The 47,789-nt window shown below is 72.1% G+C and carries 41 protein-coding genes; 24 read left to right on the forward strand and 17 right to left on the reverse strand.

Annotated elements, in window-relative coordinates; translation table 11 throughout:
- Nucleotides 1–4 precede the first annotated feature (4 nt).
- The 5 genes from ACWGIF_RS24235 to ACWGIF_RS24255 all read right to left on the reverse strand — a co-directional run bounded on the left by ACWGIF_RS24235 (nucleotide 5) and on the right by ACWGIF_RS24255 (nucleotide 4,124).
- Entirely contained in the window at nucleotides 5–1,189 is a 1,185-nt protein-coding gene (locus tag ACWGIF_RS24235) for a cytochrome P450 (RefSeq protein ID WP_453500584.1), read from the reverse strand.
- Nucleotides 1,179–1,886 carry a tRNA-dependent cyclodipeptide synthase gene (locus ACWGIF_RS24240; RefSeq protein WP_453500585.1) on the reverse strand — a complete coding sequence of 236 codons (708 nt, stop codon included), beginning with the start codon at nucleotides 1,884–1,886 and terminating at the stop codon, nucleotides 1,179–1,181. Before ACWGIF_RS24240 ends, ACWGIF_RS24235 begins: the two co-directional genes overlap by 11 nt.
- A 379-nt stretch (nucleotides 1,887–2,265) precedes the next feature.
- A complete protein-coding gene (locus tag ACWGIF_RS24245) occupies nucleotides 2,266–2,637 on the reverse strand; it encodes a peptidase inhibitor family I36 protein (RefSeq protein ID WP_453500586.1) in 372 nt (123 codons plus the stop codon).
- Nucleotides 2,634–3,212 (reverse strand): hypothetical protein, encoded by a 579-nt coding sequence (locus tag ACWGIF_RS24250; RefSeq protein WP_453500624.1) that lies wholly within the window; start codon nucleotides 3,210–3,212, stop codon nucleotides 2,634–2,636. Before ACWGIF_RS24250 ends, ACWGIF_RS24245 begins: the two co-directional genes overlap by 4 nt.
- Before the next feature lie 297 nt (nucleotides 3,213–3,509).
- On the reverse strand, nucleotides 3,510–4,124 hold the full coding sequence (locus tag ACWGIF_RS24255; RefSeq protein WP_453500587.1) for a PhzF family phenazine biosynthesis protein: 615 nt from the start codon (nucleotides 4,122–4,124) through the stop codon (nucleotides 3,510–3,512).
- Between the two features lie 130 nt (nucleotides 4,125–4,254).
- Between ACWGIF_RS24255 and ACWGIF_RS24260 the strand changes: the two genes are divergently transcribed.
- Complete coding sequence (locus tag ACWGIF_RS24260; RefSeq protein ID WP_453500588.1) at nucleotides 4,255–5,226, forward strand: TAXI family TRAP transporter solute-binding subunit; 972 nt, start codon at nucleotides 4,255–4,257, stop codon at nucleotides 5,224–5,226.
- A gap of 12 nt (nucleotides 5,227–5,238) precedes the next feature.
- On the opposite strand, the gene ACWGIF_RS24265 is transcribed toward ACWGIF_RS24260, so the two are convergent.
- Genes ACWGIF_RS24265 through ACWGIF_RS24280 form a run of 4 tightly spaced genes read right to left on the reverse strand, consistent with a single transcriptional unit; the run spans nucleotide 5,239 to nucleotide 8,849 of the window.
- A complete protein-coding gene (locus tag ACWGIF_RS24265) occupies nucleotides 5,239–5,700 on the reverse strand; it encodes a sensor histidine kinase (protein WP_453500589.1) in 462 nt (153 codons plus the stop codon).
- Nucleotides 5,691–6,665 (reverse strand): HAMP domain-containing protein, encoded by a 975-nt coding sequence (locus ACWGIF_RS24270; RefSeq protein WP_453500590.1) that lies wholly within the window; start codon nucleotides 6,663–6,665, stop codon nucleotides 5,691–5,693. The genes ACWGIF_RS24265 and ACWGIF_RS24270 overlap by 10 nt, the downstream gene beginning before the upstream one ends.
- On the reverse strand, nucleotides 6,662–7,429 hold the full coding sequence (locus ACWGIF_RS24275; protein ID WP_453500591.1) for a response regulator transcription factor: 768 nt from the start codon (nucleotides 7,427–7,429) through the stop codon (nucleotides 6,662–6,664). Before ACWGIF_RS24275 ends, ACWGIF_RS24270 begins: the two co-directional genes overlap by 4 nt.
- 34 nt (nucleotides 7,430–7,463) lie before the next feature.
- Nucleotides 7,464–8,849, reverse strand: a complete 1,386-nt coding sequence (locus ACWGIF_RS24280; RefSeq protein ID WP_453500592.1) for an MFS transporter — start codon at nucleotides 8,847–8,849, stop codon at nucleotides 7,464–7,466.
- Between the two features lie 304 nt (nucleotides 8,850–9,153).
- Here ACWGIF_RS24280 and ACWGIF_RS24285 point away from each other — a divergent pair, with 304 nt between their 5' ends.
- Together ACWGIF_RS24285 and ACWGIF_RS24290 are read left to right on the forward strand one after the other, a co-directional pair.
- Complete coding sequence (locus ACWGIF_RS24285; RefSeq protein ID WP_453500593.1) at nucleotides 9,154–10,485, forward strand: phytase; 1,332 nt, start codon at nucleotides 9,154–9,156, stop codon at nucleotides 10,483–10,485.
- Nucleotides 10,486–10,676: 191 nt separating this feature from the next.
- Nucleotides 10,677–11,519, forward strand: coding sequence for a PaaX family transcriptional regulator (locus tag ACWGIF_RS24290; protein WP_453500594.1), 843 nt, complete (start codon nucleotides 10,677–10,679; stop codon nucleotides 11,517–11,519).
- Between the two features lie 199 nt (nucleotides 11,520–11,718).
- Here the strand turns inward: ACWGIF_RS24290 and ACWGIF_RS24295 are convergent, their stop codons facing one another.
- Nucleotides 11,719–13,356: a carboxylesterase/lipase family protein gene (locus ACWGIF_RS24295; protein WP_453500595.1), complete on the reverse strand. Its 1,638-nt coding sequence runs from the start codon at nucleotides 13,354–13,356 to the stop codon at nucleotides 11,719–11,721.
- A 339-nt stretch (nucleotides 13,357–13,695) separates the two neighbouring features.
- Here ACWGIF_RS24295 and ACWGIF_RS24300 point away from each other — a divergent pair, with 339 nt between their 5' ends.
- Genes ACWGIF_RS24300 through ACWGIF_RS24320 form a run of 5 tightly spaced genes read left to right on the forward strand, consistent with a single transcriptional unit; the run spans nucleotide 13,696 to nucleotide 18,229 of the window.
- Complete coding sequence (locus ACWGIF_RS24300) at nucleotides 13,696–14,877, forward strand: ABC transporter substrate-binding protein (RefSeq protein ID WP_453500596.1); 1,182 nt, start codon at nucleotides 13,696–13,698, stop codon at nucleotides 14,875–14,877.
- 1 nt (nucleotide 14,878) lies between these two features.
- A complete protein-coding gene (locus ACWGIF_RS24305; RefSeq protein WP_453500597.1) occupies nucleotides 14,879–15,757 on the forward strand; it encodes a branched-chain amino acid ABC transporter permease in 879 nt (292 codons plus the stop codon).
- A complete protein-coding gene (locus ACWGIF_RS24310) occupies nucleotides 15,754–16,767 on the forward strand; it encodes a branched-chain amino acid ABC transporter permease (RefSeq protein WP_453500598.1) in 1,014 nt (337 codons plus the stop codon). The genes ACWGIF_RS24305 and ACWGIF_RS24310 overlap by 4 nt, the downstream gene beginning before the upstream one ends.
- Nucleotides 16,764–17,525: an ABC transporter ATP-binding protein gene (locus tag ACWGIF_RS24315; RefSeq protein WP_453500599.1), complete on the forward strand. Its 762-nt coding sequence runs from the start codon at nucleotides 16,764–16,766 to the stop codon at nucleotides 17,523–17,525. The genes ACWGIF_RS24310 and ACWGIF_RS24315 overlap by 4 nt, the downstream gene beginning before the upstream one ends.
- Nucleotides 17,522–18,229 (forward strand): ABC transporter ATP-binding protein, encoded by a 708-nt coding sequence (locus tag ACWGIF_RS24320; protein ID WP_453500600.1) that lies wholly within the window; start codon nucleotides 17,522–17,524, stop codon nucleotides 18,227–18,229. Before ACWGIF_RS24315 ends, ACWGIF_RS24320 begins: the two co-directional genes overlap by 4 nt.
- A gap of 68 nt (nucleotides 18,230–18,297) precedes the next feature.
- On the opposite strand, the gene ACWGIF_RS24325 is transcribed toward ACWGIF_RS24320, so the two are convergent.
- Nucleotides 18,298–18,654, reverse strand: coding sequence for a hypothetical protein (locus ACWGIF_RS24325; RefSeq protein ID WP_453500601.1), 357 nt, complete (start codon nucleotides 18,652–18,654; stop codon nucleotides 18,298–18,300).
- A gap of 127 nt (nucleotides 18,655–18,781) precedes the next feature.
- On the opposite strand from ACWGIF_RS24325, the gene ACWGIF_RS24330 reads away from it, so the two are divergent.
- The 3 genes from ACWGIF_RS24330 to ACWGIF_RS24340 all read left to right on the forward strand — a co-directional run bounded on the left by ACWGIF_RS24330 (nucleotide 18,782) and on the right by ACWGIF_RS24340 (nucleotide 20,864).
- A complete protein-coding gene (locus tag ACWGIF_RS24330; RefSeq protein WP_453500602.1) occupies nucleotides 18,782–19,207 on the forward strand; it encodes a secondary thiamine-phosphate synthase enzyme YjbQ in 426 nt (141 codons plus the stop codon).
- Between the two features lie 129 nt (nucleotides 19,208–19,336).
- Nucleotides 19,337–19,717: a hypothetical protein gene (locus ACWGIF_RS24335; protein WP_453500603.1), complete on the forward strand. Its 381-nt coding sequence runs from the start codon at nucleotides 19,337–19,339 to the stop codon at nucleotides 19,715–19,717.
- A 184-nt stretch (nucleotides 19,718–19,901) separates the two neighbouring features.
- Nucleotides 19,902–20,864: an alpha/beta fold hydrolase gene (locus tag ACWGIF_RS24340; protein ID WP_453500604.1), complete on the forward strand. Its 963-nt coding sequence runs from the start codon at nucleotides 19,902–19,904 to the stop codon at nucleotides 20,862–20,864.
- 24 nt (nucleotides 20,865–20,888) lie between these two features.
- Here ACWGIF_RS24340 and ACWGIF_RS24345 read toward each other — a convergent pair whose 3' ends face one another.
- Together ACWGIF_RS24345 and katG are read right to left on the reverse strand one after the other, a co-directional pair.
- Complete coding sequence (locus ACWGIF_RS24345; RefSeq protein ID WP_453500605.1) at nucleotides 20,889–21,137, reverse strand: hypothetical protein; 249 nt, start codon at nucleotides 21,135–21,137, stop codon at nucleotides 20,889–20,891.
- A gap of 132 nt (nucleotides 21,138–21,269) precedes the next feature.
- Nucleotides 21,270–23,501 carry a catalase/peroxidase HPI gene (gene katG / locus ACWGIF_RS24350; RefSeq protein ID WP_453500606.1) on the reverse strand — a complete coding sequence of 744 codons (2,232 nt, stop codon included), beginning with the start codon at nucleotides 23,499–23,501 and terminating at the stop codon, nucleotides 21,270–21,272.
- A 377-nt stretch (nucleotides 23,502–23,878) separates the two neighbouring features.
- On the opposite strand from katG, the gene ACWGIF_RS24355 reads away from it, so the two are divergent.
- From ACWGIF_RS24355 to ACWGIF_RS24370, 4 genes are all read left to right on the forward strand, one after another.
- Nucleotides 23,879–24,304, forward strand: a complete 426-nt coding sequence (locus ACWGIF_RS24355; RefSeq protein ID WP_453500607.1) for a Fur family transcriptional regulator — start codon at nucleotides 23,879–23,881, stop codon at nucleotides 24,302–24,304.
- A gap of 354 nt (nucleotides 24,305–24,658) precedes the next feature.
- Nucleotides 24,659–25,168 carry a DUF6328 family protein gene (locus tag ACWGIF_RS24360; protein ID WP_453500608.1) on the forward strand — a complete coding sequence of 170 codons (510 nt, stop codon included), beginning with the start codon at nucleotides 24,659–24,661 and terminating at the stop codon, nucleotides 25,166–25,168.
- A 161-nt stretch (nucleotides 25,169–25,329) separates the two neighbouring features.
- Nucleotides 25,330–29,232 (forward strand): Pls/PosA family non-ribosomal peptide synthetase, encoded by a 3,903-nt coding sequence (locus ACWGIF_RS24365; RefSeq protein ID WP_453500609.1) that lies wholly within the window; start codon nucleotides 25,330–25,332, stop codon nucleotides 29,230–29,232.
- A gap of 43 nt (nucleotides 29,233–29,275) precedes the next feature.
- Nucleotides 29,276–30,688 carry a M1 family metallopeptidase gene (locus tag ACWGIF_RS24370; RefSeq protein ID WP_453500610.1) on the forward strand — a complete coding sequence of 471 codons (1,413 nt, stop codon included), beginning with the start codon at nucleotides 29,276–29,278 and terminating at the stop codon, nucleotides 30,686–30,688.
- Between the two features lie 101 nt (nucleotides 30,689–30,789).
- Here ACWGIF_RS24370 and ACWGIF_RS24375 read toward each other — a convergent pair whose 3' ends face one another.
- Complete coding sequence (locus tag ACWGIF_RS24375; RefSeq protein ID WP_453500611.1) at nucleotides 30,790–32,721, reverse strand: protein kinase domain-containing protein; 1,932 nt, start codon at nucleotides 32,719–32,721, stop codon at nucleotides 30,790–30,792.
- A gap of 508 nt (nucleotides 32,722–33,229) precedes the next feature.
- On the opposite strand from ACWGIF_RS24375, the gene ACWGIF_RS24380 reads away from it, so the two are divergent.
- The 6 genes from ACWGIF_RS24380 to ACWGIF_RS24405 all read left to right on the forward strand — a co-directional run bounded on the left by ACWGIF_RS24380 (nucleotide 33,230) and on the right by ACWGIF_RS24405 (nucleotide 43,023).
- Nucleotides 33,230–35,386 carry a CHAT domain-containing protein gene (locus ACWGIF_RS24380; RefSeq protein ID WP_453500612.1) on the forward strand — a complete coding sequence of 719 codons (2,157 nt, stop codon included), beginning with the start codon at nucleotides 33,230–33,232 and terminating at the stop codon, nucleotides 35,384–35,386.
- An 11-nt stretch (nucleotides 35,387–35,397) separates the two neighbouring features.
- A complete protein-coding gene (locus tag ACWGIF_RS24385; protein ID WP_453500613.1) occupies nucleotides 35,398–36,816 on the forward strand; it encodes a lipase/acyltransferase domain-containing protein in 1,419 nt (472 codons plus the stop codon).
- Between the two features lie 343 nt (nucleotides 36,817–37,159).
- A complete protein-coding gene (locus ACWGIF_RS24390; RefSeq protein WP_453500614.1) occupies nucleotides 37,160–37,534 on the forward strand; it encodes a hypothetical protein in 375 nt (124 codons plus the stop codon).
- A 191-nt stretch (nucleotides 37,535–37,725) separates the two neighbouring features.
- Entirely contained in the window at nucleotides 37,726–38,079 is a 354-nt protein-coding gene (locus tag ACWGIF_RS24395) for an ArsR/SmtB family transcription factor (protein ID WP_453500615.1), read from the forward strand.
- 197 nt (nucleotides 38,080–38,276) lie between these two features.
- Nucleotides 38,277–40,154: a VanW family protein gene (locus ACWGIF_RS24400; protein WP_453500616.1), complete on the forward strand. Its 1,878-nt coding sequence runs from the start codon at nucleotides 38,277–38,279 to the stop codon at nucleotides 40,152–40,154.
- Between the two features lie 145 nt (nucleotides 40,155–40,299).
- A complete protein-coding gene (locus ACWGIF_RS24405; protein ID WP_453500617.1) occupies nucleotides 40,300–43,023 on the forward strand; it encodes a SpoIIE family protein phosphatase in 2,724 nt (907 codons plus the stop codon).
- Between the two features lie 54 nt (nucleotides 43,024–43,077).
- On the opposite strand, the gene ACWGIF_RS24410 is transcribed toward ACWGIF_RS24405, so the two are convergent.
- Entirely contained in the window at nucleotides 43,078–43,998 is a 921-nt protein-coding gene (locus ACWGIF_RS24410; protein ID WP_453500618.1) for a S41 family peptidase, read from the reverse strand.
- Nucleotides 43,999–44,216: 218 nt separating this feature from the next.
- Between ACWGIF_RS24410 and ACWGIF_RS24415 the strand changes: the two genes are divergently transcribed.
- The 3 genes from ACWGIF_RS24415 to ACWGIF_RS24425 all read left to right on the forward strand — a co-directional run bounded on the left by ACWGIF_RS24415 (nucleotide 44,217) and on the right by ACWGIF_RS24425 (nucleotide 46,207).
- Nucleotides 44,217–45,221: an RNA ligase family protein gene (locus tag ACWGIF_RS24415; protein WP_453500619.1), complete on the forward strand. Its 1,005-nt coding sequence runs from the start codon at nucleotides 44,217–44,219 to the stop codon at nucleotides 45,219–45,221.
- 105 nt (nucleotides 45,222–45,326) lie between these two features.
- Nucleotides 45,327–45,848 (forward strand): hypothetical protein, encoded by a 522-nt coding sequence (locus ACWGIF_RS24420; protein WP_453500620.1) that lies wholly within the window; start codon nucleotides 45,327–45,329, stop codon nucleotides 45,846–45,848.
- A 167-nt stretch (nucleotides 45,849–46,015) separates the two neighbouring features.
- Nucleotides 46,016–46,207 carry a hypothetical protein gene (locus ACWGIF_RS24425; RefSeq protein WP_453500621.1) on the forward strand — a complete coding sequence of 64 codons (192 nt, stop codon included), beginning with the start codon at nucleotides 46,016–46,018 and terminating at the stop codon, nucleotides 46,205–46,207.
- Between the two features lie 34 nt (nucleotides 46,208–46,241).
- On the opposite strand, the gene ACWGIF_RS24430 is transcribed toward ACWGIF_RS24425, so the two are convergent.
- Together ACWGIF_RS24430 and ACWGIF_RS24435 are read right to left on the reverse strand one after the other, a co-directional pair.
- Entirely contained in the window at nucleotides 46,242–47,111 is an 870-nt protein-coding gene (locus ACWGIF_RS24430; RefSeq protein ID WP_453500622.1) for a hypothetical protein, read from the reverse strand.
- Nucleotides 47,112–47,277: 166 nt separating this feature from the next.
- Nucleotides 47,278–47,460 (reverse strand): hypothetical protein, encoded by a 183-nt coding sequence (locus tag ACWGIF_RS24435; RefSeq protein ID WP_453500623.1) that lies wholly within the window; start codon nucleotides 47,458–47,460, stop codon nucleotides 47,278–47,280.
- Nucleotides 47,461–47,789: the final 329 nt, after the last annotated feature.

Below are 47,789 nucleotides of genomic sequence, written 5' to 3' on the forward strand. Positions count from 1 at the left end.
GCCGCTACCAGAGCACGGGGAGGCGTTCCGGCAGGCGCTTCATGAAGCGGGTGCGCCAGACGAGCTGGTCGAAGGGCACGGCCAGTTGGAGGTTGGGCATCTTCTCCAGCAGCACCTCGATGGCGATCTCCGTGTGCCGCTTGCCGAGGGCGGTGGCCGGGCAGTAGTGCGCTCCGCCGCCGAAGGAGAGGTGCGTACCGGCGTTCTCCCGGTCGATGTCCATGACGTGCGGGTCGGAGTACACGGCCGGGTCGGTGTTGGCGGCCTCGACCAGGACGAGCAGCAGCTCGCCCTTCTTCACCTCGACGTCGCCGAGGGTGACGTCCTCCAGCGCGAGCCGGGGCAGACCGTCGGCGATGGACAGGTTGACCCGCAGGAGCTCGTCCACGGCGGCGGGGATCTTCTCCGGAGACTTGCGCAACTGCTCCCACACCTCGGGGTTCTGGAGGAGTGAGACGATCGCCATCGTCAGGAAGCCCATGGTGGAGATGACTCCGGCGCCGAACAGCGTGACGCCGACCGTGGCGAGCATCTCGTCCGTCAGGTGCGCGTACTCGGGGTCCTCGCGCAGCGCGGCGAGCTCCGCGATGAGGCCCGTGGTGGCGGGGTCGTCGAGGCGCTCCACCATGTAGCCCATGTCCCGGTCCCAGTTGAGCTTGGCGCCCGTGACGGGGCAGGCCGAGTTCATGAACGCGATGTCGAGGCTGGCGGCCAGGCGCGGAGCGTCGGCCTCCGGTATGCCGAGGATGCGGCAGTGGAGGTTCTCCGCGTACGGGTTGGTGAACTGGCCGCGCAGGTCGACCGGCGCGCCGTGGCTCAGGAGACCGTCGACGAGGCTGGTGGCGTGGGCACGCATCCAGTCGGTGAGGCCGTCCGTTTTGGGGTTGATCGCCTTGAGGACGGCCTTGCGCAGTCCGGCGCCGGTGATGTTGCCCATGTTGTTGACGACCTCGGGCGGGATCGTCAGCGCGTACTGGCGGGGCACACCGGGGGCCGAGGTGTCCTTGAGGCTGAATCTCGGATCCTCGAGGACCTGCTTGCACAACTCATAGGAGGAGACGAGCCAGGCTTCGTCCCCGGCGATCGTGCGCACCCGCTTGACCGGTTCGCTGCGCAGCTCCTCGACCTCTCGGGGAAGCTGGTCGCCGCGTGCGGAGAACGGGAAGTCGAGCAGGGCGTCAGTGGGCATCGGAGTCTCCTTCGGCGGGGGTGATCACGGCGTGGCCCTGGTTGCGTGAGGCGCGCAGGCCCGAGCCGCGTGAGTAGAGCAGTTCCGCCATCGGCAGGAGCTGGTGGTAGCAGTTGAGCGAGGACGGCACGCCGAGGATGGCCGGCGTGTCGAGGAACAGCGGCGCTTCGGCGCAGACGTACTCCAGGCAGACCTCGCGCTGCCGGGCCGTGGCGGCCTTCCCGTTCAGGACCTTGGAGGAGAGGAACGCGTCGACCAGGGAGTTGCAGGTCTCGCGGAACTCCGGGTCGATGTCGAGGAGGTTGTTGAGGTGGTTGTGGAGACTCCGGTACGCCGGGATGTCGGTGAGGGACGACATGGGGCGGGCGCGGAGACGGACGCCGGTGGGGTCCGCTTCGGCAGCGGCGTTGTTGACCTTGGCGCGGACACCGCGCAGGTTCTTCACCGCCTTGCGCCGTGCTTCGTCCGGGTCGTAGCCGAGAGCCTCGTACATCTCCGCCACATGCATGTCGGTGTAAATGAGGTCGACCTGCTCGAAGTTGCGCATGCCCCAGTGGGCGAGGTCGATGACTCGTTGGGCGGAGAAGTAGCTGTTCCCCGGTGAGATGCCGATGACGGCGTGATCGCCTTCGGTGTGGATCACCTGGCAGTGCGAGGTGTACGGCCGGACTGTGAAGACTTCGGTTGCTGTCGTCAACAGGTGTCGGGTCCTTTGCGCCGCAAGTCCCATGGGGCCCTGTGCCCCGGGTGTGGCGGCGACGTGAAGGAAGGTACCCGAACTGTGTGCGACGATCCATGACTTCCCGGTGGTAACTCACCTGTCGGACAACACAGTTGTCCTGGGCACCTTTCGGGCGGGGGTGTTCCGGATGCGGAGGGGCGGTCGCGCAGGGTGGAGAAGGGGTCCCGGACGGTGTCCGGCCGGGGTGGTTCTCCCTTCGTGCACATCGACGCCGGCATCGAAGTGGAAGTCGGTCGGGGAGGTGGGACGAGCGCTGGATCGGGGCGGTTCGGCCTTGGGTACCCGGTGCTGCGGATGCGGTGCGACCGCAGCACCATCGGGCCCGTGGAAGGCGTCAGCAGCCTGCGGTCCAAGTGTGGGAACCGCCCTTGTCGTTCGCGCCCGCGTTGTAACCGACCTCCTGCCCGGGTGCCAGGCAGAGGGTGACTCGTCCCAGAAGCTTGCGGCCCTCGTACACCTTGACGTGGTCCTTGACGCCCGGGCCGGAGACGCCGTGGTTGGCCCATGAGGAGTCCTGCTTGAACATGTCGCCCTCCCACCAGTGGTCGTCGCCGCTGTGCTCGATCTTCATGCCGTCGAAGTCGGCGTGCGTCCAGACGCAGAAGTAGCCGCTGCGGCAGTCCGCCGCCTCGGCTGCGGCAGAGGTGGCCAGGAGGCCGCCGGCGGAGATCACGACGGCGGTGAGGAGGGTGGCGAGGCGCTTCACGGTCGTTGGTTTCCCGTCTGTGGTGGGTTGTCGAGGAGGGTCGTGGCTTCGGTGAGGGCGTGTGCACGCAGCCGGTTCCAGTCGGCGATCTCGGCGCGGTGCCGGGCGCGGACCTCGGCGAGCGTGCGGCGGGTGTGGGCCGCTTCGGGCTGCAGGTTGTTGACGACCACCGATGCCCGGAACCATGCGGGCTGGTCTCCGTAGAGCCGCTGCTGTGCGGCGGCCAGACAGCCGTCGGTATGGGCGCTTACCGTGTAGCCGGTGGGCAGGGTGACGGACAGCTCCGCCGGGCCGGTGCCGAAGAGGGCGTTCGCGATGCGCTGCCGATCGGCGGTCGGCGAAGGGGTCTGAGCGCCCCGGGGCGGCGTGAGGCCCTGCCGGGTGAGGCAGGCGTCGGTCAGGTGCTGCGTGGCGGCCTTGATGACCTTGTCCCCAGCCGGGCCCGGCGCCGGGGCGGTGCAGCCGGTCAGGAGACAGCCGGCCAGCAGCAGCGGAGCGGACAGCGGTCCTGCGGTCCGCCGCGAGCGGCGACGCGGCGGGGGAGGCGGCTCCGTCCCGCACGGCGGGCGACTGATCGGCACACCGGACGAACGATTCAGTGATCCAAAGGAAACGGCCTGGTCAAACGCGGCGCCGCGAGTGGTTCGTGATCGGCGCGGACGGCCGACGCGTCACGCCCGCCCCCGCGCCCGCCCCGAGGACCGCTTGAAGCGGCGGTCGCGGTCCGGCGGTCACCGTCCGGTGGGGTACCTCGTCCCCGTCGCCCTTCTACGGCGGCGGGAGCTCGTGGAGGCGGCCCTCCGCGACCAAGGCCACGCCGCCCCCGACGCGCACGGTGTGGACGTCCTCACCGCGGCCGTCGGCGCTGACGGTCATTTCGCTGGGGCGGCCGGTGAAGCGGCCCTGTAGGCGCACTGGGCGCCGAGGCGGGCCAGGGGCACCTCGAGCGGCGTTGTGACGCGGGCGCGGGCCAGCGCGTCGCCCCGCACGGGGAGCACCAGGTAGCGCAGGCCCGTGAAGACGACCTCCGGGGCGAGGGCGGGGTCGAGGTCGTCCGGTTCCAGGGCGAACAGGGCGGCGAGGCCGTGCGGGTCGGGTCGGCCGAGGAACGCGGCGGCGCCCTGGTCGAGGAGGCTCTCGTACCGCCGGGGGCCGCGGCGTTCAGTGGTGAGCGCCACGGTCCGGGCCGGCAGCCGCAGGGTCCAGGTCTCGTGGTCCGCGCCGCCGTGGAGGGCGTGCAGGACCGCCGCGGCACCGATGAGGGGGTGGCCGGCGAAGTCCAGCTCCTCGGCGAGGTCGAAGACGCGCGCCCGCCGTGTGCGCTCGGATGCGCCGTCGCGGACCAGGAAGACGGACTCGAAGTGCCGCAGTTCCCGGGTGACGGCCTGCATCTGCGCGCCGGTCAGCGCATCCGCGTCGGGGAACACCGCGAGGCTGTTGCCGCTGTAGGGACGGCCGGTGAAGACGTCGACGTGGTGAAAGCGCATGGGGCGACGCTACCGGGGCGCGATCCACCACCCGGTCGGTGGCGCCCCGCCTCAGTGGGCGAACGGCGGACTGGAACAGCCGGTTGCCCTCTACGGCCGGAGGTACGGCCGCACTGACTAGGCTTCTGCCGTGACCAGCGCAGGGCTGACCCGCCGACGGGTGATGGGTGCCGGGCTCGGCACGTGCGCGGCGGCGCTCGCCGGATGCGCGGGGAGCAGCACCGGTCCGGTCCGGCGGCTGCGCCTCGCGACGGGGCCGGAGGGCGGACCGTACAACGCCTTCGGGCGGGCCCTGGCCCAGGCCGTCGCCGCGAGCGGGCGCCGGATCGAGATCGTTCCGGTGAGCACCGCCGCGAGCGTGGACAACCTGCGGAAGCTGGACGACGGCTCCGTCGAACTGGCCCTGGCCATGGCGGACGCCGCCGAGGACGCGGTGCTGGGGCGCGAGTCGTTCTCCCGGCCGGCCCCGGTGACGGCACTGGCCCGGGTCTACGTGAATTACACGCACCTCCTCGTCCCGGCGGACGGGCCGGTGCGCTCGGTGCAGGACCTCGCCGGGCGGCCGGTCGCGGCGGGCGCGGCGGGTTCGGGCGTGCAGGTGGTGGCGGAACGGGTCCTCCGGGAGGCCGGGCTGAGCGGCGGATCCTCGCCCGCGCGCCCATTGCCCCTGGGACTCGCCGCGTCGGTGAGCGCCCTGCGCGTGGGCACGGTCGACGCGCTGTTCTGGTCCGGAGGCGTGCCCACGCCGGCGCTGGCGGTGCTGGCGCGCGAGCTGCCACTGCGGTTCCTGCCGCTCGACGGGTTCGTGGGCTCCCTGCGCGAGCGCTACGCCCCCGTCTACACGGCGGTCACGCTGCCGCCCGGGGCGTACGGCCTGGCCGAGCCGGTGGGAACCATCGGGGTCGGCAACTACCTGCTGGCCCGTCCCGGCCTGCCGGAGAGCCCTGTGCGCGAACTGCTCCAGGTCGTGTTCGAGCGGTGGCGCGACCTGCTGCGCGAGGTGACGGCGGGGGCGCGGCTGGAGCCCAGGTTCGCGATCTCCACCGGTGAGGTGCCCCTCCACCCGGGCGCGGTCGCGTACTACCGGTCCGTGTACGGCTGAGCAGAGGCAGCCTCATGGGGACGGGAGCCTGACACCGACCACCAGGCCGTGCGGCACATTGCCGGCGACGTCGAGCCCGCCGCCGCTGATGCGGGCGATCTCGTCGGCGATGGCCAGCCCCAGTCCGCTGCCGGGGACGTTCTGGTGTCCGGGAGCGCGCGCGAAACGCCGGAGCAACAGCCCCCGTTGCTCCTCCGGTACGCCCGGCCCGTCGTCGGTGACCCGGACGACGGCACATCCGTCCGCTCCGCGTGCGGCACGCACCTCCACGCGGCCGCCGGGCGGTACGAACTTGACGGCGTTGTCGAGCAGCGCGTCCAGGATCCGGCCCGCCGCGTCCGGCAGGGCGTGCGCCCGCAGGTCTTCCGGCAGCCCGGCGGCCGTCAGCTCCAGACCCGCGGCGTGGAAGACCGGGGTCCAGGCCGTCACCCGGTCGCGTACCGCCTGCGTCACGTCCTGGTCCGTCAGCTCCACCGTGTCCGACTCCACCCGGGCCAGGGCCAGCAGGCCGTCGAGCAGCTCCTCCAGGCGTTCCGCCTCCTCCAGGGCGCGGGTGTGCTCGGCCAGGCCGGGGCCGGGGAGGATGTGCGGCTCGCCTTCTCCAGCTGCAGCACCAGGGTGGCCAGCGGATTGCGCAGCTGGTGGGAGGCGTCGGCGACGAAGTCGCGCTGGCGGCCGATGGAGTCGGCCATGGCCTGCGCCATCGTGTTGAAGTGCTGCCGCAGACGCCGCAGTTCCGGCGGGCCCGTATCGGAGGCGGCACGCGCCTGGAGGCGGCCGGCGGTCAGACGTTCCACCGTCCGGTCCAGATCGAGGACCGGGCGCATGAGCCAACGGGCGATCCCGGCAGCGACCAGCGCCGCCGCCGCGAAGGCGGCGACCGCCCCGGCGGCGATGAGCGACCAGCGGACCGTCACGTCCCGGCGGGCGGCGTCGGTGGGCACGGCGAGCAGGACGGCGCCGCTGACCCGCTCGTCCCGGCCGACCGGTTCGGCGAGCACGACGGTCCGCGGGCCCCACGGGCGAAGGGTGGGCAGGCGGTCGGTGGAGCGACCGGTCAGGGCGCGCCGACGGGCCTCCGCCGCTTCGGAGTCGGCGTTCGGGGCGGCGCCGGTCCCGGTGGGGTGGGCCGCCGCGGTGGCCGCCTGCGCCGCGGGCCCGGTTCCGGCGCGCGCGACCGTCGCTCCCGCCGTGTCGACCACGACCACCCCGGCTCCGTACAGCTGGGCGTAGCGGCCGATCTCGGCCGAGAGCTCCGCCCGGTCGGCGGCGGTGCGCATCCGGTCGGCGAGGTCGGCGAAGCGGACGGCTTCCGAACGCCGCTGCAGGAGCAGGTGTTCGGTGCGACCGCGTGCGTAGGCGTCGGCCAGGGGGACGCAGAGCAGCAGCGCCGCGGCTCCCATGAGCACCATCAGCACGGCGAGGAGCCTGCGCCTCATCGTCCGCCGTCCTGCTCACCGTGCCGCCGGCCGTCCCGCCCGTCGGGCGGGGCCGGCGCGCCGAGCTGGTAGCCGAACCCGCGGACGGTCCGCACCAGGCCGGAGCGCCCGGTCTTGGCGCGGATGCCCGCCACGTGGACGTCCAGGGACCGGGAGGCGGCGAGGAACACGTCACCCCAGATCCGGTCCAGGATCTCCTCGCGGGAGTGCACCTCGCCCGGGCGGGCGGCCAGGAAGGCGAGCACGTCGAACTCCCTGCGCGTCAGCCGTACTTCCACGCCCGCCACCCTGACGGTGCGGCCCGCCAGATCGACCTCCACGTCCCCGCTGCGCACCGGCCGGCCGCCGCCGGCGCCGCTCCCCGCCGCGTCGGCGAGGTCGGCCGGGTGGACGCCCGAACGTCCCCCGTGGGTGTCCGTCCGGCGGCGTACGGTGTCGATACGGGCCATCAGTTCCGCCATCCGGAACGGCTTGACCACGTAGTCGTCGGCGCCCGCCCGCAGCCCCTGCACGATGTCGCGCTCCTCGCAGCGTGCGGTCACCACGATCAGCGGCGCGTCGCAGACCGTACGCAGCCGCCGCAGCAGTTCGAGCCCGTCGAGGTCCGGAAGGCCGAGGTCGAGCAGGACGAACTCGGCCTCGCGGCCGTGCCGCAGGGCGTCCAGCGCACGGGCGACCCGGCGGACGGTGTGCCCGCGCTGGGCGAGGGCGGTGCCGAGGGCCTGGGCCATCCGGTCGTCGTCTTCGACGATCAGCGCGTGCATAGACATTCCCTCGCGACCTGTGACCCCGGTCGGCTCAGCTTACGGGAGCCTTCGCCGGACGCTCCCGGGCCGCCTCGGTGCTCGCCTCGGCCTCGGCCTCGGCGCGGCTGAGCGCGGTGTTGCGGGTGTCGGGCATCAGCACGTAGGTCACGAGGGAGATCAGCGCGCACCCGGAGACGTACCAGAAGAACATGGTCTCGTGCCCACTGCTCTTGAACCACAGCGCCACGTACTCCGCCGTACCGCCGAAGAGTGCGTTGGCGATCGCGTACGGCAGCGCCACCCCCAGGGCGCGCACCCGGGTGGGGAACAGCTCGGCCTTGACCGCCGCATTGATCGAGGTGTAGCCGGTGATGATCACCAGGGCCAGCAGGGACAGGCCGAGCGCGGACCAGTACGAGGACGCAGACCCGAGGGCGGTCATGATCGGGTACGTGCCGACGGTGCAGCCCACCGCGAAGGTGATCAGCAGCGGCCGGCGGCCGATCCGGTCGGACAGCATCCCGGCGAAGGGCTGCAGCACGGCGAAGAGGGTCAGCGCGGTGAAGCTGACCAGCGTGGCGGTCGTCTTCTCCATGCCCGCGCTGCCGACCAGGTACTTGGTGAGGTACGTGGTGTACGTGTAGTACGCCACGGTACCGCCGAGGGTGAGCGCCATGACCAGGCCGGCCTGCCGCCGGTACTGCCACAGGGCCTTCAGGGTGCCCCGCGTGCTGTCGTCGTGCGCGTCCTCGTCCGCCGACTCCTCCTTGAACGCGTCGGTCTCCTGGAGCCTGCGCCGCAGCCAGAAGACGACCACCGCGAACAACGCCCCGAGGACGAAGGGGATCCGCCATCCCCAGCTCTCCAACTGGGCCGTGGTGAGCGTGTGCTGCATCGTGATCAGGATGCCCAGGCCGAGCAGCTGACCGCAGGTCATCGACACGTACTGGAAGGACGAGCCCAGCCCGCGCCGATTGCGGGCGGACGCCTCGGTGAGGTAGGTGGCGCTGGCCGCGTACTCGCCGCCGATGCTCATCCCCTGCAGCAGCCGCGCGAGCAGCAGGACCAGAGCCCCGAAGTAGCCGGCCTGGCCGTACGTGGGGGCGACGGCGATCAGCAGGGCGGCCACCGACATCATGGTCACGGTGAGGGTGAGCGCGCTCTTGCGGCCGTGCCGGTCGGCGGCGCGGCCGAGGATCCACCCGCCGACGGGGCGCATCAGGAAGCCCACGGCGAAGATTCCCGCGGTGTTCATCAGCTGGGTGGTCGGGTTGTCACCGGGGAAGAAGGAGTCGGCGAAGTAGATGGCGAAGCTCGCGTAGACGAACCAGTCGTACCACTCGACGAGATTGCCGAGCGAGCCGCCGATCAGGGCGAGGCGGCGCTTTTTGCGCTCGTCCCCGGGCGGCGATGCGGGCAGGACGGCAGGCGAGGACATGGCGGCTCCAGGCGGGAGGACCCTGATGAGGGACGGGAGAAGTGCCCCGGCGGTGGGGGAGTGTCCAGAGCATGCGGCTGCCGTCGCACCCGTTCAAGGTCCGCCGCGCAGATCTAACGTCCTGCTAAGAAAGCCGGGCGGCCGGGGGATTTCACGGTGTAGTCATGCGCACGCCATATCCGCTCCATGGAGGCTACCCGCAGGTAGCCCACGGTGGGGGCGGCCCGCCGTGCAGCGCACCGAACGATCCGACTCTGCGGCCGGCCCGACCTCGAACCCGTGAGCAGGAGGCAAGATGAGTGTGATGCCGAAAAAGCGGACTCCGGTCGTGGCGGCGGCCACCCTCGTGGTGCTGGGGGTGATCGCCGCACCGGCGCACGCCCGCGGGGAGCGCGGCGCGGCGCCTTCACCGGCCCGCGTGTCGGCCTCCGTCGAGACGCCCTCCCTCTTCGACGACGAGGCCGGCGGCAACGCGAACGCGGACGACCCGGCGATCTGGCGCAACGCGAAGGACCCCGACCGCAGTCTGGTGATCGCCACCGCCAAGGAAGGCGGCTTGCGCGTGTACGACCTGGACGGGCGCCAGGTGCAGTCCCTGCCGGCGCCGCCGCCCCCGGCGGACGGCGACATGCCCGGGCGTTTCAACAACGTCGACCTCATCACCGGGCTCCGCTTCCCCGACGGCCGCCACGACGTGGCCGTCGTCTCCGACCGCGGCCGCGATCAGCTGCGCGTCTACCGGATCGACCCCGCGCGGCCCACGGCCCCGCTGGTCGACGTCACCGACGAGGCGGCGGCCCCGCCGGTCTTCTCCACCGGCCAGGACGAGGTCGACGACCAGCGGACCGCATACGGTCTGGCCGCCTACACCGACCGTCGCAGCGGCCGTTCGTTCGCGGTCACCAGCCGGCGCCACGCCACCGCTCTCGCGCTGGCCGAACTCCTGCCGACCGCGCAGGGGAAGGTCGGCTACCGCACGGTCCGCACCACCTCGCTGCCCTCCTCCTTCACGCTGCCCGACGGGAGGTCGTGGACACCGTGCGGCGAACCGGGCGAGCTCCCCCAGGTCGAGGGCATGGTCGTCGATCCCGATACCGGTGACCTCTACGCCGGACAGGAGGACGTCGGCATCTGGAAGCTCGACGCCGACCTCCGTTCCCCCGCCCGCCTGATCGAGAAGGTCCGGTCCTTCGGAGTGCCCGGCACCTGGAACCCGCAGACCGAGGAATGCGACGAGGGTGCGGACCCCGGCTTCGGCGGACGGCACGTATCCGCCGACGTGGAGGGCCTGACCATCTGGCGCGATGCGCGGCACCCCGGGCGCGGCGGCTACCTGCTCGCCTCCAGTCAGGGCGACGACACCTTCGCCGTCTTCGACCGCGGGCACGGCAACGCGTACGTCCGCAGCTTCCGCATCGCCCCGGGCAGCGGACCCGGTGCGCCCGACGGCTCGGAGGAGTGCGACGGCGCCGCCGTCACGAGCGCACCGCTGGGCACGAAGTTCCCGAACGGGCTGCTGGTCGTCCAGGACGGCGCCAACACCCCCGGTTCCACCGGGTCCGACGGCGAGGCCCGTACCGACACCGACTTCAAATTCGTGGACCTGGGCCGCCTGCGGCGTGCCGCCGCTCTCTGACCTCGGTCGAGCCGCGCGGCTGCGGCCGGGACCGCGGCCGGCCGCAGCCGCACAGGAGCTCGTCCGCCGACGTCCGCCACCGTCCGCCGGACGCCATCCGACGGCTCCTGCCTGCGACGAGACGGTGACCTGGACGGCGCCGCGTTCGCCCGGCTCGGTAGGATCGCGACCGCATACGACGGAAGGCGATCATGGCGGACAGTCCCCTCAGGCCCAGCTCGTTGATCAACACGGTCTACGGGGCGTTCCTGCGACGCCTCGGGGGCTGGATCTCCGTCGCCGACCTGATCACCCTGATGTCCGAACTGGAAGTCGACGGCCCGGCGGCGCGCTCGGCGATCTCCCGGCTCAAGAAGAAGGGCGTCCTCGAACCGGAACGCCGCGGTGCCACCGGCTACCGGCTCAGCGCGGCCGCCCAGCCCGTCTTCGACGAGGGCGACCGGCGCATCTTCGGCAGCCTGGAGCCGGCGAAGCTCAGCGACGGCTGGGCGATGGCCGTCTTCTCCGTACCCGAGTCCGAGCGGTCGTACCGCTACCAGCTGCGCACCCGCCTGACCTGGCTGGGATTCGGCAATATCGCCCCCGGCGTGTGGCTGGCCCCCGGCCGCCTCCTCGGCGACGCCCGCGACATGCTCGTCCGGCTCGGCCTCAGCGACTACGTCCACCTGTTCGCCGCCGACTACGCCGCCTTCAGTGATCTGCCCGAGACGGTCAGCTCGTGGTGGGACTTCCCGGCGATCGAGGAGCAGTACGCCGGATTCACCCGGGCGTACGGCCCGGTCGCCGAGGGGCTGACGCCGGAACGCGGGATCGACGGCGCCGAGGCGTTCCGCCACTACGTGCCGATGCTCACCCAGTGGCGACGCCTGCCCTACCTCGACCCCGGCCTGCCCGCCGAGCTCCTCCCCGCCGACTGGAACGCGGTCGGCGCGCGCCAGATCTTCCAGCAGCTGAACGACGTACTCGCCCCGCCCAGCCTGCAGCACGTACAGGAGGTCACCGGCCTGAGCGAGGAGAGTGCGGACGCACCCTGAACGGCGGCGCGGGGCGTCCGGCCACAGCGAGAGTCTGAGGACCGCGCCGCCGAGCAGTCATGTCGCGCCGAACACCAGGCCGCTGATCCGGGCGTGCTCGTCCGGCCCCGGCGGGCGGCGCGCCACCGCCTCGTCGTCGCGGTGCGGACATCGCGGGCGGCCAGGCGGCGGCTCTCCCCTCCGGCTGCCGGGGGATCGGCTAGCGGGACGCCGTGGGGTGGTGCAGGCGCCGCCAGTACCCGGCGAGGTCGTCGACCGCGGCGGTGACCGAGTCCAGACGCATCGTGGTACGGGAATGACGTTCGTAGCGCGGCCAGTTCGGCAGGGGACCGCGGTTGGGGTCGCCGGTGCGGATGAAGGAGATCCACGATGCGTGCATGGCCGAGGCGAGGCCGTCGCGGACCCGGGGGCTCAGCCCCGCCAGGAAGGGCGCCTGTGACCACTTGTCGAAGTTGTTGAACGCGAACGGCAGCTCCAGGCAGTGCGCCGCCGCCAGCTGACCGTTGTGGGCCGGCGTCGGCAGGTCGAACTGGTAGGCCCAGACCGGCCGTCCACGGGCCGCCCGCCGCTCGGCCAGTGCGAGGGCGGGCATGCGGAACAGATCGTCGCCGATCAGGTCCATCAGTACGTCGACGGGGCGGGCGCCCGGCCGGGCTTCCTCGTACGCCGTGTAGGCCTCCGCCGCCCGGGATCCGAAGGTGTCCCGCGCTCGGGCAAGCACCTGGTCCCTGGTGGACGCGGTGTACGTATCGTTGAGGGCGAAGGCGAAGTTGGCCTCTTCCCGGGTCCAGCCGATCAGGACGTCGATGTCCGCCCCGGGACCGCTGAGCAGCAGGTCGGCGGGGCTGCGCTCCATCGTCTCCTCGTCGAGGACGGGCAGGTATGGAGTCGACCAGTAGCCCCACCTGCCGGTGCGCTTGAACATCTCGAAGGTGGCGGCGATCAACTGGGGCCAGGGGACGGCCCGCAGCTCCGCCACGTTTCCGGCTCCGAGGATGCCGAGGAAGGTGGCGCTGCGCTGCAGTGACTCCGAGCGGCTGGGGATCTGCAGCCCGAGCGGCGGGCTCTGCAGGATGGCGCGCCGGAACAACGGGCGGCCGGCGGGCCGGGCGCCGGCCAGCGCCGCCACCGACAGCGCGCCGCCGGACTGTCCGGCGAGCGTGATCTGGTCCGGGTCGCCGCCGAACGCCGAGATGTTGTCCCGCACCCAGCGCAGTGCGGCGAGTTGGTCGGTGAGCCAGAAGTTCCCGCCGGCGCCCTCCTCGCCGAAGTAGAGGTAGCCCAGTGGGCCGAGCCGGTAGTTGAGGGTCACGACGACGAGGTCGCCGTTCCGGGCGAAGGTCTCGCCGGAGTAGTGGGGCAGCGAGCCGGATCCGGAGATGAAGCCGCCGCCGTGGATCCAGACCATCACGGGCCGCTTGGCGTCGTCGGCGGCGGGCGTCCAGACGTTGAGGGTGAGGCAGTCCTCGCTGAACGGGGGCGCACCGTGGTTTCCGAGCACCGCGTCGCCCCCTTCCCGGTACGGCTGGGGCGCACTCGGCCCGAAAGCGGTGGCGTCGCGCGTTCCCTGCCATCCGGGATGGGGCTGGGCGGGGCGCCATCGAAGAGCGCCGACCGGGGGAGCGGCGTAGGGGACGCCCTTGAACACGGTGAGCCCTCCCTCCACACCTCCACGCAGCCGCCCACCCGCGGGCAGCTCCACGACGGTCGGGGAACCACCCGCCCGCGGGGCGGCCGCCTGCGCCACGGGTCCGCCCGGCAGGCCGGTGAGCAGGGCGGCGCCTGCCAGTACGCCGCCGTTCTTGAGGATGTTGCGCCGCGATGGATCGTCGGTCATGGTGCTTCACGCCCTGACTGATCAAGGGCTCGCCGCCGAATCGGTATGGCGTCAAATTGACGATGGCTAGAGCTACGTCATACGCGAGTCCCGGGTCAAGGGGTCGGGGGGATCCGGGATGGTTATATCGAGAGCTCTTGACGGGCGTCGCAGTCCCGCGATAGACACGTGTCACCTCAGAAGATTCCGACCCCACAGGGCGCGACCGAGCCCGACGGCGAGGGGCGGTCGGCGCGAAGGTGCCTCCCGGCGACAGACGCATCGGGCGGCGCGCCCCACGCGGTATCCCATCAGCAACATCCGGTCCGCCAGGTCCGGTTGACAACGTACGGAGTCACCATGGCAGGTCGATTTCGCCCCGTAGGTCTGCTCACCGTCACCACGGGCCTCTTGCTGGCCACGGCGTGTGGCGGTGCCAGCCTCGGGACCGGCGACGGCACACGGCAGAGCGGGCCGGTGAAGATCGGGCTCCTCGTTCCGCAGTCCGGGATCTACAAGGCGCTCGGCGACGACATGAAGCAGGGCTTCGAGCTCTACGTCCGACAGCACGGCGGCAAACTCGGCGGCCGTGAGGTGGAGATCGTGATCGCGGACGAGGGGGAGACCGCCGACTCGGGCAAGGCGGCGGCCGAGAAGCTGGTCAAGCAGGACCGGGTGCTGGCGGTCAGCGGGGTGGTGAGCTCGGCCACCATCAACGGGGTCAAGGACCTGTTCGAGACCGGCAAGATCCCGCTCGTCGGCTCGAACGCCTCGCCGACCACCCTGACCGGGACCGAGTACATCTGGCGCACCTCGTACGTCAACGACGAGCCCGGCAAGGCGCTGGGCAAACACGTCGCAGCGAAGGCCGGCGGCCCCGTCTTCCTCGTCGCCGCGGGCTACCAGGCGGGCAAGGACGAGGTCGAGGGCTTCAAATCCACCTTCCTCCCCGCAGGCGGCAAGATCGCGGGGGAGGAGGTCTACACACCCTTCCCCGGCACCAAGAACTTCCAGCCCTACCTCGCACAGATCGAGAACTCCGGCGCGAAGGCGGTCTTCTGCTTCTATGCCGGCGGCGCAGCCGTCGACTTCGTGAAGCAGTACCGGGACTTCGGCCTGGCCGGCAGGATCCCGCTCTACGCGCCCGGCTTCCTCACCGAGGGCGGCGTACTGGCGGGGCAGGGAGACGCGGCCAACGGCATCCTCACCGCGCTCAACTACAGCGCGGACCTGGACAACGCCGCCAACAGGCAGTTCGCGCCGGCCTACCGGTCCACCTACGGCGCCGCACCGACCACCTACGCGATGGCGTCATGGGACGCGGCGCAGGTGCTCGACAAGGCGATCAAGGCGGCCGGCACCGGCGGCACCGTGACCCCGGAATCCGTCAACACCGCCATCTCCACGGTGGGGGACATCGACAGCCCGCGGGGCACCTGGCGGTTCAACAGCGGCGGCACCCCGATCCAGCCCTGGTACCTGCGTGAGGTCAAGCAGGGGGCCAACACCGTCGCGGGCGACCTCGGCAGACTGGGCGGCTGACGTGACCGGATGGCTCGACGGCAACGTCGTCAGCGTCGTCGACGGGCTCGCGTTCGGACTGCTGCTCTTCACGATCGCGGTCGGCCTCTCCCTGGTCTTCGGCATGATGGACGTCCTCAATCTGGCGCACGGCACGCTCTACCTCGCCGGGGCCTACATCGCCTACACCCTGTCCGACGGCAGCGTGTCGGGTCTGCTGCTCGCGCTGGCGGCCGGCGCCCTGGCGGGCGCCCTGGGGGGAGCGGCCCTCACGCTGCTCACCCAGCCGCTGGCGCGGCGCGGACACCTGGACCAGGCGGTGCTCACCCTGGGCATCACCTTCATCGTCGCCGACCTCCTGGCCGCGGCCTTCGGCGGCGAGGTGTTGCCCACGGACCCGCCGACGCCGCTGCGCGGCACGGTGGCCCTCCTCGGCCACACGTATCCGGTGTACCGGCTGGTGTTCATCGCCGTGGCGACGGCTCTGGCACTCGTCGTGTACCTCGTCTTCGAACGCAGTTCACTCGGCGCCCTGGTACGGGCCACCGTCGCCGACCGGGACATGGTCCGCGCCCAGGGCGTCGACGTCCGCAAGGTGCTCTACGGGGTCTTCGCCTTCGGCGCGGCCCTGGCGGTGGTCGGCGGCGTCCTCGGCGCACCGATACTGGGCCCCGGGCCGGGCGTCGACGAGAGCGTCCTCGTCCTCTCGCTCGTCGTCGTGGTCGTCGGAGGGCTCGGATCCGTGCGCGGGGCGCTCGCCGGGGCCCTGCTCATCGGCCAGGTCCAGACCCTCGGTGTCGCGCTGCTTCCCGCGTACGCCCCCTTCCTCCTCTTCGGCACCATGCTGGTGGTGCTCGTGGTCCGCCCGCACGGCCTCGTCCCCTCGGCGGTGCGCACATGAGTACTCCCCGAACCACATCCACCGCAGGCACCTCAGCCACCACGCCTACCGCAGGCACCGTCGTACGGCGGCTGCCGGTGGCCGCCGTCCTGCTCGGGCTCACCCTGGCCCCCTTCCTCCTCGGCCCGTACGCCGTCGGCACCCTGTCTCGGATCCTGGTGTTCGCCCTCCTCGCGCTGAGCGTCAACCTGCTCACCGGCCTGACCGGACTGCCGACCCTCGGCCAGTCGGCGTACTTCGGCGTCGGCGCCTACACCGCGGCGATCGTCGCCACGAGGCTCACCGACATCGGACCGCTCCAACTCCTCGTCGCCGCAGGCGCCTCCGCCCTGGTCGCGGTGCCGACCGGGTGGCTCGCCGTACGCGCCCGCGGCGTCGTGTTCCTGATGCTGACGCTGGCCATCGGCGAGATCGCCTACAGCGCCGCGGTCAACTGGAAGCCGGTCACCAACGGCACCGACGGACTCTCGGGGATCCCGCCCGTCGTCCCGCTGCCCGGCATGCCCGCACTGGAGCTCGACGGACTGGTCTACTTCTACGTGCTGGCCGTCTTCCTGCTGCTCTTCGCGGCCCTGACCCGCCTGGGCTCGACACCCTTCGCCCTCGCCCTGCGCGGCATCCGCGACAACGAGGCCCGCATGAAGGCGATCGGCTACCCCACCCGGCGCTACGCCCTGACCGTCTACTGCGGCGCCGCGGCGCTGGCAGGCGCCGCCGGTTCGCTGTGGGTCTCGGTGCAGCGGTTCGTCTCGCCCGGCGACGCCGGATTCGAGATCGCCGCCCTGGCCCTGCTGGCCGTCGTCATCGGCGGCGCGGGATCGATGCGAGGGACGTGCGCCGCGGCCGCCCTCATCTGGCTCACCCGCGACTACCTCGGAAACCTCGAGGCCGTCGCCGGACGCGGTCCGCTGCTCCTCGGGCTGCTCTTCGTCATCGCCGTCTACACACTGCCCCGCGGACTGGCCGGCGTACGGCTCCCGCACAAGCCGACCCGGAAGAGGATGGCATGACCGATCCCCATCTCCTGGAACTGCGCCAGGTGTCCAAGCACTTCGGGTCCTTCACGGCCGTCGACGAGGTGTGCCTCACCGTGCGGGCCGGGGCGCGACACGCCGTCATCGGCCCGAACGGCGCGGGCAAGTCGACGCTGTTCGGCCTCATTTCCGGCACCCTGCCCGCCAGCGCCGGATCCCTCCTCCTCGACGGACGGGACGTGACCCGGCTGCCCGTGCACCGCCGGGTCCGGCTCGGCGCCGCCGCGACCTTCCAGCACTCCAGTCTCTTCATGCGGGAGACCGTGCTGGAGAACGTCCTGCTCGCCGTGCTGCGGCGGACCGGTACGGGACTCGGCGGCTGGCGGAAGGTGAGTGGCCGGGCGGCGGCGATCACGCAGGCGCGCACGCTGCTGGAGCGCGTGGGCCTGCCCGCCCGGCACGACCACCCGGCGGCCGCGCTCTCGCATGGTGAACGGCGGCAGCTGGAGGTCGCCGTCGCGCTCGCCACCGAACCCCGGCTGCTGATGCTCGACGAACCGGCCGCCGGCATGTCGCCGGCGGAGACGGAGCGGCTCACAGAGCTGATCGCCGCCCTGCCAGGCGAGGTGACCGTGCTCCTGATCGAACACGACCTCGACATGGTCTTCGAGCTCGCCGACACCGTGACCGTCATGCACCTCGGCAGACACCTCGAGACCGGCCCTCCCGACCAGGTGCGGGCCTCCGCCCAGGTCCAGAACGCCTACCTGGGCACCGTGGAGGTCGCCTCGTGAAGCCGTTCCTCAGTGTGCGCGGCCTGCGCTCCGGTTACGCCGGGGGCGTCGTACTCGGCGGAGTCGACCTCGATCTCGAACGGGGCGGCACCGTTGCCGTCCTCGGGCGCAACGGAGTCGGGAAGACCACCCTCATCTCGACCGTCATGGGATTCGTCCGGCCGTACGAAGGCAGCGTCACCGTCGACGGCCGGGAGACCGTCGGCGCCCGCGTCGACGTGATCGCCCGGGCCGGCGTGGGCGTCGTTCCGCAGGGGCGCCGGGTGTTCGCACCGCTCACCGTGGCGGAGCACCTCGCCATCGCCTCGCGGCGCCCCGCGCGGGGGCCGTGGACCCGGGCACGGATCCTCGACCTGCTGCCGCGGCTCGGAGAGCGACTGGGGCACCGTGGTGACGAGCTCTCCGGAGGAGAACAGCAGATGCTGGCGATCGCCCGGGCTCTGCTCGGCAACCCGCGGCTGCTGCTCCTCGACGAGCCGTCCGACGGCCTCGCTCCGGCGATCGTCTCTCACGTCGGGGAGGTGATCCGCGAGGTGACCGCGCAGGGCATGACGGTCGTCCTCGTCGAGCAGAACCTGGGGCTGGCCCTCTCGGTCGCCCAGCACGTGGCCGTCATGCAGAAGGGGCGCATCGTCCACCAAACAACCTGTGTGGACTTCGCATCCCGTCCCGACGACCGGCGGCGGCTCCTCGGCGTCGAGTGACCGCACCCCCCCCTGAGGCTGATGCACGCGGCCGCGGACGGGCACGGGCAGCGTGAGCTGTTCAGCCGTCAGTACGGCGGCCATCCCGCCCCCTGCGCGTCCTGGACAGGGCCGATGTGTGGAGGGCCGGCCGGCACCTGCGGGGTCACGGCGTACGCGGGTGGGTGGGACGAGCGGGAGGGGGCGTCCGGCCGGTCCCTGCCCTTCGCGGACCCGTACGGGAACGTCATCGTGGCGGCGCGGCTCCCCGCTCCGTGAAGGGCGACATGGTCCCGTCGGCCACGCGCCGGTCGCCGGCGTGCTCCGCCGACGCGGCGTATCGCGCAGCCGTACCGGTCCAGCGCGATGCGGACGGTGTCGCGGGTCACCGCGTCGTCCTCGACGAGCAGCAGGCGGCGCGGCGGCCGGTCGGTCACCTCGGTCACGAATCCCCCGGACGGGTGCGCGAGAACGGAGCGCGCCCGCTGTCATCATCGTAGGCGGGCCGGCCGGTTCGGCCGACACCGGCCGCAATTGCGCCCCGTCGACGAGCCACGGCATGAGGATGGGGCCATGGCCGACATCTTCGTTTCGCGCACCATCGATGTGACGACCGGGGACCGGGAGACCGTCCACGACCTGACCGAGGCCTGCGCCTCCTTTCTGGCGGAGGTGGCACGGGGCCGGAGCGGGCTGCTCAACATCTTCACGCCGCACGCGACCGCCGGGCTCGCCGTCATCGAGACGGGTGCGGGCAGTGACGACGACCTTCTGACCGCCCTCGGGTTCCTGCTGCCGGCCGACGAACGCTGGCGGCACCGGCACGGTTCCCCCGGCCACGGGCGGGACCACGTACTGCCCGCGATCGTCCCGCCCCACGCGACGTTGCCGGTGATCGACGGAACACTGGAGCTGGGGACCTGGCAGTCCGTCACCCTCGTGGACACCAACCGGGACAACCCCCGGCGCCGGGTCCGCCTGTCCTTCCTCGGCTGCTGACGGAGCGTCCGGGACGGGCACAGGAGTATGACGTATCCATCATGACAGGTCAGAGGGCGTTTTCGTAGGACCAAGGGCACAGTCGATTGCCCTTGTTTGGACCCCTGTGCGGCTTTGAGAATCACCGTCATGACGTACACGGCGCACATCAATCACGACGCGGTACTCCGAGCCCGAGTGGCCCTCCTCGGATCACAGACACTGCCGGTCCGACAAGAGGTCGCCGCCTACCGCGTGCTCGCCCAGGTGAGTCCGCTGGCCTATCTGCCCCTGCTGACCGTCGCGTTGTACGAGTACAGCCGCCAGGACTTCGCGCACGACCACGGCGTAGCCCTGGCTCTGCGGGCCGAGTCGGTCGCCGCCGCGCGCCGCATGTGCGCCATGGAGCCAGAGCGGGCAGGCCTGCTCGTCACCGCGCTGACCCACTACAAGGAGCAGCTGATGCTGATGGACCGCCAGGAGGAACTCGACGGTGTGGACCGGGAGATCGCCCTGGCGATGACCCGCTAGGACGCGCCCCGGCCGCGGCCCGGGGCTGCGACACCCGTGCGGGCAATGCCGCGGCCCCGGCCCCTCATGGCGGATGATCGGGCCGTGGACCGGGCCGAGCCGGAACGTGGGCGGGAGAGGGGGTCCGGACTCCGGGGGCGGATACCAGGGGCGGGGCACCGACGAAGGACGACTCGGAGAGCCGATGCGACAGCGAATGCCGGCCCTGACCGCCGCGGTGATCGCGGTGATCCTGGCGACCGTTCCCGGGTGCGGCGGCCCCGCGGCGCTCCGCGGCGCGCCCGCCTCCCCCTCTCCCGTACCGGCCACCGGTGACTACTCAGGGCGGATCGCGGTGGGTGGCGGCCGCACCCTCCATCTGAGCTGCAAGGGCAGCGGCCGCCCCATCGTCATTCTGGAATCCGGGCTGCACGATTCCTCCGACACGTGGACCTTCACCGACACCCGGCCGCCCGTACCGAAGTCCCCGGCCGTGTTCCCGGGCGTCGCGGCGTTCGCGCGAGTGTGCGTCTACGACCGGCCGGGAACCATCCGGTACTCCGAACCCCTGTCGCTCACCACCCGCAGCACGCCGCTCGACGGCACCCGCTCGCTCACCGCCATGGCCGACGATCTCGACCGACTGCTGACCACCGCGCGCCTGCCGGGCCCCTACCTCCTCGTCGGTCACTCCTTCGGTGGGATGATCACCCGGCTCTACGCCCAGCGGCACCCGGAGAAGACGGCCGGTCTGGTGTTCGTCGACGCCTTCGGCACGGACGTCCGGTCCCTCCTCGGCGGGCAGTGGGCCGCGTACCGCAAGCTGCTCAACCACCCCGGCACGCCCTTCGACGCGCAGCCGGCATTCGAGAAGGCCGACATCGACGGCTCGATCGAGACCGTCACCGCGGCGAAGCCCCTGCCCCGGGTACCCATGGCCGTCCTCAGCAAGACGGAACCGTTCGCCGCGCCGCCCGGCACTCCGAAGACCCTCCTGGACACCGTCGAGCGGGCCTGGCCCCAGGCACAGCAGACGCTGGTGGAGCTGGGGAACCAGACCCCGCACCTCCTGGCCACCGGGAGCGACCACTACGTACAGGTGCACGATCCCGATCTGACGATCAGCGCGATCCGGCTCGTCTTCGGCCGTGCCCACGCGGATTCGTAGACCGGCCGGGCCACACGCAACACGTCACCAGGGCCAGTGGAGCGTCTCACCCTCCGCCACCCGGTACCAGCGCTCCGCAGCGCGGTCGAGTGCGGCCGACGCCAGTGCGATCTGCCGGTCGTCGAGAGGACTCCGGCCCAGCCCCCGGCCCAGTCCCCGGCCCAGCCCCCGGCCTTCCGTCCGCTGTCCCGACCAGACGCGGTACGCCCCGTGGACGGGCGAGTGGTCGGCGCTGCCGGGCGGGGCGTGTCCCTGGCCGGGGGAGCCCGGCATGCGGCCCGCCGCCGTGGTGTCGCCGGCGCACGGACCGGTGCCGCATCCGCCGACGGCCGGGCTTCGCACGAAGCCCGGCCGCAGGAGGCGGGGATGCGGGGGCCGGCCGGGGCGGCCGGCCGGACGGCAGGATCAGACCAGGTCGAACCGGTCGAGGTCCATCACCTTGCTCCACGCCGCGACGAAGTCCTTCACGAACTTCTCCTTCGCGTCGTCGCTCGCGTAGACCTCCGCGAGCGCGCGCAGCTCCGAGTTCGATCCGAAGACGAGGTCGGCACGGCTGCCGGTCCACTTGACCCGGCCCGTCGCGTCGTCGCGGGCCTCGAACGTGTTCGCGTCCCCGGACGTCGCCGTCCACGTCGTGCCCAGGTCGAGCAGGTTGACGAAGAAGTCGTTGGTGAGGGAGCCAGGGGTGGCGGTGAGGACGCCGAGCGGCGACTGCTGGTGGTTCGCGCCCAGCACGCGCAGGCCCCCGACCAGGGCGGTCATCTCGGGGGCGCTGAGGTTCAGCAGGTTCGCCCGGTCGAGCAGCAGGTACTCGGCCGGCAGCCGGTTGCCCTTCCCGAGGTAGTTGCGGAACCCGTCCGCGGTCGGTTCGAGCGCGGCGAACGACTCCACGTCCGTCTGCTCCTGCGACGCGTCGACGCGGCCCGGCGTGAAGGGCACACGGATGTCGTGTCCGGCGTCACTGGCGGCCTGTTCGACGGCGGCGGCGCCGGCGAGCACGATGAGGTCGGCGAGCGAGATCCGCTTGCCGCCGCTCTGCGCGGAGTTGAAGGACTCCTGGATGCCCGTCAGTGTGCGCAGGACCGTCGCCAGCTGGTCGGGCTCGTTCACCTCCCACCCGCTCTGCGGCTGCAGGCGGATGCGCGCGCCGTTGGCGCCGCCCCGCTTGTCACTGCCGCGGAAGGACGAGGCCGAGGCCCACGCCGTGGCCACGAGCTGGGACACCGTCAGGTCCGAGGCGAGGACCTGCTCCTTGAGGGCGGCGACGTCATCCGCGTCGACGAGCTCGTGCGTCACCGGCGGGAGCGGGTCCTGCCACAGCAGGGTCTCCGCCGGGACCTCGGGGCCGAGGTAACGCACGATCGGGCCCATGTCGCGGTGGGTCAGCTTGAACCACGCGCGGGCGAAGGCGTCCGCGAACTCGGCGGGGTGCTCCAGGAAGCGCCGCGAGATCTGCTCGTACGCCGGGTCGAACCGCAGCGAGAGGTCGGTCGTCAGCATCGTCGGGGCGTGGCTCTTGGAGACGTCGTGGGCGTCCGGCACGGTACCGGCGCCGGCGCCCTCCTTCGGCCGCCACTGGTGCGCGCCGGCGGGGCTCTTGAACAGCTCCCACTCGTAGCCGAAGAGGATTTCGAAGAAGCTGTTGTCCCAGGTGGTCGGGGTGTTCGTCCAGATGCCCTCCAGGCCGCTGGTGATCGTGTCGCCACCCTTGCCGCTGCCGTAGGTGTTCTTCCAGCCGAAGCCCTGCTGCTCGATCGGGGCGGCCTCGGGGTCGTCGCCGACGTTCTCCGCGGGGCCCGCGCCGTGGGTCTTGCCGAAGGTGTGGCCGCCCGCGATCAGCGCGACCGTCTCCTCGTCGTTCATCGCCATCCGACGGAACGTCTCACGGATGTCGCGCGCAGCGGCGAGCGGGTCCGGAGTGCCGTTCGGGCCCTCCGGGTTGACGTAGATGAGGCCCATCTGGACCGCGCCGAGGGGGTTCTCCAGCTCGCGGTCACCCGTGTAGCGCTCGTCGCCGAGCCACGTGGTCTCGGGACCCCAGTACACGTCCTCGTCGGGCTCCCAGACGTCCGCACGGCCGCCGCCGAAGCCGAAGGTCTCGAAGCCCATCGATTCCAGGGCGACGTTGCCGGCGAGGATCATGAGGTCGGCCCACGAAAGGCTCTGGCCGTACTTCTTCTTTACGGGCCACAGCAGGCGGCGGGCCTTGTCCAGGTTTCCGTTGTCCGGCCAGCTGTTGAGGGGGGCGAACCGCTGCTGGCCGGCCCCGGCTCCGCCGCGGCCGTCGCTGATCCGGTAGGTGCCCGCGCTGTGCCACGCCATGCGGATCATGAAGGGGCCGTAATGGCCGAAGTCCGCGGGCCACCAGTCCTGGGAGGTCGTCAGCACCTCGGCTATGTCACGCTTCACCGCCGGGAGGTCGAGCGTGCTGAACGCCGCGGCGTAGTCGAAGTCCTGACCCAGCGGGTTGGACACGGCGGGGTTCTTGGCGAGGATCTTCAGGTTGAGCCGTTCCGGCCACCACTGGCGGTTGCCGCCACCCTGGGTGGGGTGCGAGGCGCGCTGGTGCGCGACAGGGCAGCCACCGCCGCCCTCAGGCGTGGCGTCCGTGACGATTGCATCGTGGTTCTCAGACATGGGAATCCTTCCGTACCAGGCGGATCGCGGTGCTCAGGACTGAATGCGGTGGAACTGTCCGGGGTGAAGGCCCCGGTGTGCGGACGTCGGCCCGGCCGATCACATCGACGCCGAGGCGCTCACCGTCCCGGACGGTCTCGAAGAGGCGACGCGAGCGCCCGGCTGCTGCTTCGGCCCCGCGCAGCTCCCGGGCGGTGGTCCGTCACGTCTCCGTCACCTGCCGCTCGGGGGTCTTCCTGTCTCTTGGCTATCTGCGAAACCGATCCTACGATGGACAGAGTCCAAGTCAAGAAGCACACCAAGCCCCTATTCAATCGGATCCCGGATGTCGGCCGACGAACTTCGGGTACCCGTCGAACCTGAACAGGTGAGCCGATATGAGTGACCTGCTGCAGCGGCTGCGAGGGCGTGGCTGGCGGATGACCTCCCAGCGACGAGTGGTCGCGGAGGTCCTCGACGGAGACCACGTCCACCTCACGGCCGACGAGGTGCACGCCCGCGCGGCGCAGCGGCTGCCGGAGATCTCCCGGGCCACCGTCTACAACGCCCTGGGGGAGCTGGTCGCCCTCGGCGAGGTCGTCGAAGTCAGCACCGACGGCCGCGCCAAACGGTACGACCCCAACGCGCACCACCCGCACCAGCACCTGGTGTGCTCCGCCTGCGGACTCATCCGCGACGTCCACCCGACCGGCGACCCGCTGACCGGCCTCCCGGCGGAGGAGCGCTTCGGCTTCACGGTGTCGGGCGTCGAGGTCACCTACCGCGGCCTGTGCCCGGCCTGCGCCGGCGACGCCCCGGCTTGACGGAGGCTGCACGGCGACGGTCGGCGGCGCGGCCCGGTGACTCCTCGGCGCCAGCGGTGCACCGGGCCTGCCGGCTGTTCTCCGCATGGTCCCCGGAAGAAGGCCCGCAGGACGAGCGGGCGCGCACCGGAAGTGTGGGGGAGTGGGCGGGCGCGCAAAGGGTAGGCGCCGCACAACACCCCGGGCCTGCCCGGCCGCTCGTTCGCCGCAGCAGCTCGGTGCGGTGGTGAACGCGGTACGTCGGCCCGAGAGTGGGAGTCCGGCGGACAAGAGCCGGTCTGCACGGGGTGGAGACGCAGCCGCCCGGGGACGGGCGGCTGCGACCGGATGCGAGCGACCCAGGGAGACGACGGCATGTCTGACGCGACCGACCGAAGTGCGAGCGGCCAGAGCGAGCGCGCCAGGGACGAGAGCGCCATGGAGCGCGCCGACCGGCAGTGGCAGGAGCTGATCCAGGAGATCCGCGTCGCCCAGACGGGCGTCCAGATCCTCTTCGGCTTCCTCTTGACCGTGGTCTTCACCCCGCTCTTCCACGATCTTCCGCAAACCGACAAGACGATCTACATAGTCACGGTCGTCCTCGGCTCCCTGGCGACCGGTGCGCTCATCGGGCCCGTCGCCTTCCACCGCATCGTCTCAGGCCGCCGGATCAAACCGGAGGCGGTGGCATGGGCGTCGCGCCTCACCTTCACCGGCCTCGTCCTGCTGCTGGCCACGTGCACCGCGGCCCTCTTCCTGGTCCTGCGCGTGGCCACCCACAACGCCCTCGTCCCGTGGCTGGTGGCCGGGGTGCTGGCCTGGTACCTCCTGTGCTGGTTCGCGCTCCCCCTGTGGGCGCGGATCCGCTACACCGCAGAGCACTGACCGACCCCTGCGCATCTTCCGGCCACACCCAAGGCTTCAACGGGAAAATCCTTGACGGCGCACTAGGCTGGTGGGTTGTTCGGCGCGGACCGGAACAACCCGGGCAGACCCGGGCTCCGCCGGGCGACCCGGACGTTGCCGGGAACGAGACGCGAGGGCCTATGGCAGCCACACCTGAGCGCGGTGAACTCACCCTGCTCGCAGACGAGGACGGGTACGAGGAGGCGGGCAAGTCGGCCCGCTTCTCCGCCGGGCCCGCAGCCCCCACCCGCACCCTCGTCGACGTCTTAGAGGCCTCCGTACGGGCGTACCCCGACGAGCCCGCCCTGGACGACGGAACCACCCGTCTGACCTATCGGGCGCTGGCCGCCGAGGTCGAGCGCACACGGCGCGCCCTGGCAGCCGCCGGAGTGGGTCTCGGCGACCGGGTCGGCGTCCGCGTGCCGTCCGGGACCAACGAGCTGTACGTGGCCGTCCTCGCCGTCCTCGCCGCGGGCGCCGCCTACGTGCCGGTCGACGCCGAAGACCCGGACGAGCGGGCCGAGCTGGTCTTCCGGGAGGCCGGGGTACGGGCGGTGCTCGGCGCGGGAGCACGCATCGACGTCACCGCTCTCGGGGACGTCCGCACCGCCGCCGCGCGCCCCGGCCCCGAGCACGACGCATGGATCATCTTCACCTCCGGTTCCACCGGCCGGCCCAAGGGCGTCGCAGTCAGCCACCGCAGCGCTGCCGCCTTCGTCGACGCGGAGGCCGCGCTGTTCCTCACCGAGGAGCCGATCGGACCCGGCGACCGGGTCATGGCCGGACTCTCCGTCGCCTTCGACGCCTCCTGCGAGGAGATGTGGCTGGCCTGGCGCCACGGCGCCTGCCTCGTGCCCGTACCGCGCTCCCAGGTGCGCAGCGGCGCCGACCTCGGCCCCTGGCTGGCGGAGCAGGAGATCACCGTGGTCTCCACCGTTCCGACCCTCGCCGCGCTCTGGGAGCCCGAGACCCTGAACGAGGTCCGGCTGCTGATCTTCGGCGGCGAGGCCTGCCCGCCCGAGCTGACCCAGCGCCTGGTCACCGAGGGCCGCGAGGTCTGGAACACGTACGGCCCCACCGAGGCCACCGTCGTCGCCTGCGCCTCCCTGCTCACCGGTGAGGAGCCGATCCGTATCGGCCTGCCGCTCAACGGCTGGGAACTGGCCGTGGTCGACGAGTCCGGCGAGCCCGTGCCGATGGGCGGCAGCGGCCAGCTCGTGATCGGCGGCGTCGGCCTGGCCCGCTACCTCGACCCCGAGAAGGACGCCGAGAAGTACGCCCCGCTGGAGTCGCTCGGCTGGCAGCGCGCCTACCGCAGCGGTGACCTCGTCCGCGCCGAACCCGAGGGGCTGGTCTTCCTCGGCCGCGGCGACGAGCAGATCAAACTCGGCGGCCGCCGGATCGAGCTGGGCGAGGTCGACGCGGCGCTGCAGGCCCTGCCCGGTGTGGCCGGCGCGGCCGCCGCCGTCCGTACGGCGCGCAGCGGCAACCAGCTGCTCGTCGGCTATCTGGTCACCCAGGAGGGCTGGGACCACTCCGCGGCGGTGAAACGGCTGCGCTCCGAGCTGCCCGCAGCCCTCGTGCCGCTGCTCGCGCCGGTCGGCGAACTGCCGACCCGCACCTCCGGCAAGGTGGACCGCGACGCGCTGCCCTGGCCGCTTCCCGAACTGGAGACCCCCGGCCGCACCGAGCAGCTGTACGGCACCGAGGCCTGGCTCGCCGAACAGTGGAGCGAAACCCTCGGAGTCACCGTCGCCGGCGCCGCCGACGACTTCTTCGCGATCGGCGGCAACAGCCTCGCCGCCGCCCAGCTCACCACCCGCCTGCGCACCCGCTACCCGCGCGCGGCCGTACTCGACATCTACCAGCAGCCCACCCTGCGCAAGCTGGCCCGGCGCCTGGAGAAGTCCGTACAGGACGACGGCGCGGCCCGGACCGTCACGCCGGTTGCGCTCCGGACCAAGGTGATCCAGTCGCTCCTGCTGCTCCCCCTCTTCACCCTCGTCGGCCTGCGCTGGACGGTGGCCCTGCTGGCCCTGGGCAACGTCCTGCACTGGTTCGGGCCCCATCCGTGGGCGCCGGCCGCCTCGTGGTGGCTCGTCGCCGCCGGCGCGGCCCTGCTCTTCAGCCCGCCGGGCCGCCTCGCACTCGCCGCCGGCGGCGCACGACTGCTGCTGCGCGGGGTCAAGGCCGGGCGCCACCCGCGCGGCGGAAGCGTCCACCTGAGGCTGTGGACGGCCGAGCGGCTGGCCGAGTACACCGGCGCGACCTCGCTCACCGGCTCCTGGCTTGAGCGCTACGGGCGGGCCCTCGGCGCCAAGATCGGTCCCGAGGTGGACCTGCACTCGCTGCCGCCCGTCACCGGCATGCTCAAACTCGGCCGCGGCTGCGCCGTGGAGTCCGAGGTGGACCTCTCCGGGCACTGGCTGGACGGAGACCGCCTCGAGATCGGCCCGGTCAAGGTCGGCGCCGGAGCGGTGGTCGGCACCCGTAGCATCCTCTTCCCCGGAGCGCGCGTCGGAAAGCGGGCCGAAGTGGCCCCCGGCTCCGCCGTCGTCGGCCAGATCCCGACCGGCCAGCGCTGGGCCGGAGCCCCCGCCGGCAAGCTCGGCAAGGCCAAGCGCAACTGGCCCCGGGACCGACCGCCGCGGGGGCTGCACTGGCGGGCCATGTACGGGGCGACCGGCTTCGGCCTCACGGTCCTGCCCGTGCTCGCCACCGTGCCGGCCCTCCTTGTGGTCAGCCGGTTCGTGCCCGCCGACGCCGGGATCCCCGAAGCATTGCGCGGAGCCCTGGCGGCTGTGGTGCCCGGGGCGCTCGCCTTCGGGTTCGCCTACGCGCTGCTGCTCCTGGTCGCCGTACGCCTGCTCAGCCTCGGGCTGCGCACGGGCGTCCATCCGACGCACAGCCGGGTCGGCTGGCAGGTCTGGACGGTCACCCAGCTGATGGACCTGGCCCGGGACACGCTCTTCCCGCTGTACGCCGGGCTGATCACACCGGTGTGGCTGCGGCTGCTCGGCATGAAGATCGGCCGGGGCGCGGAGGTGTCCACCGTGCTCGCACTGCCCAGCCTCACCACTGTGGGCGAAGGCGCGTTCCTCGCCGACGACACACTGACCGCCCCCTTCGAACTCGGCGGCGGATGGGTGCGCATCGGACACTCCGAGATCGGCCGCCGGGCCTTCCTCGGCAACTCCGGCATGACCGCGCCCGGCCGCACCGTCCCGGACGACGGGCTGGTCGGCGTGCTGTCCGCCACGCCGAAGAAGGCCAAGAAGGGCAGCTCGTACCTGGGACTGCCCCCGGTCCGGCTGCCCCGGTCCGCCGCCGACGCCGACCAGAGCCGTACGTACCACCCGCCCGCCCGTCTGCTGTGGGCGCGCGGTCTGGTCGAGCTGTGCCGGCTCGTCCCGGTGTTCTGCTCGGCCGCGCTGGCCGTACTGACCGTGGCCGCGCTCTGCGCACTGATCACCACGAGCGGCCTGGGACTCGGCGGAGCCGCGCTGCTGTCCGGGGCGACCCTGCTCGCCGCCGGCGTGGCCGCCTGTGCGGTCGCGGTGGCCGCGAAGTGGCTGCTGGTGGGCCGGCACCGGGTGGGGGAGCACCCCCTGTGGAGCGGCTTCGTCTGGCGCAACGAGCTGGCCGACACCTTCGTGGAGGTACTGGCCGTGCCCTGGCTGGCCGGATCGGTGCCCGGTACGCCGCTGCTGGCCCTGTGGCTGCGCGCGCTCGGTGCCCGGGTCGGCCGCGGCGTGTGGTGCGAAAGCTACTGGCTGCCCGAAACGGACCTGGTCGAGCTGGGTGACGGGGTCAGCGTGAACCGCGGCTGTGTGTTGCAGACACACCTCTTCCACGACCGGATCTTGAGGACGGATACTGTGGTCCTGCGCGAGGGCGCCACCCTGGGCCCGGGCGGAATCGTCCTGCCCGGGAGCACGGTCGGGGCCCGCAGCACCCTGGGCCCCGCCTCCCTCGTGATGGCCGGGGAGTCCGTCCCCGCCGACACCCGCTGGCTGGGCAATCCGATCGAGGCGTGGCGGTAGCCGCACTCGGGCACCTCGTACGAGCACAGCGCAGGGAGCGGCAGTGAGCGGCCAGCAGACAGCGGGATCGGACCCGTACTTTCCGGCCAACGGCGACTCCCGCTTCCGTGTACACCGGTACGAGCTCGCTCTGGACTACCGTCCCGCTCCCAACCGGCTCGCCGGGACGGCCCGGCTCAGTGCGATCGCCGGACGGGCACCGCTCACCGAGTTCCACCTCAACCTGGCCGACTTCAAAACAGGCCGCGTCCTGGTGAACGGCCGGGCGCCGCACTACACCCACCGGGGCGGACGGCTCCGCATCCGTCCGGCCAAGCCGCTGCCCGCCGGGGCCGCGTTCACCGTGGAGGTGCACTGGGCGGGCAACCCCAAGCCGGTGCGCAGCCCCTGGGGCGGCCTCGGCTGGGAGGAACTGACCGACGGCGCACTGGTGGCCAGCCAGCCCGTCGGCGCGCCCTCCTGGTACCCGTGCAACGACCGGCCCGCCGACAAGGCCTCGTACCAGATCTCGGTCAACACGCCCTCCCCCTACACGGTCGTCGCGGGCGGCCGGCTGCTCACCCGCACGACGAAGGCCAGCACGACCACCTGGGTCTACGAGCAGCCCGCGCCGACCTCCAGCTACCTGGTCGGCCTGTCCATCGGCATGTACCAGACGGTGCTGCTCGGCGACCCCGGGCTCGGCGACCCCGGCCTCGGGGGCGTCCCGCAGCGCGCCCACGTACCGGCGCACCTGCTGCCGCAGTTCTCCCGCGACTTCGCCCGGCAGCCCGCCATGATGCAGCTGTTCGAGGAACTGTTCGGCCCCTACCCCTTCGGCGAGTACGCCGTGGTCATCGCCGACGAGGAGCTGGACGTCCCGGTGGAGGCCCAGGGCCTCTCCACCTTCGGCGCCAACCACGTGGACGGCGTGCGCGGTTCGGAACGCCTCATCGCGCACGAGCTCGCGCACCAGTGGTTCGGCAACAGCGTGACCATCGCCGACTGGCGGCACATCTGGCTGAACGAGGGCTTCGCGAAGTACGCCGAATGGCTCTGGTCGGAGCACTCGGGCGGCCGCACCGCGCAGCAGCTGGCGGCCGCCGCGCACCGGCTGCTCGCCTCGCAGCCGCAGGACCTGCGACTGGCCGACCCGGGCCGCAAGCTGATGTTCGACGACCGCCTCTACCAGCGCGGTGGACTGGCCGTGCACGCGATCCGCTGTGCCCTGGGCGACGACGCGTTCTTCCGCATGCTGCGGGACTGGGTCGCCGTGCACCGCTTCGGAGTGGTGACCACCGCCGGCTTCACCCACCACGTGGCCCGGTACGCGGCCGACTCACTGGACGACCTGGTGTCGGCCTGGCTCTACGAGACGGCCCTCCCGCCGCTGCCCGCAGCGTCGCCGAGACCGGCGAAGGCCGGGCACCCGCCCACGAAGGGCGGGCCCGCGGGCCGCGGCAGGGCGTCCGGGTAGCGACCCGACCAGCGCTCTCAGGCTCGTCCGCTGGGGAGAGCCGTCCTGGTACCGCCAGAGGGACCGGACGTGGACGACGTGGACGACGTGGACGACGTGGCCTAGCTCCTCGTCCAGCGCTGCGAGCCCTCGCCGCCGCACGTCTTCGTCACCAGGCCGCTGCTCATGCCCAGGTCGAGGCAGCCGCCGCCGAGGTCACTGCGCAGGCTGCCCGAGGCACCGGTACGCCACACCCTGCCGATCTCCTGGGCGCAGGCGCCCACGAAGACGGCCTGGCCGAGCCCGTTGGAGTACAGGCACTGGCCGCTCTGCTGGTTGACGAGTTTGAAGCCGCCGCCCGACGTGCTCCGTACGGTCCAGCGGGCGGTCGCGTCACCGCAGTCGCCGGAGTCCGAGGATCCGAAGACCTGAGTGATGCACTCGCCGTTGTTGCCGTTGCGGTACCGGTAGGTGCCCGACTCGGGTGGCGCCGGAGGTGCCGCCGTGGGGGTCGTGGACGTCCCGCCGCCGGCGGGGCGCGTACTGCCGCTGCCGCCCGCGTTCGCGGGGCCGCCGGAGTTCCCGGATCCGCCCGGGCCCGTCTGAGCTTCGCCGCCGGAGGCCGGGCCGGGGCCGGCACCGGTGCCGCCGACCGCCGTGACCGGGGCGCCGCCGGCCCCTCCCTGCGCCTGTCCCTGCACCTGTCCCTGCTCCGGGCCCGGGGACTGCGGGAGTGACGCCGTACCCGAAGGGGCGCCGCCCGCCGCCGTCGAGGCCGACGGGTCGGCCGGCGCCGTGGCCGCGGCGGACGGGGCGGACTGTGCCCCGGCCTTCGGCGAGAACGTGTACGGCAGGTGCTGGATGGCGAGGGTCGTACCGCTCGCGACCACGACGACGGGCACGACGGCGAGGAAGACGCGGGTACGCCGCCGCCGCTCCGGTCGTTCGAGCCGTTCGAGCCGTTCGAGCCGTTCGAGCCGTTCCGGTCGTTCCGTGCCGTCCGGTCCGGAGGTGGCCTCGGGCGTCGGCTCCGGTCCGGCGGCCTCCGGCTCCTTGCCCGGAGCCTGCGCCGGCTCCGCCCCCGGTTCCGCGTCCGGCTTCCCACCCGTGAGCGGGAGGGTGGGTACGTCGGCCTCCTGCACGTTCGCGGCGAAGGCGGCCCGCTCGGTCAGCCGCTCGGTGATGGCCGCCGGCCACAGGGGCGCGGTGAAGGGGCCGTGCTGCGCGGCACGTTCGAGGAGTTCGGCGGCGGTGGGGCGGCCGTCGGGATCCTTGTCGAGGCAGGCCGCGACGAGATCGGCGAGGTCCGGCTCCAGCTCCCGCAGCGGCTCCAGGCCGGGCTCCTCGTGGACGATCCGGTACAGCACGCCGTGTCCCGACTCGTCGCCGAAGGGCGGTTGGCCGCACGCCGCGTACGCCAGGACCGAGCCCAGCGCGAACACATCGGTGGCGCCGCTCAACCGCCGTGTTCCCGAAGCCTGTTCGGGAGCCATGTAGGCGGGTGTCCCCACGACCATGCCGGTCCGGGTCAGCTGGCTCTGCTCGGCGGCCCGCGCCACACCGAAGTCGATGAGGGTGAGACCGTCGACGGTCAGCATGACGTTGGACGGCTTGAGGTCCCGGTGCACCACGTCCAGCGCGTGCACCGCCGCCAGACCCGACGCCGCCTCCCGCAGCAGCAGCCACAGCGCGTGCGCCGGCAGTGGGCCGCCGTGCAGCCCGATGGCCTCCCGCAGGGTGATCCCGGGGATGTAGGCGGTGGCGAACCACGGGGGCCTCGCCGTGCGGTCGCCGGCGAGCAGCGGAGCGGTGGCGTCCGCGGGCAGTCGGGCGAGGTTGTCCAACTCGTGCCCGAAGCGGCGCAGGAAGTCCTCGTCCTCGCCGACGACGGAGGACAGCAGCTGCTTGACGGCGACGTACCGTCCGTCCCGGACCCCGAGGTACACCCGGCCCATGCCGCCGGCCCCGAGCCGGCCCGCCAGCGGAATCGACCCGATGCGGCGCGGATCCTCCGCCTCGAGCGGCTGAGCCCCGCTCCCCCTCAGCTCTAACACGTCTGCCCCGCTCGAATTAGAATCAGTTTCCAGAAATCTAACCTGATGATCCCGCGACGGCAACGCACCACGGGCGTATGCCGAGTTGCTCCTCCAGGCTGAGTGAAGTTGCCCCGGGTCCCCGCTTGCCGCCACGGCTGCGGTCCCGCAACCCCCGCCAGCAGGGGCGGTGTTGGCGCCGGGCCGGGCCGGTGGGCCCGCTTCAGGTTCGGGTTGCCTGCATTCCGGGGCCACGGCGAAGTCCCGCCGTCGCCACCGTGGAAGCGTGGAAGCATCGCGGCACCTGCCGCCTGCCGCTGCCGCCTGCCGTGGGGGCGTGCGGGCGGAGGGGAACCCCGCTGACGCCACGGCCGGTCCCGCCGGTCCCGCTCGTCCCGGGTGGCCCCGGAGTCTCGGCAGTGGTCGTCCTCCCCATGGCTGACTCCCGAAACAGTGGGATAATCCTGTTGGGGAGACCGGTGAGACGTACCCGGAACGAGAAGCTCGGGCGACTCGAAGGAGGAGCGTGGTGAGCACCCCCGCCGCTCGCATCGCCGACCTGCTGGAGACACCGCCGACGGCCTCCAATCCCGTACAGCGCTCCGCTCCGGCCCCCGATCAGCCACCGCGGACCGATGGTCCAACACTCAACATCTCTGTGGTGTGGGGTGATCTCGCGCAGGTCGCCGCCGATCTGCACGTCACCGGCCACTACCAGTCGGTAGTACCCGCGGCCGCGGAACTCGCACTGGACCGCGCCATCTCCGTCGACCCCCGTCGGCTCATCACGGAGCACACCAAACTCGGCTGGATAGACGGTCAGTTGGGAGAGGTCACGTACTTCCCCTGCAAAGAGGGACCGGTGCGGTCGGCCGCCGTCGTCGGCATGGGCCCGATGGGCACCCTGACGGAACGCCGCGCCGTCCAGATGTACGCCTCGCTCCTGGGTGAAGGGGTCGCCCTCGGCCACGTGGGGACCCTGGCGACCGTGCTCGTCGGTTCGGGCACGGGCAATCTGACCGTGACCCAGGCGGCCCGCGCCCTCGTCAGGGGGTTCGCCGGCGTCCTGGCCCCACTCAGCCCGCCGACGCCACCGCCCCGGCTCACGGACGTGTTCGTCGTCGAGATCGACCGGCTGCGCGCGGAGCAACTGCACCTCGCGCTGACCAACGCCGCCGAAAAGCTGCCGCAGCTGCGGATCTGCCCGGAGCTGCGCGAGGAGAGCGGCGGCCAGCTCTTCGGACCTTCCGCGGCGGTGTACGCCCTGACGGCGCTGACCGGGCTCGCGGGGCGGGCCGGGCCGGCCACCCGCGACGGAATGCCGGGTTGCCCGGATCCGCCGCCGGAGGAGGAGGTCCTGCGCACCGTACTGGCCGGCTTCGACCCGAACATCCAGACAAAGATCCGCGAGCAGCTTCTTCACCTGGCCGAAGTGGAGCGCACCGAGCTGTCCCTGACGGTCCGCAGCCCCGTGGAGGCCCAGGACGGCTCCCTGCCCGTCCGGATGTCCGTCCAGTCGGGCGTCGGCGGCCTGCGCTGGGCGGCACTGACGGGACGGGCCACCGTACCGGAGCGGCTCGTCCCCGTGGACATGGACCTGCTGCGGGAGCTCGTGGACCGGCTGACGGAGCCGACGGTCGAAGACGCACACGAACTTCCCGATCTGCTGTCCCGGTTCGTCGTGCCACCCGACTTCCAGCGGCTGTTCACAGACGACGCCACGGTGCTGCTGGAACTGGACCGCGACACGGCCTCCGTCCCCTGGGAGTTCCTCGCCGAGATCCAGCAGTCCGGCGGCGAGAAGCGCGATCCCCTGGCGATCCGCACCCAGATGTCCCGCCAACTGCGCACTCCGTACTCGCGCGTGATGACCGACGGACTCTCGGATGGACCGCTGCGCGCCCTCGTGATCGGAGACCCGGGAGACCCGGAGAAGGGGTTCCAGCTGCCGGGAGCCCGTCGAGAGGCCCTCGCCGTCGCCACCCAGCTCAAGGACCTGGGCGCCAAGGTCAGCCTCTTCGTCGGGGCGGCGAACTCCACCCGGCAGCCGGGCGTCGACCCCGCGAGGCGGCTGGACGTCCTGCGGGTCCTGCTGTGCGGGGGCAACCACATCGTCCACTACTGCGGCCACAGCGACTTCGACGTCTCCGGTACGGGCCGGCGTACGGGCTGGGTGTTCGCGGACGGCCTGCTGACCGCCCAGGAACTGGCCCTGCTCGAAAGACCGCCCCTGATCGTCGTGGCCAACGCCTGCTACACGGCCCGGCTCGGCGGCGCCCCCGGCCCCGGCGCGCCGGCCGCACCGCCCGGGGTGGCCGACCAGAGCCCGTGGGGGAACCCGCAGGCCGCGCTGGTGCCGAGCCTCGCGGACGAGTTCCTCCGCCTCGGTGTCGGCCACTACATCGGGGCTGCCTGGCGCATCCCCGACGACCAGGGGGTCACCTTCGCCGAACAGTTCTACACGCACCTGTTCACGGGCGGGGCCGGTGAGGCCGCGCCGACGGTGGGCGGCGCCGTGCGCGCGGCGCGCAGGAAGCTCTACGAGGAGCGCGCAGCCGGGCGGCGGCCTCCGGACACGGCGCCGAGCGGGCAGCGGTGGAGTTCCTGGGCCGCCTACCAGCACTACGGGGACGCGGCCGACCCGTTCGACCGGTCCGACCCGTTCGACCGCCCAGGGGGCAGCTAGGAGGTCCGCTCATGGCCAGGATCCCGATGGCCGACGTCGTCGTACTGCTCCCCGGGATCACGGGAAGCGTGCTCACCAGGAGCGGCAAGGACGTGTGGGCGCCCTCGCCCCAGGCTGTACTGGGCGCGCTGACGAGCCTGGGCCGCTCACTGCACTCCCTCGAACTCGGAGCGGACGACTGGCGCCTGGACGACCTCGGCGACGGAGTCGTCGCCGACCGGCTGGTACCCGATCTGCACACCCTGCCCGGCCTGTGGAAGATCGACGGCTACACGGCGATCGAGAAGTTCCTGCTGGCGCAGTTCGACCTGAAGCAAGGCCAGAACTACTTCCCGTTCCCCTACGACTGGCGGCGCGACAACCGGGCCTCAGCCCGCAGACTCGCCGCGCAGAGCCCTGTCTGGCTGCGGAACTGGCGTCAGGTGAGCGGCAACGCCGCGGCCCAACTGGTTCTGATCGGGCACTCGATGGGCGGGCTCGTCGCCCGCTACTACGTGGAGGCGCTGGGCGGCTGGAAGGACACCCGGGCCATCGTGACCTTCGGCACCCCCTACTACGGCTCGATCAACGCCGTCGATTTCCTGTGCAACGGCTTCCACAAGCGGATCGGCCCCTTCGAGCAGGACCTGACCCGCCTCCTGCGCTCCCTCACCGCCCTCCACCAGCTCGTGCCCGTCTACAAGTGCGTGTACGGGACGGACGGCGCGGCAGCCGTCCCGGCGAAGGCGGCACTGCCGGGCTGGCAACCGTCGTGGAGCAGCCACCTCACCGACTTCTTCGACGAGATGGAGCAGGCGGCCGCCACCAACCGGCTGGACCCCGCCTGGGAGTCCAACCAGGTGGTCTACCACCCCATCGTCGGCATGGACCAGCCCACCCGGCAGTCGGCGCGGATCGTCGACCACAAGGTCGAGTCCCTGCTGACCCGCGCGGACCTGGACGAGGGGGGCGACGGAACGGTGCCCAAGCTCTCCGCTGCACTCTCCGGCACCGAGGACGCCCGCACCTTCGTCCCGCAGCGGCACGCCGGCCTGCAGAACCAGGACGCGATGCTGGCCCACCTGAAGGGCATCCTCCAGTCCCTGCACGACATACGCATCGACGACCTGCGCGCCGCGGTGACCTCCTGGTTCAGCTACCTCGGCGACGACCTCTACCTCTTCGACGAGCCGGTCGTCTGCGAGATCGGAGCCAACAGCGCGCTCAGCGAGAGCGAACTGCCGGAGGTCCGGGCCCGCCTCTCCGTGACCGACCGGACCACCGGCCGGCCGGTGGTCGACCGCGCCGTCACTGTGCCGCGAGAGCGGCAGCGTTTCGAGATCGGCGTCCTGCCCCCCGGCACGTACGACCTGCTGATCAGCGCCAGCGCGGACACCGCGCCGCTGTCGGACGTCTTCGTCGTCGCCGGCCCGGAGGCGACCGACGGCTGAACCTGCGCCACCTTCGTTCGACGGCTTCCGGCCAAACCCGACCGCCCTTCCGGGACGCCGCTGCACGCGGGCGCGGCCTCGGGCAGGCCGCCATGTCGCCGCCGGGACACAGGGCCGGCACAAGCTGACACAGGGCCGGGGCAGGGCAGGGGCAGGGCCGGGTCCGGCCGGGGCAGAGCCGGCTCCGAGCGGGGCATCGTACCGAGACCCCCACGGCTCGTGGCCGATATGAATGTTTCCCCTCATACCGCTCGCCGCTGTGAGTAGCGTCGCCGTGACAGGACGGTCGGGCCGCGCACATGCGGTGACGACGAGCCGAGTGATGAGGTAGGAGCAGGAGCCGATGGCAAATGTGGAAACGTCCCTCAAGGAGACCATGGCCTCGATCGAGGGGAGTGTCGCTGCAGCGCTGGTCGACTACACCAGCGGCATGGCACTGGGAACGATTGGAGGCGGCAAGGACTTCGACGTGAACGTCGCCGCCGCCGGCAACACCGACGTCATCAGGGCCAAGGTGCGCACCATGGAACTCCTCGGGCTGAAGGACGACATCGAGGACGTGCTGATCACGCTCGGAGGCCAGTACCACCTGATCCGCCTCATCAGGGGACGGGGCACCGACGGACTCTTCCTCTACCTCGTCCTGGACAAGCGCAACGCGAACCTGGCCATGGCCCGCCACCAGCTCAAGCGCATCGAGGCCGAACTCCAACTGTGACGCCTGACGGCCCCTGGACTCCGTGCGCCCATGACTTGAAGAATTCTTCAAGTCGCCACATCCGAATCTGCTCAAGGGAGCGGTGCACGGGTCCGGGAGTTGTCATGATCCGGAACCAGACCGGCGGGGCTCGGCGGCCTTCGGCCGGACGGCCGGCCATGACCGTACACATTCGGCAGGAGCGTTCTACGATGCAGGTACCCCTGTACCAGGCAAAGGCGGAGTTCTTCCGCATGCTCGGACATCCGGTGCGCATTCGCGTCCTCGAACTCCTCCAGAACGGGCCCGTCTCCGTGCGCGGTCTGCTCAACGAGATCGACGTCGAGCCCTCGAACCTCTCCCAGCAACTGGCCGTACTGCGCCGCTCGGGCATCGTCGTCTCCATACGCGAGGGGTCGACGGTGAGTTACGCCCTCGCCGGCGGAGACGTGGCAGAGCTCCTCCGTGCCGCCCGCCGCATCCTGACCGAGCTGCTCGCCGGACAGAGCGACCTGCTGGCCGAGCTGCGAGCGGTGGAGGGTGAAGGGGTCGCCGCGCACGACTGAGGCCCCGCCGATCGGCCCCCGCGCGTCACGCCTTGGTTTCGGATCAGGCTGCGCCGGCCCCCGCCCAGAGCGTGAGAACTATTACATTCGCCCCCTTTTCGACGATTTACGAGCCATCATCGTTTCTCGGAATTGTCGTATATGGGCTGCAATCGCAGTCCGCGCCACCCTCGACCGGTCGGCGCCACGGGAGTGACATGGGACGCGTGCGCAGCTGGACCTGGACCCGCAACCAGCGGATCGCCCTGCCGATGGCGGGCGGAGCCGTCGTACTCGGGCTGGGCGGCCTGTACGTCACCGGCCTCGCGTTCGGCAGCGACATCGACCAGGGCACGCGGGTCCTCGGGGTGGACATCGGTGGAATGAGCCGGGCCGAGGCACGCCAGGCGCTCGCACGAGAGCTCGGGCCCACCGCCGCGGCGCCGGTCGCGATGAAGATCGGCGACCACGTCGAGAAGGCCGATCCCGCCGCCCTGGGGCTCTCACTCGACACCGCCGCCACCGTCGACCGCGCCGTACGGACGGGATACGGACCGACCACCGTCATCGGCGGCCTCTTCGCCGACCGTGACCGGGCCATCGAGCCCGTGATCCGGCTGGACGAGCAGACCGGCCGGGCCGCGGTCGACCGCCTGGCCGAGACCACCAGGCAGCAGGCCCGCGACGGGGTGATCGCGTTCGAGCAGGGCACGGCGAAGGCCGTCACCGCGCAGCCCGGCGTCGCCCTGGTCGAGGACAAGGCCCTCGACACCCTCCGCGACGCCTACCTGCAGCCTGCCACCGGCCCCGTCGTGCTGCCGGTCGAGCGCACCCGGCCACGCATAGGAGCCGAGGAGACCGGACGGGCCATGCGGCAGTTCGCGACGCCGGCGATGTCGGCGCCCGTCACGCTGACCGTCGCCGGCAAACGCATGTCCATCAGCCCCACCGTCCTCGGCGAGCACCTGAAGATGCAGCCCGACGACCAGGGCCGTCTCGTACCGGCGCTCGACTCCAAGGGCCTGCTCGCCGACCCGGCCGTCGCCCGCCCGATCGCGGAAGTCACCCAGCCTCCCCGCGACGCCGTGCCCCGCCTCGACGCGGATGGACGCGTGATGCTGGGCGCGGAGAGCCGAGCCGGCCGATCGGTCACGGAGTCTGCGCTCGGACGGGCCGTCCTGCCCCTGCTGACCCGCTCGGGCCCGGCGCGCACCGGCGAGCTCGCCACCGCGGCGGTCCGGCCGGACCTCACGAGCGAAGACACGCGGCGCCTCGGCATCAAGGAGAAGGTCTCCTCCTTCACCGTCGAGTTCCCGGCCGCTCCGTACCGCATCACCAACATCGGCCGTGCCGTGGAGCTCATCAACGGCTCCGTCGTCCAGCCGGGGGAGGAGTGGAGCTTCAACCGCACGGTCGGCGAGCGCACCCCCGAAAACGGCTTCGTCGACGGCCTCATGATCAAGGACGGGCAGTACGTGAAGTCGCCCGGCGGCGGTGTCTCCGCGGTCGCCACCGCCATGTACAACGCCGCGTTCTTCGCAGGCGTCAAGCCCGTCGAGTACGGCGCCCACTCGTTCTACATCGAGCGCTACCCCGAGGGCCGCGAAGCCACCGTCGCCTGGGGCACCCTCGACCTGCGCTGGATCAACGACTCCGGGCACCCCTTGTACATCCAGGCGGAATCCACCGACACGTCGCTGACCATCACCCTCCTGGGCACGAAGAAGTACGACGAGATACGTGCGACCAAGGGGCCGCGCACCAACGTCACGCCGCCCGCCAAGCGGACTGGCAGCGGACCGACCTGCGAGGTCCAGACCCCGCTCGAGGGCTTCGACGTCACCGTCGGCCGTGTCTTCGTCCAAGGCGGTAAGGAGGTCAAGCGCGAGGACTTCAAGACCCACTACACCCCGCGCGACGAGGTCACCTGCACGCCGGAGACGGAAACGGATTCGGACACGGCGACCGGGCCGGAGAAGAGCCCGGAAACCTCCGGAGCCCCCCAGCCCCCGGCGGCCCCGCCCGCTTCGCCCGCGCCCGCAGCCGCGAACACCGCCTCCGCCTCCGAGGCACCGCGCGACCGCCGGTCGAGCTGACGGCAGACCGAGGGCGGACCGAGGGCGGAAAGACGCGCCGACCGGGCCCGCGAGTCAGGACGGCGTGTGACTTTCCGGAGGCACGCCGTGCACGCCGGGAGCCATGGGCGCCCGGAAGTGCTACAACTGGGTTCGTGACCATTCCATGCCACCCGTGCCGGGCACGTCGGTGCGGTCACTCCTAGGCAGCCGGATCAGGAGCGTCGCCGGACAGGTATTCGTCCTCCAGGTGGCGATCGTGGTGTTGCTCGCGGCCGGCGCCCTGCTGGCCCTGGTGCTCCAGTCGAGGCACGACACCGACCGCGAGGCACGCAACCGCTCGGTGTCCGTCGCCGAGACCTTCGCGCACTCCCTGGGCCTGGAGGACGCCCTGAAGACCTCCGACCCCTCCGCCGTCCTGCAGCCCCTCACGGAGGAGACCCGCAAGGCCGCCGGGGTGGACTTCATCGTGGTGATGGACACCAACGGCATCCGCTACACCCATCCCCAGCCGGACCGGATCGGGAAACAGTTCGTCGGCACGATCGAGCCCTCCCTCGCCGGACGCGTGCACACCGAGAGTGTGGAGGGCCCGCTCGGCAAGGAGATCCAGGCGGTGGTGCCGGTCAGGGGCCCCGACGGTGAGGTGGTCGCGCTGGTGTCGGCCGGCCTGACGGTGGCGAACGTCACCAGCGTCGTCGAGCGCCAGCTCCCCGTCATCCTCCTGGCCACCGCCACCGGCCTGGCCCTGGCGACCGCGGGGTCCGCCCTGATCAGCCGGCGCCTGCGCCGCCAGACCCACGGTCTCGGCACGCAGGAGATGACCCGGATGTACGAGCACCACGACGCGGTGCTCCACGCCGTGCGCGAAGGCGTGCTGATCACCGATGGTGACGGGCGGCTGCTGCTGGCGAACGACGAGGCCAAGCGCCTGCTCAGCCTCCCCGAGGACGCCGAGGGACGCCACATCTCGGATGTACCGGGTCTGGACGGGCGGATGGCGGACCTGCTGCTCTCCGGCCGCGAGGCCACCGACGAGGTCCTCGAGGCCGGAGACCGGCTGCTCGTCGTCAACCAGCGTCCCACCCACCCCCGTGGCCGGCCCGAGGGCACCGCGGTCACCATCCGCGATTCCACCGAGATGCAGGTCCTGACCAGCCGGGCGGAGACGGCCCGCAGACGCCTCAAGCTGCTCTACGACGCCGGCGGCGACGTCGGCACCTCCCTCGACGTCGTACGGACGGCCGAGGAGCTCGCCGCCGTCGCCGTCCCCCGGTTCGCGGACTTCGTCACGGTCGACCTGGCGGACCAGGTGCTCGACGGCGACGAACCCGCACCGGGCGCCGACATGCGCCGCACGGCGATCAGCGGCATCCGGTCCGACCACCCCCTCTACCCCGTCGGCCGGCTGATCGACTTCCTGCCGTCCACCCCCCAGGCACGCGGATACGGCACCGGCCGGGCGGAGCTGGTGCCCAATCTGGCGGAGGCGCCGGGCTGGCAGGCCCAGGACCCGCCGCGCGCCCAGGCCATCGTCGACTACGGGATCCACTCGCTCATCGCGGCCCCTCTGATGGCCCGGGGCGTCGTGCTCGGAGTGGTGAACTTCTGGCGGTCGCAGAAGCAGGAGCCCTTCGACGAGGACGAGCTGTCGCTGGCCGAGGAACTCGTCGCCCGCGCCGCGGTCAGCATGGACAACGCCCGCCGCTACACCCGTGAACACGCCCTCGCCGTGACCCTGCAGCGCAGCCTGCTGCCGCGCGCCCTGCCCGAGCAGAGCGCCATGGACGTGGCGCACTTCTACCTGCCCGCGCAGTCCGGGGTGGGAGGGGACTGGTTCGACGTCATCCCGCTGCCGGGCAGCCGCGTCGCGCTGGTCGTCGGAGACGTCGTCGGGCACGGCCTGCACGCCGCGGCCACCATGGGCCGGCTGCGTACGGCGGTGCACAACTTCTCCTCCCTCGACCTGCCGCCCGACGAGATCCTGGCCCGCCTGGACGATCTCGTCCAGCGCATCGACCACGACCACGACGGCAACGGAGACGACGGTAACGGCGGAGTGCTGGGCGCGACCTGCCTGTACGCCATCTACGACCCGGTGGCCCAGAGCTGCACGATGGCGCGGGCGGGCCACCTGCCGCCTCTGGTGGTCGCCCCGGACGGCACGACGGAGATCGTGGAGCTGCCGGCCGGACCCCCGCTGGGGCTGGGAGGCATGCCATTCGAAACCGCGGAGCTGGACCTGGCGGAAGGCAGCCAGCTCGTCCTCTACACGGACGGACTCGTCGAGGAGCGGACCCGGGACATCAGCGAGGGGCTGGAACTGCTGCGCGCGGCACTGAGCCACCCCGACCGGGACCCGCACGACAGCTGCCGGGCCGTGCTCGACATGCTGCTGCCGGCCCGGCCGACCGACGACGTGGCCCTGCTCATCGCACGGACGCGGACCCTCGGCCCGGACCGGGTCGTGCAGTGGGACGTCCCGTTCGAACCGAGCGCCGTCGGCGCGATGCGGAGCGTCGCGGCGAAGAAGCTCGACGAGTGGGGCCTGACGGATCTCGGCTTCGCCACGGAACTGATCCTCAGCGAGCTCATCACCAACGCCCTGCGGCACGGCAGCGAGCCGGTGCGGGTACGGCTGCTCCGCGACCACAACCTGACCTGCGAGGTGTGGGACGGCAGCAGTACCGCCCCCCACCTGCGCTACGCCGCCACCACGGACGAGGGAGGGCGCGGCCTGTTCCTGGTCGCGCAGCTCAGCGAGCACTGGGGCACCCGGTACACGCCCGAGGGCAAGGTCATCTGGGCGGAGCTGGCCCTTCCCGGTTCTCCGGGGGGCGACGCGGAGCCCCCCGCCCTCGCGGCCTTCCTGGACGTGGATCCCCTCTGACGAGACGAGGGCCGGTCCCACGCCCCCCGGCCCGGCGGCCGCCGAGGAGCGGCCTCAGCGCGCCGGAGCGGCGATGCGGGGCTGCGCCTCCACACGCCGCAGTGCGGCCTTGAGCGCCACGTCGAGCGCCTGGTCCGCCGGGGCCTGAACATCGGGGACGACTCCCACGCCCTCCCAGTTGCCACCGGTGACGGCGTTGACCGCCCGGGCCGTGGGCACGGTCACGAGGACGTGCTCGGCGACGGCGTGGCGGGCGGTCGGATGGGCGCCGCCCCGCGTCGTCCCGCCCACGAGAACGGCCCGGCCGTGCGCCTGCAAGGTGTACGCCACGTCCTCACCCCCGGAGAACGTGACCTCGCTGGTGAGCACGTAGACCGGGCGGTCGGTGTAGCGCGGCCCCGGAAGGTGTGCGCTCGTCCAGTACTGACGGGTCGTGTCCGTGGTCCGGTCGTAGATGTCGTTCAGGTGCACCTGGTCGTCGGGGAAGAAGTAGCTGCACCACATCGCGGCGCCCTCCGGCGACCCGCCGAGGCAGGCACGCAGGTCGAGCACGAGGGCCGCGCTGTGCGCGACCAGCTGCATCGCCGCACCGATGACGCTCGCGCCCTCTTCGGCGGTCGCGATGCGGCTGATCTCGACGAGCCCGATGTTCCCCTCCAGACGCTCGACGCGCCGGACCCCCTGGTTCTCCGCCCTCAGCAACGCGAGGAAGGCGGCTTGACCCCCGTCCTCGTCCGCCGGGTCCAGCGACTGCGCCTCGTCCGTCCAGAGCAGGCGCAGATGCTTGTCCGGGCACGCCTCCTGGAGGTGCGCCGTCACCGTCTCGCAGAGTTCCGGCCCGTCCAGGCCCTCGTACGCGCCGGCCGCGAGACGGCTGCGGATCGCGGCGTCGACGACGGCCGCCTTCTCGGGGAAGACGTACCCTGCAACGATCCGGTCCAGGGCCTGTTCGATGACATGTTCATTGGTAGGCATGGGGGGTCATGCTAGGCGGCCAACCGGCCACGGCACGACGGGTTTTCCCAGAGGCGCGGGGGAGCAGCCGGCTCCGGTCCCCCGTCGGGTCTGAGGGGCGGCCCGACCCGATGCCGCAGTCCGTCCGGAGCGGCCCCTGCGGACCCCGGGCGGAGCGTCTCCGGTCCCGCCGCGGAAATCCGCTGCTCCGCAGGCGGTGCGCTCGCTACCATCGCCCGGTGCCTGCCGAAACCCGCCCCTGGTCCCCGTACCCGAAGATCCCCGCGAACAGCCGGCTGGGAGAGGCCCGCGGGCGCAGCTGGGTCGCCCACGAGAAGATCCACGGCGCCAACTTCGCCGTGGTCTGCGATGAAACCGGCGCGCACCCCGCCAAGCGGCGCGAACTCCTCGAAGACGACGGACTGGACGACTTCTTCGGCGTCGGCCGCATCTGGCCCGCCCTCGCGGTCGCGGCGACCCGCTGCGCACACACGCTGCGCGAGCACTGCGGGGCCCCGCCCTCGGCGGTCGTCACCGTCTACGGCGAACTCGCGGGCGGCCGCTACCCCCACCCCGACGTACCGTCGACGCCGGGCGCGGAGCCCGTGCAGACCGGCGTCTGGTACGCCCCCGACCTTCTCTGGCTTCCCTTCGACGCGACCGTCGCCGAGGACGACGGCCTGTGCTGGGTCTCCGACCGGACGCTCCGCGCCGCCGCGGACGCGGCCGGGCTGCTCTGCGTCCCGCTGCTGGCCGAAGGCCCGGTCGCCCGGCTGCAGGAACTGCCGGTCGCCTTTCCCACCCGGCTCCCCGGTCTGCTGGGCCTGCCCACGCTGGCGGACAACCTCGCCGAGGGCCTCGTCGTCAAACCGGCCGGGGAGCACCGGGAGCCCGGGAGGCGGCCCGTGGCCAAGTTCAAGCAGCCCGCCTTCGCCGAGGACGAGCGGTTCGACGGCTCGCGTCCCTACCAGGCACCCGCCGAAGGCGCGGCCGGCGTCCCCGGCTGGCTGCTCGCCCACGGTACCGGCCTGCTCACCCCGGCCAGGGCCGCGTCGGCCGTGAGCAAGCTGGGACCCCGCACCCCGCCGGGGGACCTGGCCGCGGAGATCGCGCGGGACGCCGCCGAGGAGGTGGCGGAGGCCCTGGGCGGCCTGGACGCGGACATGCACCGGGCGCTGGAGCGTTCGCTGCACGCCGGCGCGCTGTCCCTGGTCCGCTTCGACGCGGCCGACCGCCGCGCGTGACGCGCACGACGGGGGACGCTCGACCGCATCCGGAGTGAGGCGTGTCATGGTGCCCGATCCGGGGCGAGGGCTCCCGGCGACGGTGGCGCTGTGCATACTGCTGGAATGACGTCCCAGCCCGCCGCGCGCATCCACCTCATGATCACGTTCGTCCTGGTGACGTGCGGTGCAGTCGCGGGAGCCTGCCTCGGCCTGCTGCTGTCCGGCCGGCTGATGGCACTGGTCTTCGCGGCCGTGGCCGGTCTGGGCGCGGGGATCGGCTCGTTCTCCTCCCGTCGCCAGGTCCTCGCCCTCTTCCAGCCCGGGCGGGTCACCGCTACGGCCGACCGGGACGCCGTTCCGGCCGACGGCTACGCCGAGGGACTGGCCGACGCGGCCCTCGTCTGCATCGCGACGTACCAGGCGGCCGTCTTTCCCCTCACCCCCGACGGGGTCGCCGAAGCCGAGCGTGAGGCCCGCCGCACGATGGCCTACCGGATCTCCGCCTACGAGGGCCTGCCGCACGAGGTACGGGCTTCGGCGGCCGCCGCCCTTGAAGCCATCGACCAGGGCCTCGACGCCAAGCGGGCGGAGACCGCGATGAAGGCGCTCTGCCTCACCGTTTACGACAACCGTGGGGGCCGGTGACCCCGCCGGAGCCCTCTGCCCATCGGCAGGACAAATGATTGTGTGATCGGCTGGTCGGCAACGGTTCGGCCTCGGTCTGGCCGCAGGCAGTGGCCTGATGTCGATCATGGCGTTGTCCGGTTATGGAAACTGACGGGACACTGTTCGCTCGGGCGCCGCTCGATGGTGTGGTCTGGCTCGATGCACTGGTACACGATCCGGCATGCACCGCGTGTCCGCGTCTGCGGGGGCTCGAAGCCGAGTCCGAGCAGGCCGGCACCGGTTCGATGTCGGTGCTGTCGGGGAGGGCCCGGGACCTGATGGTGGCCGCATCCGCGGTCACGGTCGTCTCGGCGGTACTGACGGTCGTGGCGCACTGACGGACCGGCTCCTGCACCCGGGTGCGGGCCACGGTCATCGGCCCGGGTGGAGGGCGAGGGTCCAGGAGTGCACCATGTGCTTCTCGGGGCGGTCGGGGTGCTGCTCGGCGAGGGTGACCGAGAGCTTGTCGCCGCTGCGGCGCAGGACCCCGTCGTAGCGCCAGGCGTGGGCGGGGTCGACGGGAAGCAGCTCGGCGAGGACGGTGTCCTCCAGCCCGCGGCCCACGGCGCGCAGCACTCCGGCGTCGAGGATCAGGATGGTGCCGTCCGCCAGGACGAGCGGGCGCGGCACCTGCGGGTCGGTGAGCAACGGCCCGCGTTCGACGACACCGCCGGGCAGCAGCCTCACCACCCGGCTGCTGCCGGGGAGGTTGCGGCCGGTCTCGACGACGCGGAGCCCGGTACCGACGACGTAGTGGCCGTAGCTGCGCCAGGAGTCGGCCAGGATGCCGTCGCGGTCGTACTCCCAGGTGTCGAAGACGTCGTAGCCCTCCAGACCGAGTACGAACCGGCCGCCGCGCAGGGCCGCGCCGCGTTCTCCGCGCAGCTCGGCGATCTGCGTGCCGTCGGCCAGGTCGAGCAGCAGGGCCGGGCCGAGGTGGCCCCAGGCGGTGTACGTGAGGGAGTCGGTGGTGACCAGGACCCGCCCGCCGGAGATGTGGGCGGCGTTGGGCCGGCCGGAACAGGGAAAGGTCCACAGCGTGCGGCCCGAGGCGCCGGTGCAGCTGACCTTCCCCTCGCTGCCGTGAATCTGCAGGTCCTCGCGCCGGGCGAGCGGCTGACCCTGGGGAGGGGACCGGTCGTACGGAGGCGGACCGGCCTTGTGCTCGTGCGTCAGCACCGTCACGCGCCAGGCGCCGGTGGCTGCTCCGTCGGCAGGGCCGTTTCGTTCGGGTCTCACCATGGCCCCAGATGCTAGGGGGTGCTCGCTCGCACCGGACGGCGCTGTGCCTGGTGGTCGCGAGACAGGGGCCAGGCGAAACCGAGCCGGCCGAGGTCGGTCGCCGGCACGCCGGAACCTGGCCGTGATCCGCCGAACGCAGTGCGCGGACCCAGGCCGTGGTCCGCGTTCACGCCAGGCGCGACGCGAGGCGGGAGCGCATCTCGCCCGCGGCCCTGCGGACTTCCTCGGACCGCGCCTCGTCGTCGAGGACACCGAGCAGGACCATCAGCGCCCGGGCCTCGTCCCCGCTGATCAACTTCAAGCGCGGCTCCGTCACACCGTCGAGCAGCACATCCAGCAAGTCGTCCATACAGGGAACAACGCCGGGCCGCCCGGCGCGTCACACCGCCGGCGAAGCCCCTCCTCTCGTCGGCGGTGTGACGCGTTCCGTGGCGGCGGGGTGCAAGGAACGCGATGCCGTGCCGACCTGGGCACTGAGGAAGCTCGTGCGATGCGCCGACCAGGCACCGGAGGCTGCCCCCCAGGCCTGAGAATGAGCTGGACAGCGTAGGCCGGGCCCATCCCGGCCTGACGGACGACGAGGGGAATCTCAATGACCGTGTCAAGCCGCCGCCGGGGTCGGCGGGGTGGAGGTGAACAGCCTCTTGTCGCGGAGCATGGCCCACAGGACATCGACTC

The organism is Streptomyces sp. NPDC054849, from assembly GCF_053610945.1.

Excerpts from the sequence above, each read along its gene's own strand:
- ACWGIF_RS24270 (WP_453500590.1), bottom strand. The coding sequence starts at position 6,665 with ATGAGGCGCAGGCTCCTCGCCGTGCTGATGGTGCTCATGGGAGCCGCG.
- ACWGIF_RS24330 (WP_453500602.1), top strand. The coding sequence starts at position 18,782 with ATGGCCGACATCTTCGTTTCGCGCACCATCGATGTGACGACCGGGGAC.
- ACWGIF_RS24290 (WP_453500594.1), top strand. The coding sequence starts at position 10,677 with ATGGCGGACAGTCCCCTCAGGCCCAGCTCGTTGATCAACACGGTCTAC.
- ACWGIF_RS24340 (WP_453500604.1), top strand. The coding sequence starts at position 19,902 with ATGCGACAGCGAATGCCGGCCCTGACCGCCGCGGTGATCGCGGTGATC.
- ACWGIF_RS24405 (WP_453500617.1), top strand. The coding sequence starts at position 40,300 with ATGCCACCCGTGCCGGGCACGTCGGTGCGGTCACTCCTAGGCAGCCGG.
- ACWGIF_RS24420 (WP_453500620.1), top strand. The coding sequence starts at position 45,327 with ATGACGTCCCAGCCCGCCGCGCGCATCCACCTCATGATCACGTTCGTC.
- ACWGIF_RS24280 (WP_453500592.1), bottom strand. The coding sequence starts at position 8,849 with ATGTCCTCGCCTGCCGTCCTGCCCGCATCGCCGCCCGGGGACGAGCGC.
- ACWGIF_RS24255 (WP_453500587.1), bottom strand. The coding sequence starts at position 4,124 with ATGCGCTTTCACCACGTCGACGTCTTCACCGGCCGTCCCTACAGCGGC.
- ACWGIF_RS24315 (WP_453500599.1), top strand. The coding sequence starts at position 16,764 with ATGACCGATCCCCATCTCCTGGAACTGCGCCAGGTGTCCAAGCACTTC.
- ACWGIF_RS24435 (WP_453500623.1), bottom strand. The coding sequence starts at position 47,460 with ATGGACGACTTGCTGGATGTGCTGCTCGACGGTGTGACGGAGCCGCGC.
- ACWGIF_RS24275 (WP_453500591.1), bottom strand. The coding sequence starts at position 7,429 with ATGCACGCGCTGATCGTCGAAGACGACGACCGGATGGCCCAGGCCCTC.
- ACWGIF_RS24395 (WP_453500615.1), top strand. The coding sequence starts at position 37,726 with ATGCAGGTACCCCTGTACCAGGCAAAGGCGGAGTTCTTCCGCATGCTC.
- ACWGIF_RS24410 (WP_453500618.1), bottom strand. The coding sequence starts at position 43,998 with ATGCCTACCAATGAACATGTCATCGAACAGGCCCTGGACCGGATCGTT.
- ACWGIF_RS24285 (WP_453500593.1), top strand. The coding sequence starts at position 9,154 with ATGCCGAAAAAGCGGACTCCGGTCGTGGCGGCGGCCACCCTCGTGGTG.
- ACWGIF_RS24310 (WP_453500598.1), top strand. The coding sequence starts at position 15,754 with ATGAGTACTCCCCGAACCACATCCACCGCAGGCACCTCAGCCACCACG.
- ACWGIF_RS24430 (WP_453500622.1), bottom strand. The coding sequence starts at position 47,111 with ATGGTGAGACCCGAACGAAACGGCCCTGCCGACGGAGCAGCCACCGGC.
- katG (WP_453500606.1), bottom strand. The coding sequence starts at position 23,501 with ATGTCTGAGAACCACGATGCAATCGTCACGGACGCCACGCCTGAGGGC.
- ACWGIF_RS24295 (WP_453500595.1), bottom strand. The coding sequence starts at position 13,356 with ATGACCGACGATCCATCGCGGCGCAACATCCTCAAGAACGGCGGCGTA.
- ACWGIF_RS24400 (WP_453500616.1), top strand. The coding sequence starts at position 38,277 with ATGGGACGCGTGCGCAGCTGGACCTGGACCCGCAACCAGCGGATCGCC.
- ACWGIF_RS24235 (WP_453500584.1), bottom strand. The coding sequence starts at position 1,189 with ATGCCCACTGACGCCCTGCTCGACTTCCCGTTCTCCGCACGCGGCGAC.
- ACWGIF_RS24385 (WP_453500613.1), top strand. The coding sequence starts at position 35,398 with ATGGCCAGGATCCCGATGGCCGACGTCGTCGTACTGCTCCCCGGGATC.
- ACWGIF_RS24365 (WP_453500609.1), top strand. The coding sequence starts at position 25,330 with ATGGCAGCCACACCTGAGCGCGGTGAACTCACCCTGCTCGCAGACGAG.
- ACWGIF_RS24345 (WP_453500605.1), bottom strand. The coding sequence starts at position 21,137 with ATGCCGGGCTCCCCCGGCCAGGGACACGCCCCGCCCGGCAGCGCCGAC.
- ACWGIF_RS24335 (WP_453500603.1), top strand. The coding sequence starts at position 19,337 with ATGACGTACACGGCGCACATCAATCACGACGCGGTACTCCGAGCCCGA.
- ACWGIF_RS24300 (WP_453500596.1), top strand. The coding sequence starts at position 13,696 with ATGGCAGGTCGATTTCGCCCCGTAGGTCTGCTCACCGTCACCACGGGC.
- ACWGIF_RS24355 (WP_453500607.1), top strand. The coding sequence starts at position 23,879 with ATGAGTGACCTGCTGCAGCGGCTGCGAGGGCGTGGCTGGCGGATGACC.
- ACWGIF_RS24390 (WP_453500614.1), top strand. The coding sequence starts at position 37,160 with ATGGCAAATGTGGAAACGTCCCTCAAGGAGACCATGGCCTCGATCGAG.
- ACWGIF_RS24360 (WP_453500608.1), top strand. The coding sequence starts at position 24,659 with ATGTCTGACGCGACCGACCGAAGTGCGAGCGGCCAGAGCGAGCGCGCC.